The 57,671-nt window shown below is 60.7% G+C and carries 43 protein-coding genes (1 of these 43 running past the window's edge); 29 read left to right on the top strand and 14 right to left on the bottom strand.

The window, feature by feature from the left end:
- Window positions 1-176: 176 nt before the first annotated feature.
- Entirely contained in the window at window positions 177-656 is a 480-nt protein-coding gene (locus tag U1A53_RS00550) for a hypothetical protein (RefSeq protein WP_322278197.1), read from the bottom strand.
- 160 nt (window positions 657-816) lie between these two features.
- Here U1A53_RS00550 and U1A53_RS00555 point away from each other — a divergent pair, with 160 nt between their 5' ends.
- Window positions 817-1,239 carry a hypothetical protein gene (locus U1A53_RS00555; RefSeq protein WP_322278199.1) on the top strand — a complete coding sequence of 141 codons (423 nt, stop codon included), beginning with the start codon at window positions 817-819 and terminating at the stop codon, window positions 1,237-1,239.
- Window positions 1,240-1,603: 364 nt separating this feature from the next.
- Here the strand turns inward: U1A53_RS00555 and U1A53_RS00560 are convergent, their stop codons facing one another.
- Window positions 1,604-10,723 carry an Ig-like domain-containing protein gene (locus U1A53_RS00560; protein WP_322278201.1) on the bottom strand — a complete coding sequence of 3,040 codons (9,120 nt, stop codon included), beginning with the start codon at window positions 10,721-10,723 and terminating at the stop codon, window positions 1,604-1,606.
- A 310-nt stretch (window positions 10,724-11,033) separates the two neighbouring features.
- On the opposite strand from U1A53_RS00560, the gene U1A53_RS00565 reads away from it, so the two are divergent.
- Window positions 11,034-13,019, top strand: a complete 1,986-nt coding sequence (locus U1A53_RS00565; protein WP_345786475.1) for a DNA gyrase/topoisomerase IV subunit A — start codon at window positions 11,034-11,036, stop codon at window positions 13,017-13,019.
- A 2-nt stretch (window positions 13,020-13,021) separates the two neighbouring features.
- Here U1A53_RS00565 and purB read toward each other — a convergent pair whose 3' ends face one another.
- Window positions 13,022-14,449, bottom strand: coding sequence for an adenylosuccinate lyase (gene purB / locus U1A53_RS00570; protein ID WP_322278206.1), 1,428 nt, complete (start codon window positions 14,447-14,449; stop codon window positions 13,022-13,024).
- A gap of 434 nt (window positions 14,450-14,883) precedes the next feature.
- Here purB and U1A53_RS00575 point away from each other — a divergent pair, with 434 nt between their 5' ends.
- Window positions 14,884-15,453 (top strand): response regulator, encoded by a 570-nt coding sequence (locus U1A53_RS00575; protein ID WP_322278208.1) that lies wholly within the window; start codon window positions 14,884-14,886, stop codon window positions 15,451-15,453.
- Window positions 15,454-15,519: 66 nt separating this feature from the next.
- Here U1A53_RS00575 and U1A53_RS00580 read toward each other — a convergent pair whose 3' ends face one another.
- The gene (locus U1A53_RS00580; RefSeq protein WP_322278210.1) at window positions 15,520-16,446 is read right to left on the bottom strand and encodes an amidohydrolase family protein; all 927 of its coding nucleotides are present in this window, start codon (window positions 16,444-16,446) and stop codon (window positions 15,520-15,522) included.
- A 76-nt stretch (window positions 16,447-16,522) separates the two neighbouring features.
- Between U1A53_RS00580 and U1A53_RS00585 the strand changes: the two genes are divergently transcribed.
- The 12 genes from U1A53_RS00585 (at window position 16,523) to U1A53_RS00640 (ending at window position 26,779) form a co-directional block, all read left to right on the top strand.
- Window positions 16,523-17,122, top strand: a complete 600-nt coding sequence (locus U1A53_RS00585) for a TIGR00730 family Rossman fold protein (protein ID WP_322278211.1) — start codon at window positions 16,523-16,525, stop codon at window positions 17,120-17,122.
- Between the two features lie 380 nt (window positions 17,123-17,502).
- Window positions 17,503-17,817: a hypothetical protein gene (locus tag U1A53_RS00590; RefSeq protein WP_322278212.1), complete on the top strand. Its 315-nt coding sequence runs from the start codon at window positions 17,503-17,505 to the stop codon at window positions 17,815-17,817.
- Window positions 17,818-17,959: 142 nt separating this feature from the next.
- Window positions 17,960-18,970 carry an NAD(P)-dependent alcohol dehydrogenase gene (locus tag U1A53_RS00595; protein WP_322278214.1) on the top strand — a complete coding sequence of 337 codons (1,011 nt, stop codon included), beginning with the start codon at window positions 17,960-17,962 and terminating at the stop codon, window positions 18,968-18,970.
- Between the two features lie 32 nt (window positions 18,971-19,002).
- Window positions 19,003-20,721: an arylsulfatase gene (locus U1A53_RS00600; protein WP_322278216.1), complete on the top strand. Its 1,719-nt coding sequence runs from the start codon at window positions 19,003-19,005 to the stop codon at window positions 20,719-20,721.
- Window positions 20,722-20,752: 31 nt separating this feature from the next.
- Window positions 20,753-21,184, top strand: coding sequence for a hypothetical protein (locus U1A53_RS00605; protein ID WP_322278218.1), 432 nt, complete (start codon window positions 20,753-20,755; stop codon window positions 21,182-21,184).
- A gap of 106 nt (window positions 21,185-21,290) precedes the next feature.
- On the top strand, window positions 21,291-21,941 hold the full coding sequence (locus tag U1A53_RS00610; protein WP_322278221.1) for a hypothetical protein: 651 nt from the start codon (window positions 21,291-21,293) through the stop codon (window positions 21,939-21,941).
- 124 nt (window positions 21,942-22,065) lie between these two features.
- The gene (locus tag U1A53_RS00615; protein ID WP_322278223.1) at window positions 22,066-22,431 is read left to right on the top strand and encodes a hypothetical protein; all 366 of its coding nucleotides are present in this window, start codon (window positions 22,066-22,068) and stop codon (window positions 22,429-22,431) included.
- 25 nt (window positions 22,432-22,456) lie between these two features.
- On the top strand, window positions 22,457-22,858 hold the full coding sequence (locus U1A53_RS00620; protein WP_322278225.1) for a phage holin family protein: 402 nt from the start codon (window positions 22,457-22,459) through the stop codon (window positions 22,856-22,858).
- Window positions 22,831-23,232, top strand: coding sequence for a hypothetical protein (locus U1A53_RS00625; protein WP_322278227.1), 402 nt, complete (start codon window positions 22,831-22,833; stop codon window positions 23,230-23,232). Before U1A53_RS00620 ends, U1A53_RS00625 begins: the two co-directional genes overlap by 28 nt.
- Before the next feature lie 14 nt (window positions 23,233-23,246).
- On the top strand, window positions 23,247-24,350 hold the full coding sequence (locus U1A53_RS00630; RefSeq protein ID WP_322278228.1) for a type IV pilus twitching motility protein PilT: 1,104 nt from the start codon (window positions 23,247-23,249) through the stop codon (window positions 24,348-24,350).
- Window positions 24,351-24,386: 36 nt separating this feature from the next.
- Window positions 24,387-25,490: a type IV pilus twitching motility protein PilT gene (locus U1A53_RS00635; RefSeq protein WP_322278230.1), complete on the top strand. Its 1,104-nt coding sequence runs from the start codon at window positions 24,387-24,389 to the stop codon at window positions 25,488-25,490.
- 77 nt (window positions 25,491-25,567) lie between these two features.
- Window positions 25,568-26,779: a hypothetical protein gene (locus U1A53_RS00640; RefSeq protein ID WP_322278232.1), complete on the top strand. Its 1,212-nt coding sequence runs from the start codon at window positions 25,568-25,570 to the stop codon at window positions 26,777-26,779.
- 182 nt (window positions 26,780-26,961) lie between these two features.
- On the opposite strand, the gene U1A53_RS00645 is transcribed toward U1A53_RS00640, so the two are convergent.
- Both U1A53_RS00645 and U1A53_RS00650 read right to left on the bottom strand, forming a co-directional pair.
- Window positions 26,962-27,768: an alpha/beta hydrolase gene (locus tag U1A53_RS00645; protein ID WP_322278235.1), complete on the bottom strand. Its 807-nt coding sequence runs from the start codon at window positions 27,766-27,768 to the stop codon at window positions 26,962-26,964.
- A gap of 4 nt (window positions 27,769-27,772) precedes the next feature.
- Entirely contained in the window at window positions 27,773-27,952 is a 180-nt protein-coding gene (locus U1A53_RS00650) for a hypothetical protein (protein WP_322278237.1), read from the bottom strand.
- A 173-nt stretch (window positions 27,953-28,125) separates the two neighbouring features.
- On the opposite strand from U1A53_RS00650, the gene U1A53_RS00655 reads away from it, so the two are divergent.
- Complete coding sequence (locus U1A53_RS00655; protein WP_322278239.1) at window positions 28,126-28,353, top strand: hypothetical protein; 228 nt, start codon at window positions 28,126-28,128, stop codon at window positions 28,351-28,353.
- A gap of 353 nt (window positions 28,354-28,706) precedes the next feature.
- Here the strand turns inward: U1A53_RS00655 and U1A53_RS00660 are convergent, their stop codons facing one another.
- From U1A53_RS00660 to U1A53_RS00670, 3 genes are all read right to left on the bottom strand, one after another.
- Entirely contained in the window at window positions 28,707-29,948 is a 1,242-nt protein-coding gene (locus tag U1A53_RS00660) for an SUMF1/EgtB/PvdO family nonheme iron enzyme (RefSeq protein WP_322278241.1), read from the bottom strand.
- A 152-nt stretch (window positions 29,949-30,100) separates the two neighbouring features.
- Window positions 30,101-30,697, bottom strand: a complete 597-nt coding sequence (locus U1A53_RS00665) for a hypothetical protein (protein ID WP_322278243.1) — start codon at window positions 30,695-30,697, stop codon at window positions 30,101-30,103.
- Window positions 30,698-31,027: 330 nt separating this feature from the next.
- On the bottom strand, window positions 31,028-31,456 hold the full coding sequence (locus tag U1A53_RS00670; protein WP_322278244.1) for a hypothetical protein: 429 nt from the start codon (window positions 31,454-31,456) through the stop codon (window positions 31,028-31,030).
- Window positions 31,457-31,890: 434 nt separating this feature from the next.
- On the opposite strand from U1A53_RS00670, the gene U1A53_RS00675 reads away from it, so the two are divergent.
- Entirely contained in the window at window positions 31,891-34,644 is a 2,754-nt protein-coding gene (locus U1A53_RS00675; RefSeq protein WP_322278246.1) for a phosphoenolpyruvate carboxylase, read from the top strand.
- Between the two features lie 2 nt (window positions 34,645-34,646).
- Here U1A53_RS00675 and U1A53_RS00680 read toward each other — a convergent pair whose 3' ends face one another.
- Window positions 34,647-35,981, bottom strand: coding sequence for a prenyltransferase/squalene oxidase repeat-containing protein (locus U1A53_RS00680; protein ID WP_322278248.1), 1,335 nt, complete (start codon window positions 35,979-35,981; stop codon window positions 34,647-34,649).
- Window positions 35,982-36,155: 174 nt separating this feature from the next.
- Window positions 36,156-36,989 (bottom strand): AraC family transcriptional regulator, encoded by an 834-nt coding sequence (locus U1A53_RS00685; protein WP_322278250.1) that lies wholly within the window; start codon window positions 36,987-36,989, stop codon window positions 36,156-36,158.
- A 112-nt stretch (window positions 36,990-37,101) separates the two neighbouring features.
- Between U1A53_RS00685 and U1A53_RS00690 the strand changes: the two genes are divergently transcribed.
- The 5 genes from U1A53_RS00690 (at window position 37,102) to U1A53_RS00710 (ending at window position 46,350) form a co-directional block, all read left to right on the top strand.
- Entirely contained in the window at window positions 37,102-41,589 is a 4,488-nt protein-coding gene (locus U1A53_RS00690) for a PVC-type heme-binding CxxCH protein (RefSeq protein ID WP_322278252.1), read from the top strand.
- A 90-nt stretch (window positions 41,590-41,679) separates the two neighbouring features.
- Window positions 41,680-42,888 carry a nucleoside monophosphate kinase gene (locus U1A53_RS00695; RefSeq protein WP_322278254.1) on the top strand — a complete coding sequence of 403 codons (1,209 nt, stop codon included), beginning with the start codon at window positions 41,680-41,682 and terminating at the stop codon, window positions 42,886-42,888.
- Window positions 42,889-42,941: 53 nt separating this feature from the next.
- Window positions 42,942-43,544, top strand: coding sequence for a hypothetical protein (locus U1A53_RS00700; RefSeq protein WP_322278256.1), 603 nt, complete (start codon window positions 42,942-42,944; stop codon window positions 43,542-43,544).
- A 25-nt stretch (window positions 43,545-43,569) separates the two neighbouring features.
- Window positions 43,570-45,588, top strand: coding sequence for a prolyl oligopeptidase family serine peptidase (locus tag U1A53_RS00705; protein ID WP_322278258.1), 2,019 nt, complete (start codon window positions 43,570-43,572; stop codon window positions 45,586-45,588).
- 3 nt (window positions 45,589-45,591) lie between these two features.
- Window positions 45,592-46,350, top strand: coding sequence for a formylglycine-generating enzyme family protein (locus tag U1A53_RS00710; protein ID WP_322278260.1), 759 nt, complete (start codon window positions 45,592-45,594; stop codon window positions 46,348-46,350).
- A 1-nt stretch (window position 46,351) separates the two neighbouring features.
- On the opposite strand, the gene U1A53_RS00715 is transcribed toward U1A53_RS00710, so the two are convergent.
- Window positions 46,352-46,732 (bottom strand): ApaG domain, encoded by a 381-nt coding sequence (locus tag U1A53_RS00715; protein ID WP_322278262.1) that lies wholly within the window; start codon window positions 46,730-46,732, stop codon window positions 46,352-46,354.
- Window positions 46,733-46,815: 83 nt separating this feature from the next.
- On the opposite strand from U1A53_RS00715, the gene thiD reads away from it, so the two are divergent.
- From thiD to U1A53_RS00730, 3 genes are read left to right on the top strand one after another with little or no spacing between them, the layout of a single operon-like run.
- Window positions 46,816-47,628, top strand: a complete 813-nt coding sequence (gene thiD, locus U1A53_RS00720; protein ID WP_322278264.1) for a bifunctional hydroxymethylpyrimidine kinase/phosphomethylpyrimidine kinase — start codon at window positions 46,816-46,818, stop codon at window positions 47,626-47,628.
- Window positions 47,625-48,722, top strand: a complete 1,098-nt coding sequence (locus U1A53_RS00725; protein ID WP_322278266.1) for a S41 family peptidase — start codon at window positions 47,625-47,627, stop codon at window positions 48,720-48,722. Before thiD ends, U1A53_RS00725 begins: the two co-directional genes overlap by 4 nt.
- Window positions 48,722-48,931, top strand: a complete 210-nt coding sequence (locus tag U1A53_RS00730; RefSeq protein WP_322278268.1) for a hypothetical protein — start codon at window positions 48,722-48,724, stop codon at window positions 48,929-48,931. Before U1A53_RS00725 ends, U1A53_RS00730 begins: the two co-directional genes overlap by 1 nt.
- Window positions 48,932-48,938: 7 nt before the next feature.
- On the opposite strand, the gene U1A53_RS00735 is transcribed toward U1A53_RS00730, so the two are convergent.
- Complete coding sequence (locus U1A53_RS00735) at window positions 48,939-50,447, bottom strand: Gfo/Idh/MocA family oxidoreductase (RefSeq protein ID WP_322278269.1); 1,509 nt, start codon at window positions 50,445-50,447, stop codon at window positions 48,939-48,941.
- A 78-nt stretch (window positions 50,448-50,525) separates the two neighbouring features.
- On the opposite strand from U1A53_RS00735, the gene U1A53_RS00740 reads away from it, so the two are divergent.
- The 4 genes from U1A53_RS00740 to U1A53_RS00755 all read left to right on the top strand — a co-directional run bounded on the left by U1A53_RS00740 (window position 50,526) and on the right by U1A53_RS00755 (window position 57,568).
- Window positions 50,526-52,070, top strand: coding sequence for a sulfatase (locus U1A53_RS00740; RefSeq protein ID WP_322278271.1), 1,545 nt, complete (start codon window positions 50,526-50,528; stop codon window positions 52,068-52,070).
- Window positions 52,071-52,144: 74 nt separating this feature from the next.
- Window positions 52,145-54,628 carry a glycogen/starch/alpha-glucan phosphorylase gene (locus U1A53_RS00745; protein ID WP_322278274.1) on the top strand — a complete coding sequence of 828 codons (2,484 nt, stop codon included), beginning with the start codon at window positions 52,145-52,147 and terminating at the stop codon, window positions 54,626-54,628.
- Window positions 54,629-54,675: 47 nt separating this feature from the next.
- Window positions 54,676-56,097, top strand: a complete 1,422-nt coding sequence (locus U1A53_RS00750) for a sulfatase (RefSeq protein ID WP_322278276.1) — start codon at window positions 54,676-54,678, stop codon at window positions 56,095-56,097.
- A 22-nt stretch (window positions 56,098-56,119) separates the two neighbouring features.
- Complete coding sequence (locus tag U1A53_RS00755) at window positions 56,120-57,568, top strand: Gfo/Idh/MocA family oxidoreductase (protein ID WP_322278277.1); 1,449 nt, start codon at window positions 56,120-56,122, stop codon at window positions 57,566-57,568.
- 66 nt (window positions 57,569-57,634) lie between these two features.
- Here U1A53_RS00755 and U1A53_RS00760 read toward each other — a convergent pair whose 3' ends face one another.
- Window positions 57,635-57,671 carry the end of a hypothetical protein gene (locus U1A53_RS00760; protein WP_322278278.1) on the bottom strand. The gene runs 443 nt beyond the window's last position, so only the last 37 of its 480 coding nucleotides appear in the window; the start codon falls outside the window, past its right edge; its stop codon occupies window positions 57,635-57,637.

A 57,671-nucleotide genomic window follows, 5' to 3' on the forward strand; every position in this document is an offset into this window, starting at 1 on the left:
CCAGAGGAAAATGCGGGAGCGGGAGGGTTGATGGCGGGTCGTTGATAGTGGATGGGTTTCAGAGTCGTGAAAAACGTACCCACCCGGTAGGGCGGCTTGTCCCCAAGCCGTCGTCTGGCACCCAAACGGCGGCGCGTGGGGACCCCACGCCCTGCCTCCCTGACCAAGCAGCCGCTTCACTCGTCTTCGTCGAGCCGGCGTTTGGCTTCTTCGAGTTCGCGGCGGGTTTCGATGGGGAGTTCGCCGAGCATCTTGTCGCGCAGGCCGTCGTGGTAGGGCTGGAGGATGTCTTCGAGGCCGTCGCGGACTTCGGCGGGGAGCTCGAATTTCTTTTCTTCGAACTTTTTGGCCAGGTTGTCGGTGAAGCGGACCATGCGCTCCTGCGTTTCACCGACGACGGTGGCGATGTCGGCATTCATGTCGAGCAGGAACTCCTCGTTGAGCGCCTGGATGCGGGCGGCGTTCTCCGGTTTGGCCTCGCGGAAGAGACGCTCGATCTCATCGAGCCGCTGCTCATGCAGATCGAAGTTGGGTTTGAACTCGGCATGCGCCGGGATCAATCCGCGCCCGCGCTGGAGCACGCCGCGCATGTGGGCGCACTTCTGGAGGAACTGCCGCGCGGCGGGCTGGGAGAGGAAGTCGGAGGAGTCGCTCATGGCTTGCAGAAACGGGGTTTTAGCATGACACGGGTGTGGCGGAAAGCACGTTTTGAGAGCAAGGGCGCGCGGAATTGCCAACGCAGGCCGGAAGTGGCCGGGGGGGGGATAAACGCGAGGCTTGCCTACGGGAAAACAATGCCTCACTATTGGCACCGCCATGATTACTGACCTGACGGATGCCGCCCCTGGCCCGGAGCCGGAGGATGCGGCGTTTCTGCGCTGGCTGTCGAGCCCGCAGGGGACGGCGGCGATGCAGACGGTGATGCAGGACACGGTGGACGGGAAGCATGGCGAGGTGCCTGCCAAGCTGCGGGCGCTGGCGGTGGACGGACTGCAACAGCGCGAACGCGAGGCGAGCGTGACCCGTGTGGGAGCGGCGCTGCAGACGCTGCACGAGGCGATGCAGCTACCACCGGAGGCGTGGGAGAGCCGCTGGCGGCATGTACGAGACCTGCATGCGAGGGCGAAGGCGGTGACGGACCTGATGCTGGAGGTGCCGGAGCCGCAGCGCACGGTCTTGATGCAACTGATGCTGCCGCTGCAGGACACGCTGGCGAAGCTGGAGCGGGAGACGAGGTGAGGGCGGATGAGCCGAGCTGCATGGCAAGCAGCGAGACAGACAATGCGGAGCATTGGGCGCAGCCCGAGACGAGCGTGAGGCGCGAGCGAGTCAAACCGGGAGACTCGGAGGAATGGAGAGGTGGAGTAATGGAGGGCAACGCCCCTTCCTTGAGACGATGCGGCGGGCAGTCTTGATGAATGAAGCGGGCAAGAACCGAAGTGAAACGAAGATAGCCAGCCGTCAGGCTGCCCGAAGGGCAAACGAAGTGCAGGCAACGCCCGCGCTCCTCTCTCGGATGGTGGCTTCGATGTGCCGCGTGTTCCGACGCTTGACCGCCTTGACCTGCTGACTCCTTGACCTCTTGACTGCTTGACCTGCCCCCTCACGGAGCCGGAATGATCCAGACGGGACGGTTCGCCTTGGTCTGCGCTTTGATGAAGGTGGCGCGGCCGGACTTGAGGAGGGTGGCGTTGTTTTGTGAACTGAACGTGGCGGCGCTGGTGGAAACCCAGATCGGACCGAGCTGGCCGGGCATCTGGAAGAGCCAGTAGCCGAGGTAGCCGGTGGCGGCGGCGGTGGCATCCCCTTTCCAAAGCTGGAGCTGGTCGGCGGTGGCGAAGGAGGTGCTGGCGACGAAGGTGCCGGAGGTCAGCCCGGCCCGCGCGGGCGTGGTATCGAGCGGCCAGGGATTGGCGAAGAGGCTGTAACCGCCTGGCAACACGCGGGCGAAGGGCGTGGTGCGCACGCTGCCGGTGATGAGCAGGGGGGCGGGCGCGGTGCTGGCGAGTTGCAGCATGAGGCCGGTGCCGGGCGGAATGATCGTGTCATTCACGCTGGTGAGCGTGGCATCGCCGTTCAAGACCCAGCGCGGTTCACCGCCGCCGCCATACAACCAGCAGGTAACATAGCCTGCGGAGGTGTGGAAGAGCACCTGATCGGCGCTGAGGGCGACGTTGGCCGCCTTGAACAAGGCCGGGATGAACACCGTGCCGAGCGTGAGATGCGGGCGCACCTGGACGCGGGCGGCGGCCCAATCGACCTCGGCCAGCGTGGTGGTGGTGTTGGGAGAATCGGTGGCGACGTCGCAGGCGGCGGCGGTGATGCCGCGCAAATCAAGCCGGTGCCCGGCGTGCGGACCGCTGATGATCTCCACGTAATAGGTGCGGGCAGGATCCAGCGCCGCCGCGACGGCGCTCTGCTCACGGAGGACAAGACTGCTGCTGTCCGAACTGGCGACGGAGCCGGTGTAGAGCGCCGCTTTCATCACATTGATCCCAAGGCTCTGCGTGCCCGCACGCAAGGGCACCTGCTGCCACGCCAGCGGCGCGGTGACGGCGGTGGCACCGCCGTTTTGGGTGACGCGCAGGCGGAGGATGCCACGCACGAGGCTCTGCCCCGGCAGCACCTGAAGATTGAACCAGGTGAGACGCTCCCAGCCGTTGCCTAGATTGACGATGGCGGGCGCCACCGCGAGCGAGGACCAGCGGACGAGGTCATCCGTGCTTTCGAGCACGAAGGTGACTCCGTTTTGACCCGAGGGCCGCAGCAAGGTGGCGTCGATGGCGTTTTGATTGCGTGTGACGAGCTGCAAGCCTTCGCCTGGATAGTTGACGCCGCTGATGGTGGAGGTGCCGAGCGCGCGCTCGAGGGCATCCTCGACGCCATCGGCATCGCTGGTCGAGGAAGCGGTGGTGCTGGCAAGCGGCGCGACCGAACCCGAACCGCCACCGCCGGAAAGCGGACGCAACGCGGTCTGCGGAATGGCGACGAAGTTCGCGCCGGGGCCGTCCCAGAACAGGCGTGCCATCGCACCGCCGGTGTTTTCATAAAACTCCATCTTCACCGTCACGGGCACGCCGGCAGTGAGGGTGAGCGTGGCGTAGTCCCACGTCTCGCCGTGGTCGGTCCAGTTGTCGATGACGAGGGCGCCATTGAGCCAGAGGCGCACGCCGTCGTCGCTGCGGGTGACGAAATCGAACACGCCGCTGCTGGTCGGGACGATGCTGCCCTGCCAGCGCACGCTGAAGCCGTCCGCAGGCACGCCGGCGGCCGGAGTAGCGCTCCAGGTGAAGTCGATGTTCGGATCCACGCGGCTGAGCACGAGCTGCCCGAAGTTTTTGCCGGTGTAGTAGTCGGCGGTGAGGCCGCTCGTCGTGACAGGCGGCGCATAGTTCACGGTCAGGGTGTTGGAGGCGGTGTTGCCGTTGCCTGCGGCGTCCTGCGCCATGTTGACGGGAAGCTTGACGGTGACATTGCCCGCCACGGTGGGCGTGAGGGTGGCGGACCAGACCGCGCCTGCGGAGGACAGGGCGGTGACGGTGCCGTTGGTGACGGTGAACTCGGAAGCCAGAAGGCCGGAGACACTTTCGCTGAAGCTGGCGGTGACGACAAAGGCGGTGGTGACGCTCGTTGTCGATGTGGTCAGCATCACCGTGGGCAATGAGGTGTCGGCGGGCGCGTAGTTGACCGAGAGCAAGTTCGAGATGGTGCTGACCTGCCCGGTACCGTTCACGGCGGCCCCTGCGGGCAGGCGCACGGTGACGGTGCCAGCGGACACGGGTGTGATGACGACGGTGTAGGCGGAGCCGCTGCCGCCGAGGGCCGAGGCGGTGCCGTTGGTGACCGTGAAGTCCGCCAATGCGACGCCGGTGACGGTCTGACTAAAGGTGGTGTTTACCGTGAACGGCGTGGTGACGCTGGTGGAAACCGTGCTGAGCACCACCGCAGGCGCGGGAATCACCGGCGCGGTGTAATTCACGCTCAAAGAGTTTGAGACGAGGCTGGTATTGCCCGCTACGTCGGTCGCAGCCCCGGCGGGCATTGAAACGGTGACAGCTCCGTTTACCGCAGGTGTGATGGTGACACTGTAGGCGGAGCCGCTGCCAGTGAGGGCCGAGGCCGTGCCGTTGGTGACGGTGAAATCATTTAAGGCGACACCGGTCACCGTTTCGCTGAAAGCGGCGTTCACGGTGAACGGTGTGCTCACGCTGGTGGCGGATGTGCTGAGTGCCACGGACGGCCTGGTGGTGTCCGGCGTGCTGATGGTGTTGACGAACTCCATCCAGTTGAAGTTCACGGAGCCGTCCGGAAACTCGACACGCACGGTGGCCGGGCCAGAAGACGGCACATTGATGCCGGAGACCTTGAAGGTACTCCAGGCGCTCCAGCCGCCGGTGGAGGTGACGTCGATGGTGGTGACAAGGGTGCCATTGATCAAAACACGCATCTTGGACGGACCGGCGAACACGGTGGCCATGCGGACATTGAGATCATAGGTGCCTGAAGCGAGGGTGGTGGTGTAGCGCAGCCATTCACCGGCGACGATCCAGCCGATGGAAGGCGTGCCATCGGTGTCCTCCGAGGGCTCGATATCGACTCCGCTATTGCGATAGACGAGACCGGAGGATTCCTGGCCGATGTTCGCGGGCTCGGTGTCGTGATAGGCGACACCTTCCCCGCCTTCATCGAAGTCCTCGGCCTGAATTTTGACGATCTGCGGCGTCGGTGCCGGAGTGAAGGTGACGGCCAGCGTGTTGGAGGCCGTGTTCGTGTTGCTCGCCGCATCGGCCACGGTTCCAGCGGGCAGAAGAACGCTGACACTGCCTGCGACGGCCGGCGTGATCATCACGGTGTAGGCGGCACCGCTGCCGCTGACGTTGGATGCCGTGCCATTGGTCACAGTGAAGTCGCCGACGGTCAGTCCCGTGACCGTTTCGCTGGCGTTGACGCTCACCGTGAAGGCGGAACTCACGCTGCTGCTGGCGGTGGCGAGAGTGAGCACCGGTTTCGTGACATCGCTGCTGCCATTGATGAGGTTGAGAACGTTGGAGGCCATGTTGCCGAGTCCGGTGGAGTCCGTCATCACATTCGCCAGGATCTCAATGCGCAGGACCGAGGCGGTGGGAGTCACATTGAAGCTGAACGTGGTGCCGGAGAGGATGAAACCGCTGATGCTGCCGCCGGTGACGCTGATATCTGACACGGTGAAGCCGGTGGCGGCCTCACTCAGAGCCCCCGTGACCGGGAAGGTGGTGGTGACGGTGCTGCTGGCCGTGGCAATCACGATGTTCAACGGCGCGGGAGCACTCACCGGTGCGTCGTCAATCTGAGAGAGGAAGGACACGACTTGAGAGATCTGTGCATCGGTCAGCAACACCCCCTGATGAGCACGCACGGCCTCTGCCAGCGTAGCGGCGGAGCCATCATGCAAATACGGGGCCGTGGCCCAGACGCCGCGCAGCGTCGGCACGTCGAGGCCGGTGAGAGGTGCTCCAAGACGTGTGCCGCTGGCAGATTTGAGTGTACCGACGTTGGCGAAGACATTCAGCGCGCTGTTGGTGAAGTTTGCGCCGCTGTGGCAGGACGCGCAGTTTTGCGCACGGAAGATCTGCTGCCCCGTCACGGCGTCCGCGGTCAAGCTGCCGTCACTGGCGCGGCCGGGACTGCTGCCATTCGTGGTCAGGGACTTCACATACGCGGCGAGCGCATCGAGATCGGCGCTCACACCGGCTTTGGGATCGCCGAGCGGCTGGTTGCGCGTGCCGGTGTTGAACTGGGCATCCGTCATGAGACCGGAACCGCCTGCGAGCGCACGGATCTGACCTTCGAAGTCATGCACCTCGTCGAAATTGCCGGTCCAGTGCAGCATGCCGTGATTCGCATGGCCTTTGAGCGTGATGGTGTTGCGCAAACCTTCACCGAAGCCGGTGATGTCCCACACGCGGCCATCGTGACCGCCGTCGTTGTGGCAGGTGGCGCAGCTCAGGTATTCCTGTTGCGCGAGACGCGTGTCCTTGGCGTCATAGAACAGTTTTTTGCCCTGCAAGACCTGCGCGGTGAGCTTTTCCGTGGTGATGGCGTTCAGCGTGGCGAGCGTGACCGGCGCGGCGGAACCGCCTTGAAGAATGCTGCGCACATCATGCACGGTGATCGTGCGGTCCATGAAGTTCTGCACGTAAAGCGTGTTCCCATCCGGGGAAAGCGTCACCCCCTGCGGCGCACGACCGGTGGGGAAGCGCAGGATTTCCTGCCGCGTCCAGGCATCGAGAATCACAACCTCGCGACTGGCTTCGAGCGCAGTGAAGACGTAGATGCCCCACGGATCGTAGGCGGCGGCGGAAGGCATGCCCGCGTTGTCGATGTCCACGCGTGACGGGAGATGCTCGGCCTGCGCGGTGAGATCAAGGCGTGAGACGATGGCTCGCAGTGTGTCCTCGTGATTGAGCGGTTTCGCGTCACGCAGCATGCCGCGCTGGATGTTGTCCTGCTTGGACGGTACCCAGGCGGACAAACCGTCCGGCGAGATGACGGCAGCGCCGAGATAATTCGGCAGACCACGTGCGGAAGTCTCGCTGTCGATCGCCGTGCTGGGATTCAGCAGGATCGTACGCTGCACGGCAAGCGCCGCCGTGCCGATGACCACCACCTGCCCCCCTGCCCCGGTCAAAACGGGTGTCGCTGTATTTTCACCTGTGACACGCGGTGTGATGAAACGTGAGGCATAAACACGCGCGCCATCGGCCGAGATGGAAAGATGCCGCACCTGACCGCCGGCATCAATGGTCGCGAGTTGCGCCCCTGTGCTTGGATTCAGTTTGAGCACCCGCCCGGTGCCTTCCAGCGCCACCCATGCCGCCGTGCCCGCCGGATCGAAAACAAGGCCATAGGGACGTGATCCTCGCGGCAGAGAAACCGTCACGGCGACATTGGGAGAAGTGGTGTTGATGATGCTGATCGTGGCGTTCTCCAGATTCGTCACCCACAGTCTGCCGTCCGGTGCAAACGCCAGCGCGCGCGGTGAAGTGCCGACCGTGAGTTCGGTGTGACGAGCATTCGTGACGACATCAAAGGCGGAGACGCTGTTGTTGTCAGGATTGACGCACCAGATGCGATCATTGCCGGTGGCGAGATCTTGAAACGCGATGCTGGACGAGGTGTTGGGCTTGCGTGTCGTCAACGCGGCATGCACCGCCTGATAGAACGATTGGGTGACAGTGATGCCCGTGTCATCGGTGGCGGACAGCGTGACCAGATAGCGTCCCGGATTCGCAAACGTGTGTGAAACGGTCGTGCTGGGCGACCACGCAGTTTCCGGTGTGCCATCGCCAAAGCTCCATTTGAAACGCGGGTTGACCGCGTTCGTTGCCTGCGCGGTGTAGGTCTGCGCGGCACCCGAAGGTTTCGGAGCCGACGCGAGCGACTGGAGTGTGAGGCCGTTCGTCACGGTCCAGACGAATGACACGCTCGCGGGTGAACTGAGTCCGTCGCTGACGGTCACCGTGGCATTGAAAGTGCCCGCGGTGGTCACGGTACCGGAGATGATGCCTGAATTGATCGAAATAGTGAGCCCTGTGGGCAATCCGGTGGCGCTGAACGTCAGTGGATTGTTCTCAGGATCACTGGCGATGACCGGAAGTGACACCACCGCGCCGATGATCGTGCTCCGACTGCCTGGATTCGTCATCTGCGGCGACTGGTTGGCCGGCCCCTGGCTTGTGGCATGCCGCAGATCGCGCAGGACGATGATGTCGGCCTGCGACAGCGGTGCGTGATGCAGCGTGACCTCATCGATCGCGCCTGCGAAGAACGCCGTGCCAGGACTGTCCGCCGCACCGAAGACCAGCGGCTTGGACGCATTGATCAGATAAACACCGCTGTCCTCGGCAGCCAGGATGCCATTCACAAACAGCCTGCGGATGCCGGTGCGCGTGGTGGCATTGGTCGTACGAAACGTGGCGGCAATGTGCGTCCATTGCCCCGCAGCCACCGCAGGACCGTTAAGAGCAGCCGTGGCGGCTCCGGTGCGCCATTGCCAGTTTCCAGCGCTGCTGATCCACAGGCCATAGCCACGGATGGTGGCGCCGACGGTCTCGCGCGAGGCGAGAATGCAACGCTCTGCACCAACGGCTCCATCCATGCGCACCCAGGTGGCGATGGTGACGTCACTTGGGTTCAATGCCGCGTTGTAAGGCACCACCACGCTTTGCGAAGTGCCGTTGAACACGGCGTTGCGGCCCGTGCCCGGATTGCCGGCCAGCGCCGGACTCGTCGCCGTGGGGCTGGCACCGTTGCTGGCGGCACCACCATAGCGATAAATGCCTTGATCCGACGCTTTCACCTCGCCTGCCGTTCCGTTCCAGGCCGCCTCCTCGAAGCTCCAGAAGATGGCAGGATTCTGCACCGGCAAATACGGCGACAAATAAGTTCCAGCGATGACTGTGGTCGCGGTATCGCCCGGCTTCTGCCAGCCGACGTCGAGATGATCATCGCCATTACCATCCTTCACGATCGCCTCGATGTAATAGCGGCCACCGGCTTGGAGTGTGATCAACGCGGATGTTTGCTGCGGATACCACGTCCAGGTCTGCGGCGGTGTGTAATCCTGCTGGCTGGCGATTTGAACCGCATTGAGCGGATTGGCATCGGTGCTCAGCAACAAACTCGACTGATCATCGCTGCTGATAAAAAGCCGATACTGCCCGGTGACCGGCGCATGCAAAAAACCGCGCACGCGCTGGCCTGTTTCATCATCCCAGTTCTGCGGCGTTGCAAACGAACCCAGCAAATCACGGCCCTCTGAATCCGCAGGATAGGCGTTGTTTCCCGTGAGGCTGGCAACGGTGGTGCCGCTGATCTGCGTCCACCACTCGCGCATGATCTGGCCGCTGCCGAGATTCGCCAGAACCACGATCCAGTCGAAGGATACCGAGGTCACCTGGCCTGCGGCGGAAACAAGCACTGTGCTGCGATACGTTCCAGGCACGGCGGTGACGTTGCCGGAGATCAAACCGCTCGCGGCATTGATCGCGAGACCGCCGGGCAACCCGGTGGCGGAATAACTCAGCGTGCCGCCGCTGGCGCTGGCGTTGATTTGAAGCGACGCCGCACTGTTTTGCTGGATGACCTGCTGTCCTGGGTTCGTCACCACCGGCAACGTGGCGTTCGTGACCTGAACAATGCGCGACACCGACCACACGCCGTTCGCATCCACGCCAAACATCATCCAATAGCCCGGCGTGAGCACATTGATGCTCGCAGGAGCGTTCAACGCATACACACCTGGCGAGGTGACGCTATGTGTGAAGCGCAAATGCCGCAGATCGGTGCTCACCGAGTGCGTGAGCGAAGACATGCGGATGAAACTGAAGTACTGCACGCCCGGCGAGGCGTTCACTGTGAAAACTGTGCCCGGACCGATACGATCAGGCGCAGCGGTGATCTGCGGACGCGCTGCGGCACTGCCATCCGCATTGAACAACTGCGGCGGCGTGAAAATCTGCGCGTCCCGATGATCAGCAGGGGTTTCTCCATACAGACCACCGCCGCCCGACCACACGCGGCCATCCGGCAGCAGCATCGCGAGCGAATGGTAATTGCGCGGCACCGCCGCATCTGCCACTGCACGCCATTGCCCGGTCGTGGGATTCCAGATTTCCGGCGTGTAGATCGTACCCGCATCACTGCCGAACGCGCCGACAAACGTACCGCCGACCACCATGACCTCGCCATTGGGCAGTATGACTGAGTTCGAGAATGAACGCGCGTTCGCCATCGCAGCCGTGGGTGCCACAACCGGTGTGGTGCCGTTCAAATTGACCGTGAAGGCCTTGTTCACCACCGTACCGTTGTCGATGGCCTGCAAGCCTCCTGCCACGAGCACTTTGCCGATATCATACATCGCCCATGCGCCCTGCTTGGGATAATGCGTGCCTGGCAGTGTGGCTCCGGCGGGGGTGAGCGATCCGGTGCCGCTGGTACTGATCCAGTTCAGCGCGTGGTGCGGCCCGAAGTGAGCGAGGCGACCATCGGGAGCCACCAGCAGGAAGGGATGCCAGTTCGGCTCGTTCGCATTCGGAATCGGCGCGTTTACCACGCTCTGCCAGTTGACGCCGCTCATCCGCCGCCACCCCGAACTCGCGTTCCATTGATCAGTGGTGCCGGTGCCGCTGCCGCCGCCGTTGCCACTGGCGGTAAATACTTCACCATTGGGCAGTGCGACGCTGGTGTTGTACCAACGGCCATCCGGCATGCTCTGCGCCGCCGTCCATGCATTCGTACGCCAGTCGAACAGGCTCGCCAGTGCATTGGTGCCGAGAATACCATTGCCACCGTTCACCAGCAGCCGTCCGTCCTGTAGCAGCGCCAGTCCGCCGCAGAACATGTCGTGACGGCCGTTGTTGAATTCCGTGAACAAGCCGGTGGCCGGATCCCACACCGCCGCATAGGTGAACTGCGGCCCGTCAGGAAAGGTGGTGCGTTGATTCGATGCGTACGTCAGCAGCCGTCCGTTCGGCAGCAAGGCCGCCGACACCGGAATGTGAGGAGACCACGGTATGATCGCACTCCAGTTCCCCATCGTGGCATATTGCGCAGGCGAAACGGCTCCAAAGCCCATCTCCACCGCCTGCGCCGCAGGAGCAAGCCGCGCGGCCTCCGCGATCAACTGATCCGCCTCCGCATGATGATTCACCTCCGCCCGTACGAAGTTGGCTGAGGCCAGCAACAGTGCACTGAGGCAACTGAAGACTGCGGAATGACATGTCCCACGCTGTAAAGCGACGTTAATGCAATGCACGGATGAGCGGTTTATCATTACTGCCACCAAGCGGCCTGCCTAACCCCGTCTCAATGCAGGAGTTTGTAAATACGCTTTCGTGCTTCAAACCATTGGCAGCGGTTGATAGTTCGCGTCGCATTGCTTCGCGCTCTTGCACTCCCCCACGCACTGTCTATTCTCGCGCCCCCTCCCCTTTCCCCTTCCAGCCGTGGCCAAAAAGTCCTCCAAAAAATCCGCCGAAGAAGCCTTCTCCCCCATCCTGCCCTCCGCCGCCCCCGTAGAGCATAAGCCGGTGGACACGCTCTACAGCGACTGGTTTCTCGACTACGCCAGCTACGTCATCCTTGAACGTGCCGTCCCACACATCAATGACGGCTTGAAACCGGTGCATCGCCGCATCCTGCACAGCATGGACGAGCTGGAGGACGGCCGTTACAACAAGGTCGCCAACGTCGTCGGCAATACGATGAAGTACCACCCGCACGGTGACGCCTCCATCGGCGATGCCATGGTGCAGCTCGGCCAAAAAGACCTGTTGATCGACACGCAGGGCAACTGGGGCAATACCCTCACCGGTGACAACGCCGCCGCGCCACGCTACATCGAAGCACGGCTGTCCAAGTTCGCGCTGGATGTCGTCTTCAGCCCGAAAGTCACCGAATGGGCCGCCTCGTATGACGGCCGCAACAAGGAGCCGGTCACACTGCCGGTGAAATTTCCGCTGCTGCTTGCGCAGGGCGTCGAAGGCATCGCCGTGGGTCTTTCCTGCCGCATTCTGCCGCATAATTTCATCGAACTCTGCGATGCGAGCATCGCTACGCTGCGTGGTGAGGAGTTTAATCTGCTGCCAGACTTTATCAGCGGCGGCATCATGGACGCCACCGACTACAACGGCGGCATGCGCGGCGGGCGTATCCGCGTGCGGGCGAAGATCGAAGAAGGCGCGAAGAAAAACATGCTCGTCATCACCGAGATTCCGTTCGGCACCACCACGGGCGGTTTGATGGACAGCATTGTGGCCGCCAATGAGAAGGGCAAGATCAAGATCGCCCGCGTAGACGACAATACCTCCGACAAAGTCGAGATCGTCGTGCAACTTCCCTCCGGCACCGACACCGAGCAGACCATCCAGGCGCTCTACGCCTTCACCGATTGCGAAATCTCGCTGTCTCCGAACGCCGTCGTCATTCAGGACGACAAACCACGTTTCTACTCCGTCAACGAGCTGCTCAAGGCCAGCGCTGAGAACACCAAGAAGATCCTCGGCCAGGAACTCGAAATCCTGCTCGGCGAGCTAAATGAGAAATGGCACTTCAGCTCGCTTGAGAAGATTTTCATCGAGAACCGCATCTACCGCCGCATTGAAGAGTGTGAAACGTGGGAAGCGGTGATGGAAGCGATCTGGAAAGGCCTCAAACCGCACCTCATCCTGCTCAAACGCGAAGTCACCAACGACGACGTGGCCCGCCTCACCGAGATCAAGATCAAGCGCATCTCCAAGTTCAACAGCTTCGAAGCCGACACGCAGATACGTGAGTTGGAGGAGGAAATCACCCAGGTGCAGAAATTCCTCAAACAGCTCACGAAGTTCACCGTGGCGCACTTCGAGCAGTTGAAGAAATCCTACGGTACGGGCCGCGAGCGCCGCACCGTCATCAGCAGCTTCGACCGTGTCGCCGCCGCCGAAGTCATCGTGCAGAGCGAAACACTCTACCTCAACGCGAAGGAAGGCTTTGCCGGCACAGGCCTGAAACGCGAAGGGGACTCGATCTGCAAATGCTCCAGCCTCGACGATGTGATCTTCTTCACGCGTGAGGGCTCCATGAGCGTCACCAAGGCCGCGCCGAAGTTCTTCGTGGGCAAGAACCCGCAATACGTAAACCTCTTCAAGAAAGACGACACCGCCATCTATACCATGATCTACCGCGACGGCCGCCAAGGTAGCCTCATGGCGAAACGCTTCCGCGTCGGCGGCATCACCCGTGACAAAGAATACGCCCTCACCAAGGGCACGCCCGGCTCTGCCGTCCTGTATTTCATCCGCCACGAAACTGAGGAGGAGTCCAACGCTCAGAACGTCATCGTCCACCTCAAGCCCGCCCTCTACCTGCGCAATCTCTCGATCAAGTTCCCCTTCAACTCCATCGCCATCAAAGGCCGCGAGTCCCAGGGGAACATCATCACCAAACACGCTGTTGATCGTGTCGTGCGCGAACCGAAGAACGGCGAAACGGCTTCGTAAGGCTACAAGATCACACCCGGCTGATACGCGGCAGCTTGCGGGAACTCTTTCGAGATCGCCTGCACGCGGGCGCAGAAGGCATCCACCTGCTGTGGGGCGTCGCCCGCATTCGCCTTGCCTGCGGCAACAAGGCGCTGCATGTCGGCGGAAGTGAGGCTGAGGCGGCTGTCCTGCGCCAAACGATCCAGAAGGTCGTTTTCGCGGACTTTGCCAGTGCGCATGTCGCGGGCGACGGCCACAGCGTGCTCTTTGATGACCTCGTGAGCCGTTTCGCGGCCCGCGCCTTTTTTGACGGCCTCCATCATGACCGTGGTGGTCAGCAGGAAAGGCAGGTATCGCATAAGCTCCTGCTCAACAACGGCTTCGAAAACCTCCATCTGGTTGAGAACAGTGAGAAGCGTTTCGAGCAGGCCGTCCATGGCGAGGAAGGCATCCGGCAACATGACGCGACGGACGACCGAGCAGGAGACATCGCCTTCGTTCCACTGGTCACCCGCCAGGCCGGCCGCCATGGCAAGGTAGCCTTTGAGAATGACATGCAGGCCGTTAATGCGCTCACAGGAACGGCTGTTCATCTTGTGCGGCATCGCGGAAGAACCGACCTGGCCTTTGGCAAAGCCCTCGCTGGCAAGTTCATGGCCGGCCATGAGGCGCAGCGTTCGAGCGAAGCTGGACGGGCCGCTGGCAACCTGGCACAAAGAGGCGATGACCTGCATGTCGAGGCTGCGCGGATAGACTTGGCCGACCGCGTTGAACGCGGCAGGCATACCGAGATGATGCAGGATGCGGTTTTCGAGCTCAGTCGCCTTGGTGGCGTCGCCATTGAAGAGCGTGATCTGATCAAGGCGGGTGCCAACGGCGCCTTTGAGGCCACGGGCGGGGTAGCTGGCGATGAGCGCCTGCAGATCGCCGAAGGCGAGAAGCATTTCCTCGCCAAACATGGCCAGCCGCTTGCCCAGCGTGGTGACTTGCGCGGCGACATTGTGTGTGCGTGCGGTAAGAGGAATGTCGCGGGTTTCGGCGGCCCGCCGGGCGATCCCAGTGAGAGCAGCAACACTTTTGGCACGAACCTCTAATAGAGAACGAAAGACTTGGAGCTGCTCCACATTCTCCGTGAGGTCGCGGCTGGTCATGCCTTTGTGCAAATGCTCGTGACCGGCAAGGTCGCAGAACTCTTCAATGCGCGCCTTCACATCGTGCCGGGTAACGCGTTCGCGCTGCATGATGGAAGCCACATTGACCTGATTTTTGACCTTCTCGTAGTCTTCAATCACGCCATCTGGCACGCCAATGCCAAGATCACGCTGGCCCTTCAAAACAGCGATCCAATAATCGCGTTCAAGCCTGACCTTTCCCTCTGGCGACCAGAGAGCGCGCATGGAGGCGGTAGCGTAGCGTTCAGCAAGGACATTGGGAATGGAGTCGGACATGAGAACATGCATCTAGGCGAAGCGACGCAGATTGGCAAATTGGTTACCATGGGGAGCATGGTGCTTTCTGTGCCTTCATTGCGATGCCCTCCACATTTCAAAGAGCCATCGTAGCAGCCATGACGAAGACAGGTTGAAGCATGGACTGGCTCTATCCTTCGCGCCTGATTCTTCGTGTTCTGGCTTGAGGTCAATTGTATGGATCTCTTCAGGATTTCCGAAGTTTTTCATATATTGCTCACTTTTGGATTGCAATTGTGACTGCAATTCGCAAATCTACCAATTATCTCCGCCCAATCATTTCCCTGAAGACAGAAAAACATCTTGTAATAATAGAAATTATAAACTAGTGTTGTTAACAACCCACTAGCGAGACTCAATTTCCATTTTTGAATAACTCTTTCTCTGATTCCAAGACTCACTCCACTAACCTTATGGCCGACCCAGCAGCACCCGAACTCATGACCGTGAAAGAGACTGCGGAATACCTCCGCATTCCTCTTCCCACTGTCTATTACCTCGTTCAGCGCGGCCAGTTGCCTGCGGTACAAATCGGAGGTCGCTGGCGCATCAAGCGCAGCCTTCTAGACCGCGACGTACTGCGCAAAGAGGAGGAAGCCGGCCAGCCCACCGTCATGGTCGTCGATGACGATCCCGCCCTACAGGCTCTCTTCAAGCAGTTCCTCAAGAAAGCCGGTTTCGGCCGACTTGTCGTCGGCACTGGTGCTGAAGCCATCACGATGGCTAAAAAGCAAAAATTCGATTTTGTCTTCCTCGATCTCAAGCTCCCGGATGTTCCCGGTGACGAAGTCTATTCGCAGCTCAAGGCGCTTTATCCTGATCTGCCCATCGTGGTGATCACCGGCTACCCTGATAGCGAAATTCTCAGCCGTATCCTCTCTCACGGCCCTGTCACCGTGATCAAGAAGCCGATCGAATATGATCAACTCAATCTCGCCGTGAAGCAGCTGGGGCACAAAGGTGCTGAAGCCGCCGCCGCCTGATTTCGTCTCTTGACCAGTCTTCCCGAAACAGCCCCTTCAGCGCACCTGAAGGGGCTATTTTGTGACTCAAACCGCTGCAGTCGAGAAAAAAACTTTCTCCGCCGTGCCATGCAGCATCCACTCTTTGTCCTGCTCGCTCAGGAAATCGAGACGATCACGAATCAGAGCGATGGAATTGTGGTAGTTGTGCCCGGGATCGACCTGGAACGGACAGTCGCTGGCCCACATCACGCGTTGCGGACCAAAGGCATCACGTACTTGGCGGATCATCTGCCCCATGTCGAGATAGGGCGCTTTTTTGGCACCTAGGGCGTAGAAGGCGGACGCTTTCACATGCGTCCTGGAGTGGCGGGCAAGCCGCAGGAGGTTTTTCACTTCGCCATCCTTGATGGACCCTGCCATGCCGATGCGGGCGAAATGATCGATCACGACACTCGTGTCAGGATACCATTCGCACATTTTATCGATCAACGGCAGCGTATCGGGATTGATCAGCGGGCACACGCTCACCTTCAATTCAGCCGCCGTTTTCCAAAGCGTCGCCATGCCTGAGGAACCGATCCACTCGGACAAATTCTTCTCTTTGCCGGAATAAATGCGGAAACCACGCACACCTTGCCTGACCAGTTCGCGCATCGTGCCGACCAGCCCTTCCGCATGCTCGTCCACAATTGCCACGCCGCTGAACACGCCCTGATGCGCCCGCATCATGTCCAGCATGTAACGGTTGTCGTACTGATAGTAGCTCATCTGGATTAGCACGATGCGGTTCACCCCCTCCGGTTTGCAGTGGGCAAAAAGCTGTTCCGGCGTGAAGCTCGGTGGACGCATGTCGCTGACAGCGTAACTGCGGGCGAGCGGGTATTTTTCAACGTCCGGTGTCCACACATGCACATGGGCGTCGGTCCAGTTTCCCTTGCGGACGGAGGGAAGGAGCGAACAGCCTGTCAGGGCGGTGGCAGAGGCGAGGAAGAAGCGACGTGTCTGTTTCATGAGGAATAGCCTAGCGAAGAACGCTCCTTGAGCGCAAGCCTTTGCACTGCGGCAGAAAGCATTCATCATCGCACGCATGTCCCGGCTGCACCGAATCTGTGTCTATTGTGGTTCCAATCTTGGAAACGATCTCAGGCATCGTGCCGCCGCGCATGATTTGGGATCGTTTCTGGCCCGCAACGGCATTGGAGTCGTCTATGGCGGCGGAAACATCGGTCTGATGGGAGCCTTGGCGGACGGAGCACTCTCGCAGAACGGAGAGGTGATCGGCGTGATCCCGCAGGCGCTCATGGAAAAGGAACTTGGCCATGGCGGCGTCACCGAGCTGCACGTCGTCAGCAGTATGCATGAGCGCAAACAGATGATGGTCGACCTGAGCGATGGATTCATCGCGCTGCCCGGCGGTTTCGGCACGCTGGATGAACTGTTTGAGACACTGACCTGGTTGCAGCTTGCCTTTCACAACAAACCCGTGGGCCTGCTCAACGTAGGCGGTTTTTTTGAGGGCTTGATCCAGTTCATCGCCCATATGAGCCGTTCCGGCTTCCTCAAGCCGGAGCATGCGGAATGCGTGCTGGTCGAAAGTGATGGGCCTGCCCTGCTCAGGCGCATGCAGACCTTCCGTCCGCCCGACTTGGGCAAATGGATCGAGAAACTGGCCGCTGAAGCCCGCTAGGGCAGCTTCGTCCGGGCGAAGACAGGCCAGTTTCCGTGGAACACACAGTGAGGATGCCCCCGCTCATTCAACCCGCCCAAGGGATGGCAAAACCAGCATGGCAAAGAAGCCACATACACCACGTCACCCCAGAAGCCGTTTGTTCGCATTTTTCCCCTTCGCTGAGCGCACTTCTTGACAGGTTGTTCACATCAGACTGCGAATTCTCATTCCTGAGCCCCTGTGTGCCAACGGCATCGAGATAAACACAGACACCTCTTTAGCTTTAGGTGGAAAATGCCGAGCGTGGAACGCCTGTTTTTGAATCGTGGAACGTCAATCAAGCGAAGTTTTGCGTGTCCTTTTCGACACGTGCCGATTGTGGAACATCCAAGTCAGGCATGGAACTCGGATCAGCATCAATTGATGCTGATCATATATCCAACCCATTGAATTTCATCATATTGTGTAACCTTATCACACCACACTCAAAGCCCCCTTCCCAGGCAGGCAAACAAGTAGAAAACGATGGCAACTCCTTCCAAAGTGGCTGGAGAGGCGGGTATCGAGCAGGTTTTGCTGTTTCGCTTTATATCCACACATTCCCTATCCCAACACGCATTATCCAGCCGCTGCCCGGCATGCCCACTTCCCTTTCATTTTCGACACTCGAAGGCCACTTTCGCCTTGAAAGCGAAGGATTTGCCTCGCTGTAGTGTGATTTGTTCACACCTAGGATTTGGAAAAAAGTTCTCTCCTCAATCAGCCCCCACAAGTGTCCTAGGAGCATTGGCGTTGGAGGCTCCATTTCTGTCTTGTTGGAACTGCTGGTTCCGCTAGCCTTTCGCTTTCAAATCCATGAAAGCCTATCAAATCACCAGCACCGACGGCCTGAGTTCCTTGAAAGCCGTGGCGTTGCCCGACCCCAAACCCGGCGCAGGCGAGGTTTTGTTGAGGGTCCGGGCCGTCAGCCTCAATTACCGTGACTACATGAACGTCATGGGCATCAAGGGAGTCAGCGGGCCAGTTCCGCGCATTCCATGCTCGGATGGTGCGGGTGAAGTGACGGCGGTGGGCGAAGGCATTGCCAACTTCCGACCGGGAGATCGCGTGGTGTGCCCTTTTATGCCCACCTGGTTGGAAGGTGAGTACAGCCAGGCGCATGCCGCGCAGGCTCTCGGTGGAGCGGTGGACGGCATGCTGCGTGAGCTGGCAGTGATTCGTGCCGAAAGCCTGCTGCCGGTGCCCGCACACCTTTCCTTCGAAGAAGCCGCCACTCTTCCCTGCGCGGCGGTCACGGCCTGGGATGCGCTGCATGTGCGTGGCGGTTTGAAGGCCGGAGAAACCGTGCTGGTGCTCGGAACCGGCGGTGTCTCGATTTTTGCCCTTCAGTTTGCCAAACTGGCCGGTGCACGCGTGCTGGCTACGACGAGCAGCGATGACAAAGCGCAACGCCTTCTCGAACTCGGTGCCGACGCCGTTCACAACTATAAGACCGACCCCGCCTGGGATGACTGGGCGCTGGCGCAGACCGGCAAACGCGGCGTGGACAAGGTGATCGAGATCGGTGGTGCCGAAACGCTCAACCGCTCGCTCAAAGCGACACGATTCGGCGGCCATATCGCCCTCATTGGCGTTCTCACCGGTACCAGTGCCGAGATTCAGACGGTGCAAATCCTGCGCAAAGGCATCCGGCTGGACGGCATCTATGTCGGATCGCGGGAAATGTTTGCGCAGATGCTCGCGGAGATCGAGCGGGTGAAATTGAAGCCGGTGATCGACTCCACCTTTGAGTTCGACGACGCCCACGCCGCCCTCCAGCGCATGGAGAGCGGCCGGCACTTCGGCAAAATCGTGATCCGAGTGTGAGATCACCAGGCAGGCATCGTTTGGGGTGAGCCATGCTCCTGCGTTCCTTTCTTTCCGTCCTGATCGCTGCAAACTCACTTCAGGCTGCGGCGCCGAATATCATCCTCATCATGTCAGATGACATGGGCTTCTCCGACCTCGGCTGTTACGGTGGAGAAATTCAGACGCCGAACCTCGACCGGCTGGTGCAGGGCGGCGTGAGGCTGAATCCATTCTACAACACCGGGCGCTGCTGCCCCACGCGTGCCTCGCTGCTGACGGGACTGTATCCGCATCAGGCGGGCATCGGCCACATGATGGAGGATCGCGGTCACGACGGCTATCGCGGTGATCTGAACAACCGCTGCGTCACCATTGCGGAAGCGTTGAAACCGGCTGGCTATCGGACTTATGCCGTGGGCAAGTGGCATGTGACCAAGCATGCAAAACCGGAGGGGCCTAAGCACAACTGGCCGCTGCAGCGCGGTTTTGACCGCTTCTACGGCACGATCACCGGCGCGGGCAGTTTTTATGACCCTGGAACACTGACACGTGATGACATAATGATCTCGCCCTTCACCGATCCCGAATACCAGCCGAAGCGCTATTATTATACGGATGCCATCAGCGACCATGCGATCCGCTACATCGACGAACATGCACGTGATCAGAAGGACAAGCCGTTCTTCCTCTACATGGCCTACACGGCGGCACACTGGCCGATGCATGCGCTGGAGGAGGACATCGCGAAATATCGCGGCAAGTATGATGCAGGCTATGAATCTGTGCGGCAGGCGCGGTTTCTGCGCATGAAGGAACTGGGATTGATCGCAAAAAACGCGGAACTTACCCCCACGGTCGGAGATTGGTCGAACGTGAAGGACAAAGCCTGGGAAGCACGCTGCATGGAAGTCTTCGCGGCGATGATCGACCGTATGGATCAGGGCATCGGCCGTGTGGTCGGCACGCTGGAGAAGCATCGCCTGCTTGAAAACACGCTCATTCTGTTTCTACAGGACAATGGCGGTTGCCAGGAGGGAATCGGTCGCCAGACCAAACCACCGGCAGCCAACTCCCAGGTTTTTCCCGCCATCGTGCAGGACGCGATCCGGCTGGATGTCATTCCCAAGCAAACACGCGACGGTCAGCCGGTAAAGCAGGGCCAGGGCATCACGCCCGGCGGGCCGAACGATTATATCGCGTATGGTGAAGCATGGGCGAACGTCTCGAACACGCCGCATCGCGAGTACAAGCACTACGTTCACGAAGGTGGCATCTCCACGCCACTCATCGCCCACTGGCCGGCGGGCATACCAGCCAAACAGAACGGCAAGATCGAACAGCAGACCGGTCATCTCATCGACCTCATGGCGACCTGCGTCGATGTGGCCGGCGCGACCTATCCATCTGAGTTCAAAGGGCAGACAATTCAACGCATGGAAGGCGTGAGCCTGATTCCTGCGTTTCAGGGCAGGGATAACGGCGTACGTTCCATCTTCTGGGAGCACGAGGGCAATCGTGCTCATCGCTTCGGCCCGTGGAAGATTGTGGCGAAGGAAAACAAGCCCTGGGAACTCTACAACATCGACCAGGATCGTGCAGAACAACATGATCTGGCCGCAGGCGATCCGGAGCGCATGAAAACGATGGCCGCAAGCTGGGAGGTATGGGCCGCACGAGCGAATGTGCTGCCCGTCGGCACCTGGAAAGGTCCTGCCGCCGCCAAAGGCCCGAAAAAGAGGGCTAAGATGAAAGCGGGGAAGCCAGATTGATTTTGGAACGGAACGTGCTCACAATCACCTCATGTCCCTTCCTCAGATCGTACTCGATGTACCCACGCTGAAACTCACTCTCTGCATCGTCGGCGGCCTGCTGCTGATCGCGATGGTGCGGATCACCTTCCTGCTGCGCACCAACAATCGGCTCCGTGAGAGCACTGCCAAGATGGAGAAACAGGTGCTCACGCAGTATCAGGAAATCCTCGCCGTGCGTCAGGACTCCAATGCTTGGCGTGGCGAACTCCAGCGCGCATTCGACGCGTTTCGCGCTGAGTTTTCCAATCGTCTCGCCGAATCCGAACAGCGCTATCAGGACATCCAGATGCGCTATGAAAATGCGGCCAAGCCTGCCGTGGCAAAAGCCTTCGCCCCCCCTCCTCTGCCATCTCCGGCTCCGAGCGCAGAGCCGCCAGAGGAAAAGGCGGTGCCGCCAGTGCCGGCGATTGCCATTTCCTGATTCGGCGGCTCAGGCAACTACGGCGCGGCGTTAAAATTTCGCCAAAGCGAAGGACTGGAAGCCTGATTGATTTGGAACGACATCTGCTGCATAAACAACAATGCACATGACTCTGCCTCAGGATGTCCAGTTCTTGTTCATCGGTCTCTGCATTCTCGGCGGATTGTTCCTGATTGGGCTGATCCGCATGTTCCTGCTGTCGCGCTCCAACCGCCGCATGCGCCTAGAATCCACCAAGATGGAAAAGCAGGCGGTGAAACAGCAGGTCGAAATCACCGCCATCCATCATGACGCCATGTCTTGGCGGGCGAAGACACAGCGGCAGTTCGATGCGTTTCGCATCGAACTCTCGCACCGCCTGATGCAGTCCGAACAGGGCAACCTGCACGCCCAGAAGCTCCTGGATGCCGCGCAGGAGCAGTCGCTTGCCTCGGCTCTCGCCAAAATCACGGAACTCGAAGCCCGGCTTGCCGCCAAACCTGTCGTGACCATGCCCGCTATCGCCGCCTTGTCGGAGGCCGGCGTGCTGCCCAAGCCCGCAGGCTTCATCAAGCCCCCGCCATCTTCCCTGCCTTCGCTTCCCGCGATGGAAACCCTGCGTCTTCAGGCGCTCGAAAACGAACTGGCCGCCGCCAGGACGGAAATTGTCATCGGCAGGCAGCAAAACGCCGCCCTTCAGCGCGCCCTGCTTCTGGCACGGCGCAGACAGCCTGCCGCGCGAAAGAATGGAGCGCGTGGAACGACACGCTGCGCCTGAGTGAAGAAATCAGCGAACTGCTTTTTTCCCCTCGCCAATGTGACGAGACCGCCTTTATTCGAGACCGCAAGGCCGTGCGCACCATGCGAATGGCATTGCACGAAACTTCACCCTTTTTCGCACCATGACTGAGAACCCCACCGCAGAATCTCCCTTCGGCGTCAGCACACCGCACGATCCGTTCCAAGCCGCGAAAGCCAGCGCGCTGAAAGCCGCCGAGGAGTTGCGCGCCGCCGCCGCCCAGAAGGCCTCCGAATTCCGCACCGCCGCCGAAGCCCGGGCGCAGCAATTCCGCGCCACCGCCGAGCAGAAAGCCACGGACCTCAAGGAGAGGGCCGGTGAATTCGCCGACCACACGTTCAGTGAAGCACGCGAGCGTTATGCGGATCTGCGCTCGGAGGCGGAGAAATTTGCCCGTGAAAAGCCGCTGCAAGCCCTGCTCACCGCCTTCGGTATCGGTTTCGTCGTCGGCACCATCCTGCGCCGTTGATTTTTCATCTCGCGCATCCGCCTCCATGAATTCAGGCACGCCGCCCGCACCCGAGGAACGCGCCAGCGCGTCAGGACTGCTGCGTGCTGTGGCCTTGTACGTCGAAGCACGCGGGCGCCTGCTGCAAATTGAGGGGCAGGAGGCGGGGACACGGCTGTCCAATCTGACCGGCATGTTCATGCTGGCGCTCACCTCGTTCATCATCGGCTGGATGCTCGCCGTTCCCGCGCTGGTGTGGATCATCGCGGAATCCAACGGCTGGCACTGGACTCGCGTGGCTCTCGTCGGAGCCGGCATTCATCTCTTCCTCGGACTGCTTTTCCTCGCCGGACTGAAATCCAGGCTGCGCGGCCTGCGGCTTTTCGAGGAAACCTTCAACCAATTCCGCCGGGATCGCGAATGGCTCGCCAGCAACAGGAACAACTGACTCCGAAGCAGCAGGTGTTGCGCGATCTGGAGGACGCACGCGTCTCCTTGGCGCATCATGCCTCGCTGGCAGCGGAGGAGTGGAGTCCGCGCGCGGTGATCACCCGCAGCTTCGAAAAGCATCGCGCCCTGTGGATCGGTGGTGCCGCTCTGGCGGGACTGGCGTTGTTGAAACTCGCCTGGCCTTCGGGAGAATCCAACAACCGGCGTGACAACTTCTTTGCCACGGCTAAGAATCGCGGCCTTTTCGCGTTGCTGCTCAGCCCGCTTTTGGCTCTCGGTCGTAAGACCATCCTGAACTACGGCTCCCAGTTGTTCGAATCTTACCTGCGTCAGAAAGTTTCTCCGAACGGCCCGGATGCCGGAACAGTCTAGCGTCATCACCTTTCATGTCCGACCCCAACCAACCCTCCCAAGATCTCCTTCCTGTCTTAGGCTCCGTGGACGATTACCTGCGTTTCTGCATGGAGTATGACGCGTCTGACCTCCATCTGGCCACCGGCGCGCAGCCCGTCTGGCGGCGCTACGGCAATCTGCAGCCTATCTGGAACAATGCAGCCATCCTCACCCCCGAGGACACACGCCGCCTCGCCTATGGATTCCTCGGCGAAGCACAGACCAAGCAGCTCGAATCACGCGGCGATGTCGATTTCGCCTACTCGCCCAACTATGGACGCTTCCGCTCCTCGGTGGTGCAGCAGCGCCTGGGCATCGACATGGTGTTCCGCGTCATCAAAACACAGATCAAATCTGTCGAGGAACTCGGCCTGCCCGACACCGCCAAAACGCTCACCCGCTTCCACAACGGCCTCATCCTCGTCACCGGCCCCGTCGGCTGCGGCAAATCCACCACGCTCGCCGCTTTGGTCGATTCCATCAATGAGGAACGCCAGGACCACATCATCACGCTCGAAGATCCGATTGAATACGTCATCGAACCGAAGGGTTGTCACGTCAACCAGCGCGAAGTTCACACCCACACCGCCTCCTTCGCCGCCGCGTTGCGCGGTGCGCTCCGTGAAGACCCGGACGTGATCATGGTCGGTGAAATGCGTGACCTCGAGACCATCTCGCTCGCCATCACCGCGGCAGAAACGGGCCACTTGGTGCTCGGCACCCTGCACACTGGCAGCGCTGCCCGCACACTTGACCGTGTGCTCGATGTATTCCCCATCGACCAGCGTGATCAGATCCGCATCATGGTGTCCGAATCCCTGCGTGGCATCCTCTCCCAGCAGCTTGTGCCCAAAATCGACGGCAATGGCCGCGTGATGGCGCTCGAAGTGCTCGTGAACACGCCCGCCGTTGGCAACTGTATCCGTGAAGGCAAGACCTACATGCTCGCCGGCGTCATGCAGACCGGTAAAAGCGTCGGCATGATCACCATGGATGACTCGCTGCGCAATCTCTACGCCGCCGGCCTCATCAACCGCGAGGAATGCGAATCCCGCGCCGAGGACAAAGTCATCATGAAGAAATTCTTCGAGTCCTGAGGATCTGCATCGCCAACCGCCAACCGCGAACGTCTCATGCCAATCATTGACCAATATTTCCAAAAGCTCATCGAACTGGGCGGCTCCGACCTCCACCTCAGCCAGAAGCAGCCCGCCAAGGTGCGCGTGCACGGCAGCATCAAGCCCATCTCCGACCAGATCCTCGACGAGCGCCTCATGGAGACCATGATGCGCGAGATCTGCGAACCTCGCGCCTGGGACCGCTACAAGGAGAAAGGTGACCTCGATTTCGCCTACGAGATGGACTCGGACAACCGCTTCCGCTGCAACTACCTGCGGCAACAGCATGGCTACGCCGCTGTCTTCCGTATCATTCCCACCAAGATCGCCAGCCTCGAACAGCTCGGCATTCCGCCCGTGGTGAAGGAGTTCGGCCACATGCGCAGCGGACTCGTGCTCGTCACCGGCCCCACCGGTTCCGGCAAATCCACCACGCTCGCGGCCCTGCTCGATTACATCAACATCAACTTCCGACGCCACATCATCACCATTGAGGAGCCGATCGAATTCGTGCACCGCAATAAGAAGAGCATCATTACCCAGCGTGAGGTGCCCATCCAGACCCCCTCCTTCGCCGACGGCCTCCGTGCTGCACTGCGTGAAGACGCCGACATCGTGCTCGTGGGTGAAATGCGCGACTTGGAAACGATCTCGCTCGCGCTGACTGCGGCGGAAACCGGTTTGCTCGTGTTCGGCACCCTGCACACCAACAACGCCCGCAAAACCGTTGACCGCATCATCGACGTGTTCCCCTCCGACCAGCAGAGCCAGGTGCGCACCATGCTCGCCGCGTCGCTCAAAGGCGTCGTGGCCCAGCTCCTCATGAAAAAATCGGACGGCAAGGGCCGCGCCGCCGTGAATGAGATCATGGTGTCCAACCCCGCCGTCGGCGCGATCATTCGTGAAGGTGCCACCCAGAAACTTTACGACGTGATCATCGGCGGCAAGGCCCAGGGCATGCAGTTCATGGACGAGGCCATCTGGCAGAAGCTGCGTGACGGTTATGTCACTCCGATGGAGGCCTACATGAAGGCCATCGATAAAAACCGCTTCAAAGCCTTCCTCCCGCCCGAAGACGCCGGCCTCGCCGCCGCCAGCGGCGGAGACAGCAACAAGTAACCGCATACGGATGCCTGCGGGACAGATGCGTCTTGCCGCATCCGCCACGGTGGATTAACCTCGGTGTCAATTCACGGATGAGCACGGCTTCAGAGGGTATTCCGACGGACCAACCACCGCGCACCGGCCACCAGCCCGGCGCGTTGGCTTTCCTCACGGCCACCGCCCTCGGCGGTCTCATCGCCACACGCCTGAACAAAACACCGCTCGTCCTGGCCGCCGGTGCCGCCGCGCTGGCCCTGCTCAATCAAAAGAAAGCCCCCGCGTCGCGAACCACCACGCCGCCGCGTCCGCCCGAGCCCGTTCCGCCACCGCCGGAAATGGCGCCGCAGACTCAGATCGAGCAGTGGCTCACACGGCAGATCGTACGCGAAGAGCAGGCCCCTGTCATCGAACTGCCTCTCCCGTCCGCCGCCAGCTTCGAACCCGAGGACAACTACACGCCGCAGTCGCTTCTCATCGACGACGCAGAGGAAAACACCGCCGTTCCACCATCGCGCGAGTCCTTCGCCCATCTCACCGAGCCCGTGCGCCATGTGGCCGCACCTCCGCCGCCTGTGATCGTACACGAGCCCGATCTTCCCGCCCTTCAGGCCCTCGAAGCCACCGAATCCTGCCCCACCCTGGACGCTGCATGGCTTCTCGGCATCGAACCGCTGCCCAGTGTGCACGAATCCCCCGCCCCACAGGCTTCGGTCAGCAGCATGTTCACCGCCGCTCCTGTACCGATGGAAAAACCCGTGCCGCCGCCCGTGTTCTCTGCCCCCGTGTTTGAAGGTCGCGCCCTCCCGGATGAAATCGAAGTCGCGCCACCCGTGGAACCCGTCGTGCACCTGACGCCCGCTCTCGCGCCGGCACCCGCCGCAGTTCCCGCACCGGAAGCGCCGCCTCAAGCACCCCTTGAAGTGGAAGTCATGGAGATTCCCGTGCAGCTCGCCGCACCGGGGGAAGCCTCCTTTGATCCGCCGCTCACCGGGGTGCCGCACGATCCCTGGCAGCCCCTCGCGGAATCACCTCTCCCGGCCCCTGCCGCCGTCACACCTCCCCCGCCCTTCGGTCCCGTCATCGAGGCCGAGATCATCCTGCGCCCCCGGGCGCCCACGCAGACCACCGTCATCGCCAAGGGCAAACCCATCTCGCCTCGCTTCGCCGCCAACCTCACCGCCCCCGAGACCTTGGCGCCTGAAGCCGCTGTCAGCGAAAACCCTGCCCTCCCCCGCGCCCCGATTCAATCCCTGCGCGAACAACGCCCCCGCAAAACCTGGCGCTCCTGGTGGCGTGGCGACTGAACATTCACAGCCCTCCGGCAGCACCCGCTGTCATCCCCCGGCTTCCTGTCTTCGCCCGGTTCAGCGCGTCGCGTCAAAATGCTTCTGCAGAAACTCCAGCGCCAGGGCAGGCCAGCGGTTGCTCTCACTGGTCACGCCCGTTTCAAGCCGGCACTCCACGCCCACGGCATCCATGCGATCCTTCAGCTTCTGGCCAAACAGCGGATGATGCGTGCCCGCGCCCTTTTCCGTGGCGGTGTGGTCAGCAGCCGCGTGTACACCATCAGCGCCGGCACATCATCCTTCGTGACGTGGTTGATCGCGGCCACCTCCTCAAAGAGCTTCAGCTTTTCCTCAGGCAGCTCGTCCAGCTTGTTGATGTCGATGCCGAACAGGCTCGAGATCGCCGGGTTCTTGTAAATGTCCACGCCGGGAAACAGGTCGCGAATAAACCGTGGATCGTAGCTGCACTGACCGTCCAACGTCACCATGCAGGTCAGACGCGTCGATTCGCGCAGCACCGGGTCGGCATTGTCGGGATCGGCCAGATCGTCGTGAAAGCCGAGCCAGAGCGAGATGCCGGCACCTGCGGATTCGCCCCGCGCCGCGATCCGTTGCGGATCGAGCTTCCATTCCTTCGCCTTGAACCGGATGAACTGGATCGCCCGCGCCGCATCTTGGAACGCCGCCGGGGCGATGGCCTCGTTGGTGCGTCGGTACGTGATGGCCACCACCGAGATGCCCGCATTCCGGCACAGCTTGAGCAGCGGCGGCTCAATGTACGGATCGCCATTGAGAAATCCGCCGCCGTGGATCGACACCAGCACCGGCGTCGGAATCGGGGAATCCGCGACCCACACATCAAGCACGTGGTGCTCATGCGAGCCGTAGTGGACCCGTTCATAGGTGGGAACCGGCGTTTTACGTTTCTTCACTGGTGGCTCCTGCGCCACCAGCAGGCAGCTCGCCAGCAGGCTCAACACCAGCAACCATGGCAGGCTGGGAGACATGGCCTCAGGCATCTCCGGTCGTGTTGAGCGGGACGCTCAACGACGTTGCCGCAGGCTCCTCCACAACCCCGGGAGTCTCCGCAGTGGTGGTCTTTTCGGCCTTCCGCAGCCGTTTGGCTTCCTTCGCCGCCTTCTTGGCCTGCTCGCGCTTCCGTTTCTCGAAACTGTAATTGGGTGTCGCCATGGTGCTGTGGGATGTGGTCACACATTCCTAACACCGTTTGCTCGGGTTACGCCAGCAAAAGCGCTGAAGTTCCGCCGTGCCAACGCTCCACCCTCTGCTTTCTGCTTTCCCATTTCCATTTTCTCCCTCGTCTTCATCTGAATAGTTCCCGCCCTCCGCGCGTCTCACGGATCATGAAAACAACCCTCCAACGTCTCGTTTTTGCAGGCCTCCTGCTTTCACTGGGCGTCAGTTGCACCACCGCGTATGACGCCCACGGTCGCCCACGTCAGGTCGTGGAGCCCAGCACCGCCATCCTCGGCGCCGCCGCCGTCGGATTGATCGCCTACGGCATCGCCAACAACCACAACCGCCGCCGCTACGACAACCGCTACTACGGTCACTACGGCCGCTACCGTTGACCCCGGCTCAACGCCTCGCCGAAGCGGGGCTGAACTAAACGGGAGCGCACGCGTCTCGCGTGCCATTTCCCGCGTCCTCGCGGGAAATCGTCCCAAGACGAGCCTTTCCCAGCTTGATCCTCTGCGACGAAGCCGAGTCTTGGAACCGTCTTCAGCGCGGACGCTGAAGACAGCACGCGGGACGCGTGCGCTCCAACCTCGATCAGTTCATGGAAGGCCGCATCGACCCCATCACCCAGGCCCTCCTTGCCAGCGACCTGAAGGAACGCCTTGCTGAAGCTGGATTGAATTAATTGCCGAGATCCCGCAGGCTACGGTTCTTTCGCTTCCAGCACCAACTCAAGGCACCCGCTTCAACGCATCACCATCACGCACCTGAACCCGTGACTGGTACCGCGAAACGATGGTGGTTGGGGAAAACGGTAAGATGAGAGCAGGCGAAGGCGGTCACAGCCGTAGTACGAGGCACCGCGCAACACACGATCTTTCTGCGCTGCATCCCACCAGTCCGCCACCCACTCCCACACGTTCCCGCCCATGTCATACAGTCCCAGCTTGTTTGGCTTGAAACTCATCACGGGAGAGGTTGTGGCAAAACCGTCCGAATAATCCTCGAGCCACGGCAGCGTGGGAAACTTCTCGTGATACTCGATGCCGCCGAAGTTGCCAGCCTTGTCCTTTGTGCGGGGTGGAAAGCTGCCACCCCAGGGAAACTCGGTCGTTTCTTTGCCACTCAGCATCTGAGGGGTAATCCCTGAAGGCCGTTTCTCTGCCCTGCCAAGTCCGACAGCAATGCTCCATTCCTCATCCGTTGGCAGCCGGTATATCTTGCCTTCCCGCTTGCCCAGCCATTCGCAGAACTTCCGTGCATCTTCCCAACTCACCCCCACCACAGGGTGGTCGTCTCTGTCTCCCATAGTGACGCCATCTTTCTGCATCGTTTTCCATGCGTCATTCACACCAGAAACGTCTGCCGCATATGCGGCATAGTCCTGCCTGCGGGTCTCATGGACACAAAAGAGCACATCGGTGTCGGGGACTTTCACCAACTTCATTCCGAGGCTGTTGGTTGAATGGCTGCCAGCCATCAAGGGAGCCTCCAACGTCCCCAACCCTTCGCGATACTGCATGACCTCCTTCGCCTCCTCCAAACGGTCTCCCTTGGTCAGGGTGCTTTCGAGTTCCTTCAGCTTCGCGGTGTAGGAGGGCAAGAGGGCGGCTTGGGCAGCAAGGTGCTGCTGGGCGAGTTTTGCCGACTCTGCCCGGTAAACGGAGCGGAGTTTCTTCAGGGAGGCCGGTGTCGTTTCATCATCCTTGTCAGGCAGTGACCGCTTGCCGGTGATGCGCTTCTTATCCTCCTCGATCGCAAGCACCTCAGGCAAGCTGCCCGCCTTCTTGGCCTCATCGCCGGCACTGCTGAGCGCTGTCAGGAATTTGGCGTTCAAAGCTTCGACTCCGACGTCATACGGGATCGTGACACGCTCGGCCACAGCGAACGCATATTGCTGCTGCAAGGCGGCCAGTTCAGGGGACACGGCATAGGCGGCGGCGATTTTGGCAACAAGAAAGGCAAAGCAAAGAAGTCGGCAGTTCATGGCAGAAGATGGTATGAGTGATGATGGTCCCAACCGGCCTCAACGCCAGCAGCAGCTGATCTTTTTCTCATGCAAGGAATGTCTCAAATACCCACGAAGTCCCAACATTACTGCTGCCCACAAAGCCGCTGGTATGACCACGCGATTGTGTCTCAATCAAACTCCACCTCCAAGTCCGCCTTATTCTTGGTAAACCGGAGAGTGACTGCAAATCCCGCGCCTTTGACTTGAGCCGTAGGAGCCGTGATCATTGCCACCTCCGCCTGACCTGCAGTGATTTTCAAGGTGGTGTTTCCATTCTCAGACTTGACGGACCAATCATAGATCTTGCCCTCCGTGAGCGTGACTTCTTCTGTCTGAAGCTTGTCCTCCATTTCAAGTGCCACAAAGTAGCGGCGGACTGACTGTTGCGACCCCAGTTTCGCCACCAATTTGCCGGTCCTGTCATCGGTTGGGATCAAGGCGATCTTGCCGATGTGGTAAACCACTTCTCCATTAATTCTCCCACTGTCATCCTGTTTCGTTCCATGGATACGGATCCGGCCGCTCTTCGTCACCGATAGTTCATTAAATATCCCCTTGGTTTTGGGATCGATCTTCAGGTCTTTCTTTGTCCCACAAAACGGCAGCACTCTGATTTCAGAGGGCGATGGTTTGGGCAACGGCTTCGGATTCTGTGCCAGGATGCTTGATGCGAGAATGACCATCGCAATGGCAATGGTGCTTGAAATAAAGCTGTTGCTTTTCATGACGATTGGAGAACGACCAGGTGTTGGTGTTTGTTGCATGTTACAAAGCGTGAAGCGTCGGGCACTCGGAAGGCGCATATCCGATCTTTGCGAGTGTTGGGTGCATTTCAGGAGCGTGCGTGGATGTCGCCTAACAGGTGGATGGTGAGCAGATTTGTCGGATTTGTCCCAACGCCTTTATAGCCGACGGTTTTGTTGGTGCAAAGCTACGCAAAAATGTCGGTTCTGTGCAAGAGGCTTGTTATTTGCAACAGGACAGCTTGGGGAAAAAATGGCCTGCCACTCGCATGGCAGGCCATTGGGATTCGGAGCGCGGCTTGGCGCTTCGCTTCAGCCACCCACCATGATCTCCACGGTGTTGCTCCACACACCCACCTGATGGTCGCCCACGCGGTAGATGGCGCGGTACTTCCATTTCGTCGGCGTGGCGGGCAGCGGGGTGGTGTCGGTGTAGTTCGGCGTGGTGTCGTAGGCCAGCAGGACCCAGCCGTTGCCGCGGTCCACTTGCAGTTCCAGCATGTCGAGGAAGGCGCTGTGGCCGCCCCAGCCCCAGCCGATCTGCACGGCGTTGCCGCTGAGGATGGCGTCGATGATCGGCTGGATGATGCTGAGGTCGGGACCGGTCTGCACCGGCCCTTCGATGCCGAGGACCTGGCCGATGGAGTCGTTGTAGTTGGGGTGCGTCTTGATCGCCTTCACCAGCGCACGGAAGCGCACTTCGATGCCCAAGGCCACGGCGGTGACCTCGGTGGGAAACACCGGGTCCACGGGCGCGCCCGTCGCTGGCGGGGTGCCACCGGCGCGGGCGAGGTTCTTCCACGCCGTCCATGCTGCGAACCGCCCTGTAGCGGCTGCATTCCGGTCATGGAGGCTCCGACAGCGGTTTGCGGCGGCTGCATTCCGGCCGTGGAAGCTCCGACAGCGGCTTGCGGCGGCTACATTCCGGTCACGGAAGCTCCGACAATGGAATGTGGAGACTTTTTGGCGCAAGCCCCTGCCATCTGCTACTGATTCGCCGTCCGAAGCATTGCCGCTTGATCTTCGCCTGATCCTTCAGCATTCGGCATTCGCCCGCCTGCAACGCTTCCTGCCCGCAATGCTACGCATAGCGTTGCAGGCGGGCGCGTAGCAATGCGGGCAGGTCATTGCCCAAACAGGCACCAATCCTGCTCTGACAAACGTCCCTTCCAGCCATGTCCGAAACTCCCGCGCCCAATCTCCGCCACCACGGCTTCCAGCTCCTCCAAGACGACCTGCATTTCCTCATGAATGCCTTCGCCGCCGTGCTGAAGCAGCTTGGCGAGCCGGAACTGGCCGCCTGCCTGCCTTGGATCGGCACGGGTGTGCCGCAAAAGACGAATCGCTCCCTGGGTCAGGCTTACTCCATCGCGTTTCAGCTTCTCAACGTCGTCGAGGAACGCGCCGCTTCGCAGATCCGCCGGCTGCGCGAGAAAAAACATGGACCCGAGGCCGAGAAGGGCCTGTGGGCGGACAACTTGAAGCAACTGCACACCCTCGGCCTCAATCAGGCCGACATCCTCGCGGCCCTCAAAGAGGTATGCGTCGAACCGGTGCTCACCGCGCACCCCACCGAGGCGAAACGTGAAACTGTGCGTGACCTGCACCGCGAGATCTACAGTCTCATGAACCGGCATGAGAACCCGGCCTACACGCCGCGTGAGCAGGCCCGCCTGCAAAAGCAGCTTCAGACCCAGCTCGAGAATCTCTGGCGCACCGGCGAGATCCACGTCACCCGCCCCAGCATCGAGGCTGAGCTGCAAAACGCGTTGCACTACCTGCGCGAGGTCTTTCCCGAGGCGCTCGCCCGTGCTCACGTGCATCTGCGCGAGGCCTGGCAGGCCGCAGGATACGATCCCGCACAAATCGACCAGCTCCCGCCGCTGCTGCGCTTCGGTTCATGGATTGGCGGCGACCGCGATGGGCACCCCTTCGTCACCGCCGATGTCACGCGCCACGCCTTGCAGGCCCTGCGCAAGAATGCATTGCGCGTGCAACGCCGGGCGCTCGAATCCCTCGCGCATCATCTGACGCTCAGCTCGCTGTTTCAGACCACGCCGCACCGGCTCACGAATTTGATCCAACTGCTCGCCGCGAAACTGCAAAACGAGCCGCAGATCGACACGGCCTATATTTTGGAGCGCAACAAGGAGGAGCCCTGGCGCGCCGCAGTTTACCTCATGCGGGCGAAAGTCCTCCTCGCCATCGAAAAACCCGCCTCGCCCGCCGCTTACAACCAGCCTGACGAACTCCGCGCCGATCTCGACGCGCTGTCGCAAACCCTGCTCGATGTGGGAGCCAAATCCGTCGTGGAAGAGCAGATCGTGCCGCTGCGCCGCAACCTCGCCGCCTTCGGTTTCCACTCCGCCGCGCTCGACGTCCGCCAGAACTCCGCCTTCCACGAGAAGGCGCTCGATCAACTGCTGCGTGCCGCCGGCTTGCTCGATGAAGGCTCCTTCATCGACTGGAGCATCGAGCAAAAACGCGCGCTGCTCGACCGTGAACTCGCCTCACCGCGTCCCTTCCTCTCCCCCGGCATCTCCGCCGGCCCTGAGGCCGACACGGTGCTCGATTGCTACCGCGTGCTGGCAGAACATCGCGACCAGTTTGGCAATGCCGGACTCGGCTCGCTCATCGTGTCGATGACACGCCGCGTCGAAGACCTACTCATCGTCTATCTCCTCGCCCGCGAGGCCGGACTCATGGCATGGTCCGCTGAAGGCCTCGTCTGCCCGCTGCCTGTCGTGCCGTTGTTTGAAACCATGGGCGACCTCGAAGCCGGTCCCGGCATCGTCGAGTCCTTCCTCGCGCATCCCGTCACGCGGCGCAGCCTCAACGCGCAAAGCAACGGCGGCACACCCGTGTTCCAGATGATGGTCGGCTACTCCGACTCGAACAAGGACTGCGGCATCGTCGCCAGCCAGTGCGCTCTCCATCGTGCCCAGCGCGAGCTTTCGGCGACCATTCACAAGCACGGCGCGCGTCCCATCTTCTTCCATGGCCGTGGCGGCACCGTCGGACGCGGCGCAGGGCCCACGCATTGGTTCATGGAGGCACTGCCGCATGGCTCCCTCAGCGGTGGCATGCGCATGACCGAGCAGGGCGAGACCATCGCGCAAAAATACGCGCACATCGGCTCCGCCGTGTACAACGCCGAGCTGCTCATCGCCTCCGCCACCGCTGCGACAGCACGCCATCGCAGCACCGAATCCCGCGCGCATCCCGCACTCGAAGCGCTCTTTGACACACTCGCCTCCACCAGCCGCGATGCCTACCGCGCCTTCCTGCACGCGCCGGATTTCATGAAGTTCTACCGGCAGGCCACGCCGATCGATGCGCTGGAAAACTCACGCATCGGCTCACGCCCCGCCCGCCGCACCGGCCAGGCCTCACTCGATGATCTGCGTGCCATTCCCTGGGTCTTCTCGTGGACGCAATCACGCTTCTACCTCCCCGGCTGGTTCGGCGCTGGCAGCGCGCTGCAAAAACTCAAGACCGACGACCCGGCGGGCTACGCCACCCTCGCCGCCGCGCTCCCCGGCTCCGCCTTCCTGCGCTACGTGCTCACGAACATCGAAAGCTCCCTCGTCAGCGCCAACACCGACCTCATGCGTGCTTACGCTGATCTCGTGGAAGACACCGCTGTACGTGACCGCTTTCTTGGCACCATCCTCAGTGAATACGAAGCCACGCGCAGCAGCATCGACGACCTGTTCCAAGGCACCTTCGAAGAACGCCGCCCGCGTCTCGCCTACACCCTGAACATTCGCGAAGAACCTCTCAAAGTGCTGCACCATCAGCAGATCGCCCTGCTGCGCGACTGGCGTGCCCTCGCCGCCGCTGGCAAAACCGAAGCTGCCGATGCGATGGTCTCCGATTTGCTGATCTCCATCAACGCCATCGCCTCTGGATTGCGGACGACGGGTTGATCCTAACGAGTGGCGGACGGTGGAAGTTCATAGCGGTAGTACACCTCCAGCATCAGTGTGCAAAGCACGGTGCAGAACAGGTCGGAGTCGAACTTCGCCTTGCTGGCGGAGCGGTGGCTCCAGTGGCCGTCTAGTTGTTGGTTTTGCAGCAGTTCTTTTTGAAAGATGGCATTCCAACGCTCCCAGGCCGTCCCGCCGAAATTGAAGGCCGCCTGCGTGTTGTAGTACCAGGCATACACATCGGCCCCAGACCATCTCTTCTTCCCCTGGCCGCTGAGGATGAATTGCAACCCCTCAATGATCGCCATCCGGTGCTCCTGAGGATTGAACATTTGCAGTCCCAGAACACCGGCACCTGTCAGAGATTCCCTGTCCGCCGGCTCTTGGTAGCCAAAGCCTCCTCTCGGACCTCGCATGTGCAGCAAAAAGCGCTCGGTCTTGTGGATCTGCTGTTCCAGCGTCGGGAAATTCAGACGTGTCTGCCGCGCGGCTTTCAATGCCTGGTACTGCCACCCCGTGACCGACATGTCGCCATTGGGGCCGGGGCGGTAGTTGTATAACCAGCCGCCCGCCTCCGTTTGCCCCTTGAGGATGATCCTCACCCCGCTGTCAAAGGCCTCGACCACCGGCCCTAGGTCCTTCTGGCCAAACCTCGCCATCGCATACACCTCACCCAGCGCATAGGTGGCGATCCCGTGCTCATAGCAGGCGCCGTTGGATCTTGGCACCGTTGCCAACAGCCCCTCGTTCTTTGCCGACACCTCCGTCAGGAAATGAACGCCCCGTGTCACCTCACGACCATATTTCGCCGAATCGACGGTATCCCCGTGTCCCAGAAAGCATAGCACTGCGAAGCCGGTCATCGCCACCTTGTAAGTCTTGCCCCAGGAGCCGTCCTCATTCTGCATGCGTCCCAGCCAGTCGAGTGCCCGCTGCACCGCATCCTCGGCCCCCGGCAATCCGCCTCTCTTCGTCAGCAGTTTCAAGCGATTGTCCACGTTGCCGCGGCTTCGCATCGCCAGCGGCACGCCCATGCCGCCACCGCCATTGAAGATCGGCTTCGCCTCCCCCAGCCTCATCGTTGGAGAGACGGTCATCGCCAGCCTGGGCAGCGTCATGGTGCCGTGGATTGACGAGTCCTGGATTTGAGGAGTCGGGGGCATCGCCAGCGCGTCGGCCGGCATGGGCTTTGACACATTCGGTGTCTGCGCAGGCGTCTCCGCCTGCGTGAACGCCAGGATTTCTGCCTGCGGCGCAGGTTCGCCGATTTCCACCACGATGACAAGCAAGCCCAGGAACAACAAATGCAGCATCACCGCCAGGCTCAGAGCCACCATGAAATAGCGCACCAAGTGGCGCGGCTGTGCTGTGACAGATGGGCATGAGGCAGAAGACTCCATGAAGGAGCGAAGCCTATGAACGCAGACCCGCAACCTGTCGAGCCCAATGAAATCACAGCGGCATGTCAGAGCGCCGGTCTGTACAAGATCATCGCCTCAGGCATGGATGGATCACACTCTCCCACGATACTCCCCTGGAGCCACGCCGACCCAGCGCTTGAACACACGCGAAAAAATCGCTGCGTTCGCATAGCCCACGTTCGCGGCGACGACTTCCAGCTTGTCGTTCTCCGTTTCCAGAAAGCGACGCGCCTGCTCCATACGCAGACACGTCAGATGCTGCATCGGGCTGCGGCCGAGTTCCTTCAAACACAAGCGGCGCAAGTGCTCGGGGCTGCAATGACTGCGATGCGCCAGCTCAACCAGGGTCCAGTCGCGCATCAAATCCTGCTCCACATCGGCCCACAGCTTCGCCACGCGAGGTTCCTGCCGCCACCATGGCTGAGCAATGCGGCGGATCGTCGCATGCAGCAGTTCCAGCCAGTGATGAATCAGTCGCGCCTCACGCTCGCCCTCCCATTCCGCCCGCAGACCGGTCATGATGCGCACGATCTCATCCGCATGTGCCGTCGGCATCACCGGCGACGCCGCGCCGACCACCGGCGTCACAAAACTCGGCTCGTCGTAGCGCACCCACGCAAAACACCAGCGCTCGCGGCTCTTCGCATAAAACGCATTCAACACTCGCGGCGGAGCCAGACATACCATGCCCGGCTTCACCCGCTGCCAGCGTCCATCGAGCATGATCTCCCCTTCCCCGCTGACGCAGGCCAAAACAAAACTGCCCTCCGGCGTCATCCGCACGCGACGATACGGCGGCAGCGTCTCATCCATACCCAGTCGTGCGATGCGGTGCGTCGTCATCTCCACACACTCCCGCGCCTCCACCACCCAGCGCCGCGTGCGCGGGCCGTCGATGGTGGTTTCGTGGAGTTCGTCGTTCATGCAGGGCTCATTTAATCGCGGTTCCTCAATGATGTCACGCACAGGTGCATTTCAGGCATGACAGCGTGCATGCCATCCTGCTAGCCTGCGTGCTCAACCTCGTATTCCCACCATGCGCCATCTACCACTCCTCGCATTCTTGCTCACCACATCGGCTTTCGCAGAGCCGGTTTCCTTGTTCGACGGCAAAACCCTCGACGGCTGGGACTTTGATCCCGCCATGTGGCGTGTCGAAGACGGAGTCATCACCGGCGGCTCCACGACGGAGAAGATCAAAAAGAACGACTTCATCAGCACCAAGAAGTCCTACCAGAACTTCGAGCTGAAGCTCAAAATCAAAGTCAGTGGCGATCCGAAGACTGGCATGCTGAACAGCGGCATCCAGATCCGCAGCGTCCGCGACGGCAGCGCCATGAGCGGCTACCAGGTGGACTGCGGCGCGGGCTGGTTCGGCAAAATCTACGACGAGCACCGCCGCAACAAGGTCATCTGGGCACCCACGCCCGAGCAGCAGGCCGCGCTCGACAAGGCCATCGATGTCTTTGGCTGGAACGAATACGTCATCCGCGCTGAAGGCCCGCGCATCCAGACCTGGATCAATGGCGTCCACTGCATGGACTACACCGAGACCGATCCCAACATCGCCCTCGACGGCCACATCGCCCCGCAGGTCCACAGCGGCGGCGTTTGTCTCGTGCAGGTCAAAGACGTGACCATTGAAGAACTGCCCGCCACGCCCGGTGCGCCCACTTGGAAAAGCATCGGCGGCCTCGAAGGCATGAAGGCCAAATTGCCGCCGAAGCCACAAGCCAATGCCACCGCACCGAAGCGCGACATCAGTTACAACAACGTCCAAGGCACTGCGCTCACCGCTCAGGAGCAACTCAAGAAGTTCCACCTGCCCGAAGGCTACGAGATCGAGCTCGTCGTGCAGGAGAGCGAGGGCCTCGGCAAATTCGTCAGCGTTTACTTTGACCAGCGAGGGCGAATGTGGACGCAGACCGCGCTGGAGTATCCTGTCGATTCCAATGAGAACCCCGCCGCCGCCGAGGCGGTGTATGCGGGCAAAGGCAAGGACAAGGTGCTCGTCTATCCTCGGGAGTCTTTGAACGGAAAGATTCCCGAGGGTGGACTCACCGACGCCACCGTCTTCGCCGACGGCCTCGCCATCCCGCTCGGCATCCTGCCCTGGGGCAATGGCGACACCTGCTACGTCCAGCACGGCCACGACTTGAAGCTCTACAAAGACACGAACGGCGACGGCAAGGCGGACACCTTCGACGTCGTGCTCACCGGCTTCGGCGTGCAGGACTCGCATCTCTTTCCGCATCAGTTCACGCGGGCACCCGGCGGCTGGATCTGGATGGCGCAGGGTCTTTTTAATAACAGCAAAGTCCACAAACCCGGCAGCGATGTCGTCGTCGATTGGCCCAAGTGCAGCATGGCCCGCATGAGACCCGACGGCAGCGAATTCGAGGTCATCAGCACCGGCCCGAACAACATCTGGGGGTTGGTGATCACCGGCGAAGGCGAGACCTTCATCCAGGAGGCCAACGACTACGGCTACCCCGTCATGCCCTTCCACGAATACGCCTACTACCCCGGCGGCATGGAGGCGCTCAAAAAAAGTTACCAGCCCGATTTCCCGCCCATGACTGATGTCCGCATGGGCGGCACCGGTTTGAGCGGTCTCGCGCTCATCGAAAGCGGACCGCTCTCGCCATCTGCAGTGCCTCAGAGTACTGTAGTCCCGGCCCACGTCATGGCCGTCGCCAATCCCATCATCTCGAAGATTCAAACCATCGCCATGCATCGCGACGGCGCGTATTGGAAGCTCGCCCAGCTCCCCGACCTCATCACCTGCGACGATCCCTTCTTCCGCCCCGTCGCCCTCACCAACGGCCCCGACGGCTGCATCTACATCGTCGATTGGTACAACAAGATCATCTCCCACAACGAAGTGCCGCGTGCACATCCTGATCGCGACAAGACGCGGGGACGCATCTGGCGGGTGAAGCCTAAGGGCGCGAAGACCGAAGTGGCTGATTTCACCAAACTCAACGCCGACGAACTCATCGACATACTTGGCACGGAGCCCGCCGCGAAGGCACATCTCGCGTGGCAGACGTTGGCCGATCGTCCATCACTTGCCGAATGGGATGAGGCTTGGTCAGTTTATTTTCTCGATAAGCTGAAGAAAAAAGAACTTCAGCCTAAAAGCGACGTGTCGAAGCTCATTAGCCTTTTTCACTCGCAGGCCGCAGCTGCTTCAAAGCGCATTCAATCTCTCTGGGTGCTCCGGGAGGTTGGGCCGCATAATAAGGGTGCTTTTCCGTTGTTGGACCAACTTGAGCTTCATTCACCATCACGACTCCCGACCTGGCCAGAGACAAAATCTTCAAATTTAGATCGTGAGATCGTAAGTGCGTGTGAGGATCCCAATTGGACATCAGTGGAGACCTGCGCCGCCTTTGCCAAACTAGCCACATCCACCAGCAGCAGCACACGCTGCATGGTGATTCGTGCAGTCAGTCAACTGTTGCGCACAATTGAGAGTGGTGATTTTAGGGCTCAGAACGAGACATTAACATTCTTGTTGGCCTTCGCCAAACCCAGCCTCCCAGGCCCCACGATCCAATCCTCACGCGCCCCGAAGCAAATCCCCGTGCGCGAGGCCTATGACCGCGAGTTCGAGCGCTTCCTCGTCCGCATGTTCCTGGAGCGTCATCCCGAGGTCGTCGCGAAGTTCCTCGACTCCGAAGCCGCCGCGAAACTGCCCGTGGAGGCCCGTGTGCTCGCCTCGCTCGCGTTGGAGCCGAAGGCCAGCGCTTCCCGCGTCGCCAAACTGCTGCCGCAGCTCGACCGCGCCCCGAATGACGAGGAACTCCTCCGCCTCGCCCAGTTCCCCGCCGAAGCCGGTGTCGGCGAGGCTCTCCAAGCGCTGCTCACGAACGAAAAGTCCCGTGCCGCCGTCGCCGAGAAGCTTCTCGCCCAACGCACCAAACTCGATGCCGCCAAGATCGCTCCGCTGCTCACGGAGACGGCGAAAAGCATGATCGGGAGCGCGGACACTCCTGTCCGCAGCCTTGCGCTCCAGATCATCGGTGGGTTCCAGCTCACCGCGCTCGAAGGCAATCTCATCGCGATGCTCAAGCAGCCAGTCAGCGGAGCTAGCTCTGTCTCCATATCGGGGACTGGCGGCGCACGCGCGGTACTAGTCGCCCTCCGCGAACTCCGCAGCGGTGAGGCCGAACTCTTCGCCAGAATTGCGGAATCCGATCCCGATCAGCTCGTGCGTGAGGAAGCGGTGACCACCCTCGCCGCCTCTCGCGCCCCCGATGCCGCCACGAAGCTTCTCGCGCTCTACCCGAACCTCCAGCCCACGCAGCGCCGCACCGCGCTGAACACTCTCTCCAGCACCAAAGCCGGTGCCAAGACCATCGTCACCGCCTTGCTCGACAAAACGCTGCCGCAGGCCGACCTCGACGGCCCCACCGTCGAACGACTCGCCACCGTGCTCGGCGATGATCCTGCCATCACCAAACTCCAGCAGCAGCTCGGCGGCATCTTCCGCGAGGTCTTGTTGCTCGACGGCCAGGACACTGCGTGGGTCGATTCGAAGATCACACTCGATGGCCCCTTCACTGTCGAGGCCTGGGTGCGGCTCGCGCCCGGCATCAGCAATGAAGACAGCCTCCTCGGCGTGCGCGGCGGCGTGGACATGAATTTCTTCGGCGGCAAATTCCGCGTCTATGCCGGCTCTGAGTTGCACGACGTCTGCGTGGCCACCAAACCCATGACCCCCGATCTCTGGACCCACCTCGCCGTCACCCGCGATGCCCAAGGCATCATCCGCATCTACCAAAACGGCGAACTGGATGCCACGGGCAGCAAGCCTGCGCCCGCGAAGTGGGAAAACTGCAAAATCGGCTGGAGTGGTCCGAAGCAGGGCACGGAGGGAGCCATGATGGAGTTTCGGGTGTGGAAGACCGCCCGCAGCGCCACGGAGATCCGCAGTGGCTTCGATAGGTCCTATGCGTCGCATGAGTCCCATAAGACCTATCTCAAAGTCGGGGAAAAACTCGGCCAAGGCGCCCGCATCGCCAAAACCATCGATACCCCGCCGCTGCTTACCGAAGAGCAGGCGAAGGCCCTCGACGCCAAGTTCGCCAAATTCTCCGCCCTCGCGCCCAAAGGCAATGCCGCCAACGGCAAAGTCCTCAGCGCCCTCTGCATCGCCTGTCATCAGATCGGCAATGCGGGCGGACAAATCGGCCCGAACCTCTCCGGCGCAGGCGCGATGGGCCTGGAGGCCGTGTTGCGCAACATTTTGACGCCGAACGCGGCCATGGAGCCCGGCTACCGCATCTTCCGCGTCGAAATGAAGAATGGCGACCTCATCGACGCCTTCTTCGTCAGTGAAGACAAGCAGGCCACCATCATCCGCCAGCCCGGCCTTCCCGACCGCCGCGTCAACAAACCCGACATCCGCTCCACGAAGTTCATTCGTCGTTCGCTGATGCCTGAAGGACTGCTGGATACTTTGCATGACCAGCAGGTGGCCGATTTGCTCGCCTATCTGATGACGCTGAAGGGCTAGGAGTCGCAAAACAGCTTCGAGTGACACACGAAGCCGAGGCGGCTGGTATTTGACATGCGGTCCCGGCAGTCGATAAGCCTTCCCCTTCCCATGCAGCCCGCCACGCCTGAAACCGCCCCCAAACCCGCCGCACCGGCGGACTTGGAGATCAAAGATGCCCAGCTCATCTTCAACCACGTTTGGAAACAGCTCGAAGCGGATTACGGCCGCGAGAACCTGCGCTTCCCAAAGGAGCTGATCCTGCTGGGCGGAGCACCGGGTGCGGGCAAAGGCACGAACACCGACTTCATCCGCGAGCTGCGCGGCATCACGGCCCAGCCGATCGTGGTCAGCGCCCTGCTCGACAGCCCCGAAGCGCAGAAGCTGAAGTCGCAGGGTGGCATGGTGGGCGACCGTGAGGTGGTGGGCATCCTCATTCGCAAGCTGCTCGAACCCGAGCAGCAGAACGGCGCGATCCTCGACGGCTTCCCGCGCACCAAGGTGCAGGTGGAGTGCCTCAAGATGCTCTTCGATGAAATGATGCGCCTGCGCCGCGATTTCTCCGACACACCCGAGGCCGCGCACTTCAAGCAGCCCATTTTCCATATCATGGTGCTCTTTGTCGATGAGACCGAAAGCATCGCGCGCCAGCTCAAGCGCGGCCAGGAGGTGCTCGCGCACAATGCGGAGGTGCGCAGTTCAGGCCTCGGCGAGCTTTGGGAAGAGCGTGCCACTGACTTCGACCCGGCGCTGGCGCGGAATCGCTACAAGGTCTTCAAAGAGAAGACCTACGACGCGCTCGTCTCGCTGAAATCGCTCTTCCACTACCACTTCATCAACGCCCAGGCCCCGCTGGAGCTGGTGCAGGAAAACATCGTCAAGGAGCTGGAGTATCAAAGCTCGCTGGAACTCGACCCGCGCACCTTCGACCTGCTGCGCAAACTGCCACTGGCCAGCGAGATCATCCGCCACGCCCGTCAGGATCTCGTTCGCCGTCTGGATGCCTACAAGGTGGAGAAGCCCGAACTCATGCAGGACGTGGTCAGTTTCATCGAGACGAAGATGATGCCCATCATCGTGCGTCACGCCATCTCCGGCCGTGCGGACATCAACTCAGAGAACAAGCTCTTCCACGACCCTGAAGCGCTCGCCATCCTGATCGACATCTTCTCCGAGCGCGGCTTCCATGCGACGGCGGACCTGCACCGCATTGAGATCCCGGAGCTGTTTGACCTGCAGACCGGCCAGATCCAGTGCCGCAAGAAGAAGGTCTTCCGCTTCAGCATCCGCTTCAAGGGCTCGGAGATTCGTCGCGGATAGCGTGGTGTTTGCAGGTTGCGTGATTCCTTCGCGCCCTCTACTCATCACGCCTCATGTCCACCATCGTTGTCACCCAGAAAAACGGCGTCGCCTGTGTCGGCGCTGACACGCTCAGTTGTCTCGGCTCGCTGCGTCAAAAAGCCCAGCATGTCGTGAACAAAACCAAGATCACCAAGATCGGCGATACCTTCATCGGTCTCACCGGCACCTCGGCGAGTCTCGTGGTGATGAACAGCTACTTCGCCAATCCCGAGCGCCCGCGCAATTTCTCGTCCTGCGAGGCCATCTTCGAGACCTTCCGTCATGCGCATGCGTGGCTCAAAGCCGAGTACTTCATGGCCTCGATGCCTGACAAGGGTGAGGAATATGAGACAACACAGTTCTATGGCCTCGCCGCAAACCCGCACGGCATCTTCGCGCTTTATTCATATCGTTCCGCGCAGCAGTTCCACAAATTCTGGGCAGCAGGCTCGGGCCGCGACTACGCGCTCGGCGCCATGCAGGCCGCGTATGACAAGTGCAAAACCGCCGAGGAAATCGCCCGCATCGGCCTCGAAGCCGCCGCCGAATTCGACAGTGCCACCGCCGCTCCGTTTGAGGTACACACCGTGCCGCTGCTCTCCGCCGCGAAACCCAAAACGTCCCGCAAGAAATAGTTTTTTCCCACCTTCTTCTCCAACCATGAAGCGTCTTTTCCTCACTCTCATTGCTGTCAGCTCCGCACTCGCCGACGGCCCCAAGGACAATCAAATCGCCGACGTGCGGCCGATTCCGCCTCCCGGCGTTGCCGTTCCTGATGCGGATCGCGCTCGACTCACGGAAGGTTTGAAAAAACTTCGCGCCGCCATTGATGACGCTGCCAAAGCGCAGGTGAAGAACCCACAGCTCGCCGATCTGCTGCCCGACCTCGAGATTTATCACAAGGCGGTCGATTGGGCGCTGCGCTACAACGAAGTTCACAAGCTCCAGGAGCTAAAAAGCGCCGATGAATTGATCGCAGAAGGCTTGCAGCGTGCGGAGCAGTTCAAAACCGGCCAGACGCCATGGACAAAGCAGAAGGGTCTCGTCGTGCGCGGCTATCGCTCGAGGATCGACGGCTCCGTGCAGCCTTACGGCATGGTGATTCCTGAGAGTTACGTCGGAGCGCCCGTGCGTCTCGATGCGTGGTGCCATGGACGCGGTGAAACGCTCAGCGAACTGGCCTTCCTCGATCAACGTCGCAAACAAACCGGCCAGATCGCGCCGAAAGGTGCTCTCGTGCTGCATCCCTATGGTCGCTACTGCTGCGCGAACAAGTTTGCCGGTGAGATCGATTTGATCGAAGCCATCGATCACGCCTCCAAGTTCTATGCCATCGACGAAGACCGCGTCATCGTGCGTGGTTTCAGCATGGGCGGTGCCGCTGCTTGGCAGTTTGCGGTGAATTATGCCGACAAGTGGTGCGCCGCGAATCCAGGCGCTGGCTTCTCCGAGACACCGGAGTTTCTCGGCGGCTTCCAGAACGAAGATGTGAGCGGTGCGCCGTGGTATCAGCAGAAGCTCTGGCACTGGTATAACGCGACTGACAATGCGCTGAACCTCGAAAACTGCCCCACCGTAGCCTACAGCGGCGAGATCGACAAACAGAAGCAGGCAGCGGATGCCATGGAGAAGGCGCTGCGTGGTGAAAACGTCGATCTGCTGCACATCATCGGCCCGCAGACAGCGCACAAGATTCATCCTGACTCGCTGATCGAAATCGAGCGCCGTCTGGCCGCCATCGCCTCCATCGGCCGCAACCGTGCGCCAAAGGAAATCCATCTCTCGACGTGGTTCCTGCGCTACAACCGCATGTTCTGGGTCACGGTCGATGCCTTGCAGGAGCATTGGGTGCGCGGCCGAATCCACGCACGCATCACCGGCACGTCCGAGGTCACCATCAAGCTGCAAAACATCAGCGCCTTCACCCTCGACATGCCTTCCGGCCATTGTCCGCTGTCCCTGCTCTACAAGCCCACCGTCAGCATTGATGGCCAACTGCTCGAAGTCACCCGTCCAAAGATCGACCGCTCATGGCTCGTGCATTTCCAGATGAAGGGCGGCAAATGGACACAAACCCTCGGCGACGAGGATGCAGGCAAACTCGTGAAGAAGCATGGCCTGCAAGGGCCGATCGACGACGCCTTCATGGACAAGTTCCTGTTCGTGAAACCATCGAAGCCCGGCTGGAGCGAGAAAGTCGATGCCTGGGCCAAGGCTGAGCTGGAACGCGCCCAGTTTGAATGGCGCAGGCAGTTCCGTGGCGATGCACCGGTCAAAGACGACACCGCCATCAGCGATGCTGACATTGCCGCCAACAACCTCGTGCTGTGGGGTGACCCGCAGAGCAATGCGGTTCTCGCCAAGATCGCCGACAAGCTGCCGATTCAGTGGTCCAAAGACAAACTCGTCGCCAACGGCAAAACCTATGACGCCACAACCAACGCGCCTGTCTTGATCTTCCCCAATCCGCTCAATCCCATGAAGTATGTCGTGATCAACAGCGGCTTCACCTACCGCGAATACGATTACCTCAACAACGCCCGCCAAGTGGCCAAGCTGCCGGACTGGGCCGTGATTGACCTCACCAAGCCCAAGAACAGCCAGGGTCCCGGCGGCATCAGCGATGCCGGCTTCTTCGGTGAAAGCTGGGAGTGGAAGCCGCAGCCGGTGAAAAAGTAAGCCATGAAGCAAACGCTTCTCATCCTCACACTGCTTTGGGCTTTTGGTGCAAGTGCGCAGTCGCCCAAGGTCGAAACAGCGTTCACAAACAGCCTGGAGATGCCGTTTGTGCGCGTCGCGAGCATCAACGCGCTGGTCTGCCGCTATGAAACACGGGTGAAGGACTACCAGCCCTTCGCCGCAGCAACGAATGTCGAATGGAAGAAGCCCGACTTCCCGCAGGCGGACGATCATCCTGCCATCAACGTGAGCTGGCAGGATGCGCAGGCATTCTGCGAATGGCTGGGCAAAAAGGAAGGCCGCAAGTATCGCCTGCTCACCGACCGCGAATGGAGCGCGCTGGCCGGATTGAGCGAAAAGCCTGATGTGGCACCGAACCAGCAGCCACCGAGCACCGGTGTGTTTCATTGGGGTCCGCGACCACTTGCCAAAGACGTCGGCAACTTCTGCGACGAGGCCTTCGGCAAAAAGTACCGCGCCAGCTACGATGCGAAATGGCTGGAGATGGATGACGGTCACGCCGACACCGCGCCCGTGGGCAGTTATCCAGCGGATGCGAACGGCTTGTTCGACTTTGCCGGCAACGTCTGGGAATGGGTCGAAGACTGGTATGATCCTCCCAACAACACGCTGCGCATCGTGCGTGGCGGAGCTTTCCGCACGGGTGGGGAAAAGCGCCTACTGGCCTCGTTTCGCGGTCCCGATCCCTACAACGTGCGCCTCGACAGCGTCGGTTTCCGCATCGTGTGCGAGAAGGAATGACTCAAACCATCAGCGGCGGCTGCATCTCGAACGGCGGGATGCGCGTGCAGACGCGGCGACCATCGGGCGTGGTGCCAAAGAAGGAGCCAGTGGCCGTGCTTTCCACTTTGATGACGTGATAGGAGTTGTAGCTGAACGTTTCGCCGGGCGAGAGATTCGGGAACTGGCCGACGACGCCGTCTCCCTCGACGACCATCGTGTCACCATCCGTGTCGCGCACGATCCACTTCCGGCCAAAGATGCGCACGGTTTCCTCCGAGTCGTTGTGGATCGAAACGTGATACACAAACGGGTGTGGACGATCAGGCGGAGCAGGTCGCGTGGGATCGTAGGCAATGCTGTCCACCGTGACTGTGAGTCCAGGCAGCGGGTCGAAATTCATGCGTGAAGTCTAATTCATCGCGCCGCCGCCACAAGCCGGGTTTGCAAAAAGCTCCCCGGCTCCTACCATCGCCCACTCCCACCATGGCCGCCCCTCCCGTCGTTCTCACCATCGCAGGCTCCGATTCCTCCTGCGGTGCGGGTGTACAGGCAGATTTGAAGGCCATTTCGGCCTTGGGCGGCTACGGTTTGAACGCGCTGACCAGCGTGGTCTCGGAGACGCCCGGCATCGTCTCCCAGGTGCGGCTTTTGGACGCGGAATTCATCGTGGATCAAATCCGCGTGCTGTTTGGCGGCTTTCCCGTCGCCGCAGCAAAAACCGGCATGCTTGGCGGGCGTGAGCAGGTGCATGCCGTGGCCGAAACGTGGAAACAGCTCGCCCATGGCCGCATCCCACTGGTGGTCGATCCCGTCATGGTGGCCACCAGCGGCGGGCGTTTGCTCGAAGACGAGGCGGTTCGCACGCTCGTCGATGAACTGCTGCCGCTCGCGACCTTGATCACGCCAAACATGGATGAAGCGCGCGTGTTGTGGGATCGCGAAGTCGCCAGCCTCGAAGACATGGAAGCCTGTGCCCGCGAACTGAGCACCCGCTTTGGCACTGCTGTGCTCGTCAAAGGCGGCCATCTGCGGGGTGATGCCGCCGACGTGCTCTGTCATCAAAACAACCTCTCCTGGCATATCGCACCGCGCACCGCAGGCGTTCACACGCACGGCACGGGCTGCACTTTTTCCGCCGCCATCGCCACCGGCCTCGCGCATGATCTTCCTTTGAATGAAGCCGTGGCGAAGGCCAAGCAGTTCGTCAGCCGGGCCATCGCGCAGCATTTCATGTGGCAAAGTGCTGGCGCGGGCATCGTACATGCTCTCAATCATCTGCAACAGACCGGCGCATGAGACGACTCGCAATCATCCTGACCTTCACCTCCTCCATGTTCGCCGCCAGCGGCACGGAGACGAAGGACATCAGCCAGGCGGGCATCCAGACGGCGTTTCGCATCCTGCAGAAGGAGTACATCCGCAGCAGCGATCTGACCTTCGACGTGTTGAACCGTGCCGCGCTCTCCGGTCTGCTCGAACGCCTCGATTTCGGCGCTGAGCTGGTGCCACGCGTCAACGGAGCCAAGCCGGGTGCGCTCACCGGTGTGCAGACCGAATTGATCACGCCTCAAATCGCCTATCTGCGGCCGCGTGAGATCACCGAACGTGAAACAGCCGAGGTGGAGAAGCACCTGCGTGCGTTTGTGGAGGCGAAGGTCGAGCACCTCATCCTCGACCTGCGCACACCGGCACCACCGGGCGATTTCGATGATGCGGCGGATCTGCTGAGTCTGCTCGTGCCGAAGGGAGAAGTGCTCTTCAAAATGAAACAGATGGGCCAGACCACGTCCGAGACCGAAACCAACGCCCGCGAACCGGTGTGGTCGCAGTCGCTGCTCGTGCTCGTCGATGATGAAACCAACAACCTCGGCGAAACGATCGCCGCCGTGCTACGCCAGCGCAAACAGGCGCTCTTGATCGGCGCTCCGACCCGTGGTGGTGCCGTGCGCTACGAAACTGTGCCGGTGGATGCCGAATGGTCGCTGCGTTTCGCCCGCGCCGAGGTTCTGCTGGCCGATGACAGTTCCGTCTTCAAAAAAGGCCTTCAACCTGATTTTGCCGTTTACCTGCCCACAGCAACCAAACGCGTGGTGTTCCAATCCACCGAAGACGCGAGCGTCAAAAACGCCATCACCGACAAGCCACGTGCCCGTTTCAACGAGGCCGCCCTCGTCGCCAATGCAAATCCCGAGCTCGATTCCTACATCCGCCGTTCCGCCGGACAGTCATTGCCTGAAGACCAACCCAAACCGCAGGATGCCGTGCTGCAACGTGCCGTGGACCTCATCACGACCCGCACCTTCTTTCAATCGGCCAAGATCGACTGGAAACGCAAAGCGCCTGCCAGCGGCGAAACACCCGCCCGCCGTGCCATCCCCGTGACGAAGTGATGGAGATTCCCGATCAAATCGAAACAGTGGCCACGATCCGGGAGGTCATCGACTCTCGCAACTGCCACGCCCTTTTGCCCAATGGCAAAGAGATCTGGGGTTTCATCGGCAAAGGCCAGCATGACTTCCCGCTACAGGAAGGCGCCACCGTGCGCGTGCGCATGCGTGTGTCTGACTTCTCGTATGGGGAGCTGCTGGGCGTGCAGTGAGGCAGGTTCACACCTCCTCAGGCACGACGAACGGCTCGCGATACTTGTCCTTCAGCATCGCGTTCGCGGCTTCGTGGTCGATGAAGCGCTCGGTTTTGCCATCCATCTTGAGCACGGGACCGAGAGTGAGCATTTCTTTGCTCAGATCGATCTCGTTCTTCGCCAGATGCTCCTTCATGCGCTCGAAGGACTCGGCGCCGAGCTTGTCGCCTTTGATTTTCTCCAGGATCGCGTCAGGCGCCTCCTTCGCACCAAGGCGATGGCTGATGTTGCCGGTGTGGCACAGAGCGCTGGAAAGATGGCCTTCGAGAATGTCGGCATTCAAATCTTCCACGCGGCGACTGCGGCAGGCGTTGATGAAGTTTTTGAAGTGATCGTCGGCCCCTTCGAACTTCTTCATCTCCTTGCCCTCTTTGTCGAACACGATGGCCCCGGAGTAGTTCGGCACCACCACGGTGCCGCCTTCGCATTCGATGATGACGCCCACGCCCGCGCCAGTCACCCCTTCTTTCCCGTCCTTGCCCGGAGTCGGCTGGAATTTCACGCCTTTGCTCGTCTGCATGAGCTTGTCCATGTTCTTGCCCTCCTTGGATTCGGACAGGCCGCGCACTTCAAAGATGAGCGGCGCCTTTTCATAGCCGTGGTAGATGATCTGCGTGTTCGCGGTTTCGCCATCATCTTCGTAACCGAGACGACCGCCGACGCTCCACACGCTGGGCGCCAGTTCCATCTCGCCGAGGAACCAGCGCGCGATGTCCATCTGATGGATGCCCTGGTTGCCGAGGTCGCCGTTGCCATAAGCCCAAGTCCAGTGCCAGTCATAGTGCAGCTTCTTGCGCGTGAGCGGCAGCTTCGGGCCGGGACCGCACCAGAGATCGTATTCGATAGAATCAGGCACCGGCTGCTCGCCGCCAGCCGTGCCGATGCTCTTGCGGCTCTTGTAGCACAGGCCGCGCGAGACGAGGATTTTGCCGAGATTGCCCGCCTGCACAAACTTGACCGCTTCACCAATGCCTTTTTGGCTAGAGCGCGACTGCGTGCCGGTCTGCACGATCTTCGAGTACTTGCGCGCCGCCTTGACGATCTGACGGCCCTCCCACACGCAATGCGACACCGGTTTTTCGACGTACACATCCTTGCCCGCCTGGATCGCCCAGATGGATGCCAGTGCATGCCAGTGGTTCGGCGTGGCGATGCTCACGGCGTCGATGTCTTTGTTCTCCAGCAGCTTCCGCAGATCAGTGTAGCCGGTGACCTTGAGTTTTTCCTTGTCGAAAGACTCCACTCCCTTGCCGAGCACCTTGCTATCGACATCACACAACGCCGCAACGCGCACGCCGTCGTCCTTGAGTTTCTTGTAGCCGCCGATGTGTGAACTGCCGCGACCGCCAAAGCCGATGACGGCGACGTTCATGGTATCACCCGGACTTTTCTGCGCCCAGGAGGTTTTGGCGATGTAGAAAACGCCGGTGGAAGCGGCAGCGGACTGTTTGAGGAAGGAGCGGCGGTTGGTCATGGTGTGAACAAAACGCAGCAAGCACCGCAGCCTTTCCTTTTTGACAAATCGAATGCAGTTTCTGCGTTAGCACCCGCCATGACTCGCCTCCTAGCCCTCCTGCTTTCGTCATTCATCATTGCTTCGCTTCGCTCACTCCTTCGGAGCAGCACACGCTTCGCGGTGCTGGCTGGCTCGCTTTGCTTGACTCTGCATTCGTCATTGTTGGCGAAGCCAAATGTCCTGTTCATCCTCTGCGACGACCTCCGTCCCGATGCGCTCGGCTGCTACGGCTCCAAACACGTCAAAACCCCGCACATCGACCGCCTCGCCAGTGAAGGCGTGCGCTTTGCGAATACCTTCTGCACCACCTCGCTCTGCTCACCGAGTCGTGCCTCGATCCTCAGCGGTCTCTACGCGCACGCGCACGGCGTCACCAATAACTTCACTGAGTATCCCACCAGCATGCCCAGCTTCCCCGGCCTGCTGCATGATGCCGGCTACGCCACCGCCTATTTCGGCAAATATCACATGAGCGAGGACAACGACGATCCGCGCCCCGGTTTCGACAGGTTCGTGACGCACAAGGGCCAGGGCAAATACTTCGACACCGAGTGGAGCCTCCACGGCAAGGAACGCAAGGTCATCAAAGGCTACTACACCACCGTCGTCACCGATCTGGCGATGGACTGGCTCAAGCAGCAAAGCACTGACAAACCGTGGTGCGCCTTCATCGGCCACAAAGCCCCGCACAGCTTCTACACGCCGGAGCCGAAGTACGAGCACACATTTGATGACGTGCGCGTCCCCTACCCCGCAACGGCCTTCCAGCTCGATGACAAGCCCGCATGGATGAAGCAGCGCCTGCACACCTGGCACGGCATCTACGGCCCGCTCTTCGAGTGGCGGAAAAAATTCCCCGATGACCGCCCTGAGGCCGTGAAGGATTTTGAAAACATGGTACACGGCTACTGGGGCACCGTCTTGAGCGTCGATGACAGCGTGGGCCGAATCCGCCAGTGGCTCGAAGAAACGAAGCAGCTCGACAACACCATCATCGTCTTCATGGGCGACAACGGCCTGCTCGAAGGCGAACACGGCATGGTGGACAAACGCACCGCGCACGAAGCCAGCCTGCGCATCCCGCTCGTCGTGCGCGCTCCGCAGCTCACCAAGGAAGCGAAGACCATCGAGAAGCAGGTGCTCACCGTCGATATGGCCCCCAGCCTGCTCGAACTCTGCGGCGCACCCGCCTTGGAAAAAATCCACGGCCAGTCCTGGGTCAAGCTCATGCAAGGCGGCGACGCCAACTGGCGCACGAGCTGGTTCTACCACTACAACTACGAAAAGCAGTTTCCCTACACTCCGAACGTCCGAGCAGTGCGCACCGACCGCTGGAAATACATCCAATATCCGCATGGCGACGGCTCCCCCGACAAGCACATGGCTGAGTTTTATGATCTCAAGAACGACCCCGGTGAAACCAAAAATCTGATCCATGATCCGAAGCTGTCTGGTACCATCACCGAGTTGAAGGCCGAACTCGCCAAACTCATGCTCGCCACAGGCTTGAACGCCGACACTGACAAGATGCCAATGGACGAAGGCGTGAAGAGCGAGCTGCCGGACGCGAAGATCCGCTAACTTCGCATCTGGCATTTGCTGAAAATTCGAGGATTGACACTCCATGACCGGAGACTCAGCATCGTGGCCCAACCATGAAACAGGAAACCAGTCCCGCCGGTCTTCCTCGTCAAACAGATACCACGCGCACAGGTCTGGACCCGGCCCAGATCGCTGACGCATTCCAGGATAATTTGAATTACCTGCTCGGGAGGTTCCCGGCCATTGCCTCTCGCAATGACAACTATCTCGCCCTCGCCTACACCGTGCGCGACCGTCTCTTGCGGCGCTGGATCAAGAGCGCCCAGACTTACATGGACCGCCAGAGCCGCACGGTGTGCTATCTCTCGGCGGAGTTCCTGATGGGGCCGCAGCTTGGCAATAATCTCATCAATCTCGGCATCGAGAGCCAGGTGCGGCAGGCAATGCAGTCGCTCGGCTTGAATCTGGACGATTTGATCGAGCATGAGGAGGAGCCGGGGCTGGGAAACGGTGGACTTGGACGGTTGGCGGCCTGCTACCTCGATTCGCTGGCGACATTGGAAGTGCCCTCCATCGGCTACGGCATCCGCTATGAGTTTGGCATCTTTGAGCAAAAGATCCGCAACGGCTGGCAGGTGGAGATGACCGACAAGTGGCTGCGATTCGGCAATCCCTGGGAAATCGCACGACCCGAAATCGTGCATGAGGTGAAATTTGGCGGCCACACCGAAAGCTACGAAGAAAACGGCGCCTATCGCGTGCGTTGGATTCCTGACGAGCTGGTGTGTGGCACCGCCTATGACATGCCGGTGCCGGGTTATCAGGTGAACACGGTGAATCTGCTGCGCCTGTGGAAGGCCGAGGCCGCCGAGTCCTTTGACTTCGCCGCGTTCAACCAAGGCGACTATTACCGCGCCGTCATGAAGAAGATGTCCTCGGAAAACATCACCAAGGTGCTCTATCCGAACGACGAGTCTCTCCAGGGCAAACGCCTGCGCCTGCAGCAGCAGTTCTTCTTCGTCTCCTGCGCCTTGCAGGACATGCTGCGGCTCTATTTCCAGCGCAACAAGAGGCTGGACTTGTTCCACGATAAATTCTGCGTGCAGTTGAACGACACGCACCCCGCCATCGCCGTCGCCGAATTGATGCGGCTGCTGGTGGACGAGCATTGCATGCCGTGGGAACCCGCGTGGGAAATCACACGCAAAACCTTCGGCTACACGAATCACACCCTGCTGCCGGAAGCGCTGGAGCGCTGGGGCGTGCCGCTGTTTTCCAGCGTGCTGCCACGGCATCTGGAGATCATTTATGAAATCAACCGCCGCTTCCTGGATGAAGTGCGGCTCCGCTTCCCCGGTGATGATGACCGCATTTCACGCATGTCGCTGATCGACGAAGGCGGCGAGCGCTACGTGCGCATGGCCAATCTCGCCTGTGTGGGCAGCAGCGCCATCAATGGCGTGGCCCGCCTGCACAGCGATCTGCTCAAAGAAGGCGTGCTGAGTGACTTCCACGACTTCTCGCCGGAAAAATTCCAGAACAAGACCAACGGCGTCACGCCGCGCCGCTTCATGCTGCTGAGCAATCCCGGCCTCGCCTCGCTCATCAGCCGCAGCATCGGCCCCGGCTGGGTCAAAAACCTCGATGAGCTGAAGAACCTCGAAAAATTCGCCGATGACGCCCAGTTCTGCCGTGAATGGCGCGACGTGAAGCTGGAGAACAAACGCCGTCTTGCCGCGCTGCTGAAGGAACGCTCCGGCATCACGGTCAATCCAGACACGCTGTTCGACATCCAGGTCAAGCGCCTGCACGAATACAAGCGCCAGCACCTCAACGCTCTGTTCATCATCACGCTCTACAACCGCCTGCGCCGCAATCCTGCGCTCAAGATCGCGCCACGGACGTTTGTCTTCGGCGGCAAGGCCGCGCCGGGCTATCACATGGCCAAGCTCATCATCAAGCTCATCAATTCCATCGCCGAGGTGGTGAACCACGATCCTGCCGTGCGGGATCAGATCAAGGTGGCCTTCTTCCCGAACTTCAACGTGAAGAACGCCCAGCACATCTACCCGGCGGCCGATTTGTCCGAGCAGATCTCCACCGCCGGCAAGGAAGCCTCCGGCACCGGCAACATGAAGTTCGCCCTCAACGGCGCTCTGACGATTGGCACGCTCGACGGCGCCAACGTCGAAATCCGCGAGCAGGTCGGCGAGGAAAATTTCTTCCTGTTCGGCCTCACCGAAGCAGAAGTCGCACAGACCAAGGCACACGGTTACCGCCCGTGGGAATACTGCGCCTCGAACGACGAACTGCGCGAGGTGATCGAGCAGATTCGCGACGGCTTCTTCTCCCCCGACCAGCCCGATCGCTTCCATCCTCTCGTCAACTCGCTGCTTCAGCGCGATGACTACCTGCTCTTCGCCGATTACGCCGCCTACGTCGCCTGCCAGGACCACGTTTCCGCCGCCTACCAAGACACGAAAAGCTGGACCCGCATGTCGATCCTCAACGTCGCACGCATGGGCTACTTCTCCTCCGACCGCTCCATCCGCGAATACTGTGAGGAGATTTGGAAAGTGAAGCCGGTGACGATTTAGGTTGAGAAGAAGATTTTGGTGTCCATCAAGGTAGCTACCAACCTGCCATGTTCCGTTCCATACTCTTTTCCGTACTTTCAGCGGGCTTTCTACAAGCCGCCGATTCGCCTCCCAACATCATCGTCATGCTCATCGACGACATGGGCTGGACCGATCTTGGCTGCTACGGCTCCAAATACTACGAGACGCCGCACATCGACCAGCTCGCGAAGGATGGCATGCGCTTCACGCAGGCGTATTCAGCCTGCACCGTCTGCTCGCCGACGCGTGCGGCGATGATGACGGGCAAATCCCCTGCCCGGCTGCACATCACCGACTGGATCGCCGGGCATGTGCCGGACAATGGCCGACTCGTCATTCCGAACTGGACGATGCAATTGCCGCTGGAGGAGGAAACCATCGCCGAGCGGCTCAAAACACGCGGCTATGCCACCGCGAGCATCGGCAAGTGGCATCTCGGCAATGAGGAGTTCTATCCGACGAAGCAGGGCTTTGATGTGAACATAGGCGGCACGCACGGCGGATCACCGAAGAGCTACTTTTCGCCCTACAACACGCCCACGCTGCCCGATGGCCCGCAGGACGAGTTTCTCACCGACCGGCTGACGAGCGAAGCAGTGAAGTTCATCGAGAAGAACAAGGCGAAGCCCTTCTTCGTCTATCTGCCGCACTACGCCGTCCACACACCGATCATGGGCAAACCGGAAGTCGTGGCGAAGTATCAGGCCAAAAAAGCGGCCGGCGGACACAGCAATCCGGTTTACGCGGCGCTCGTCGAGAGCGTGGACGACAGCGTGGGCACGCTGCGGGCGAAATTGAAGGAACTCAACCTCGCCGAGAACACGCTTTTCATCTTCACCAGCGACAACGGCGGATTGAGCCAACTCGTGCGTCCGGAAGGCTGGTCACACGGCCCCACCGACAACAGCCCCGCACGCCTCGGCAAAGGCAGCGCGTATGAAGGCGGCGTCCACATCCCGCTCATCGTCTCCTGGCCCGGCAAGGTGAAGCCCGGCAGCACCTGCGATGTGCCGGTCATCACTTACGATCACGTTCCAACGCTGCTCGAAGCCACACAGACACCGCTCAAGGAGAAACAGATCGTCGATGGCGAGTCACTCATGCCTTTGCTCACCGAAACGGGCACGCTCAAGCGTGAGGCGATCTACTGGCACTACCCGCATTACCATCCCGGCAGCGCCGTGCCTTACAGCGCCATTCGCGAGGGCGACTGGAAGCTCATCCTGTTCCATGAGGACAATCACGCCGAGCTCTACAATCTCAAACTCGACGCCGGTGAGAACGACAACCGTGCCCCGCATGACTCCGTGCGCGCACTGCAACTCCGCGACAAGCTGGACGCCTGGCTTAAAGACACCGGCGCACAGATTCCCGAGCGCAATCCGAAGTACGATCCTGACAAGCCGCTCAACGAACCAAAGAAAGCGGGTGGGAAGAAGAAAGCGTAAGCTTTCGTATTCGCTGGCAACCATGAGTGCCAGCCAGCCCCTTTCCTCCCGCCGTCAGTTCATCACCCGCAGCGCCACCGCAGCCGCCGCGTTCGGATTTCCCGCCATCGTCAGCTCACGTTCGCCGAATGCCAAACTGAACCTCGTCTTCATCGGCGTCGGTGGCCGTGGCGCGGGAAACATCAAGGATCTGACCGGCATCCCGCTTTACACACCGCCACGCGGCAACAACGCGAAGAAAGACGCCCCAAAGGCCGATGCGGGCGCACAACCGCCGCCCCCGCTCGAGCCGCGTGAGAATGTGATCGCGCTGTGCGATGTGAATGGTGAGAACCTCGACCGCGCAGGCGCTGCATTTCCAAAAGCGCGGAAGTTCCGCGACTTCCGCAAGCTCTATGATGAACTCAGCGCGTCCGAGATCGATGCCGTCGTCATCAGCAGCACCGAGCACACGCACGCCTATGCCACCTTGCCCGCGCTGCTGATGAAGAAGCCGGTCTATTGCGAAAAACCGCTCACGCACAACGTCGCCGAAGCTCGATTGATCACGGAAGCTGCCGCCAGGGCTGGTGTGGTGACGCAGATGGGCACGCAGATCCACGGCATGCCGAATTACCGCCGCGTCGTCGAGCTGATTCAAAGTGGCGCGATTGGCAAAGTGACCGAGGCGCATGTGTGCGTGTCACGTGCCTGGGGTTTGCAGAGCAAGGAGGATGCCGAGAAGAACGGCGACATTGTGTTCGTGACCGAACGGCCCACCGTCGCCGAAACACCGCCGCCCTATCTTGATTGGGACCTGTGGATCGGCCCCGCGCCGATGCGTCCCTACAACAGCGTCTATTTTCCCGGCCCGAAGTGGTATCGCTGGTGGGACTTCGGCAACGGCACCATGTCCGACCTCGGCAGCCATTGGAACGACCTGCCGTTCTGGGCACTGAAACTCGACGCACCGCTCAGCGTCGAAGCCTTCGGGCCCGAGCCGCACCCGGAGATCGCTCCAGCGTCCATGCATGCTGTTTACGAATACGGCCCGCGTGGCGACATGCCCGCGTGCAAGGTTCACTGGCATCAAGGATCGAGCAAACCAGACGCGTGGAAGAACGATCCCTTCATCAGCAAGTGGAACAGCGGCGTGCTCTTCATCGGCGACAAAGGCATGCTGCTCTCCGACTACGGCAAACACATCCTGCTGCCCGAGGCCGACTTCAAAGACTTCCAGCGTCCGAAGCCCTTCATCGCCGACTCCCCCGGCCATCACGCCGAGTTTTTGGCCGCCATCAAGAACGGCACACCCACCGGCAGCCCCTTCAGCTACGCCGGCCCGCTCACGGAGGCCAATCACCTCGGCAACGTCGCCCATCGCGCCGGTGGCAAGATCGTGTGGGATGCCAAGGCCATGCGCATCACCAACAACGAGGCGGCGAACCGTTTCCTCAGCCGCGTGCCGAGAGAGGGCTGGAAGCTGGGTTGAATGAATCCATGACTGCGCTGGAGGAGATCATCGGTGTCCCTCCACCGCGAGAAGACTCGCGGACTACTATCTTCTCAGCATCACGATCAGCTCATCGATCTTG

Origin of the sequence: Prosthecobacter sp. (genome assembly GCF_034366625.1) — a bacterium.
Classification (GTDB): domain Bacteria; phylum Verrucomicrobiota; class Verrucomicrobiia; order Verrucomicrobiales; family Verrucomicrobiaceae; genus Prosthecobacter.

Excerpts from the sequence above, each read along its gene's own strand:
- U1A53_RS00715 (WP_322278262.1), bottom strand. The coding sequence starts at position 46,732 with ATGAATTTCGACCCGCTGCCTGGACTCACAGTCACGGTGGACAGCATT.
- U1A53_RS00650 (WP_322278237.1), bottom strand. The coding sequence starts at position 27,952 with ATGGCGACACCCAATTACAGTTTCGAGAAACGGAAGCGCGAGCAGGCC.
- U1A53_RS00575 (WP_322278208.1), top strand. The coding sequence starts at position 14,884 with ATGGCCGACCCAGCAGCACCCGAACTCATGACCGTGAAAGAGACTGCG.
- U1A53_RS00660 (WP_322278241.1), bottom strand. The coding sequence starts at position 29,948 with ATGAACTGCCGACTTCTTTGCTTTGCCTTTCTTGTTGCCAAAATCGCC.
- U1A53_RS00605 (WP_322278218.1), top strand. The coding sequence starts at position 20,753 with ATGTCCCTTCCTCAGATCGTACTCGATGTACCCACGCTGAAACTCACT.
- U1A53_RS00550 (WP_322278197.1), bottom strand. The coding sequence starts at position 656 with ATGAGCGACTCCTCCGACTTCCTCTCCCAGCCCGCCGCGCGGCAGTTC.
- U1A53_RS00750 (WP_322278276.1), top strand. The coding sequence starts at position 54,676 with ATGTTCCGTTCCATACTCTTTTCCGTACTTTCAGCGGGCTTTCTACAA.
- U1A53_RS00590 (WP_322278212.1), top strand. The coding sequence starts at position 17,503 with ATGGAACTCGGATCAGCATCAATTGATGCTGATCATATATCCAACCCA.
- U1A53_RS00700 (WP_322278256.1), top strand. The coding sequence starts at position 42,942 with ATGTCCACCATCGTTGTCACCCAGAAAAACGGCGTCGCCTGTGTCGGC.
- U1A53_RS00555 (WP_322278199.1), top strand. The coding sequence starts at position 817 with ATGATTACTGACCTGACGGATGCCGCCCCTGGCCCGGAGCCGGAGGAT.
- thiD (WP_322278264.1), top strand. The coding sequence starts at position 46,816 with ATGGCCGCCCCTCCCGTCGTTCTCACCATCGCAGGCTCCGATTCCTCC.
- U1A53_RS00740 (WP_322278271.1), top strand. The coding sequence starts at position 50,526 with ATGACTCGCCTCCTAGCCCTCCTGCTTTCGTCATTCATCATTGCTTCG.
- U1A53_RS00705 (WP_322278258.1), top strand. The coding sequence starts at position 43,570 with ATGAAGCGTCTTTTCCTCACTCTCATTGCTGTCAGCTCCGCACTCGCC.
- U1A53_RS00595 (WP_322278214.1), top strand. The coding sequence starts at position 17,960 with ATGAAAGCCTATCAAATCACCAGCACCGACGGCCTGAGTTCCTTGAAA.
- U1A53_RS00635 (WP_322278230.1), top strand. The coding sequence starts at position 24,387 with ATGCCAATCATTGACCAATATTTCCAAAAGCTCATCGAACTGGGCGGC.
- U1A53_RS00690 (WP_322278252.1), top strand. The coding sequence starts at position 37,102 with ATGCGCCATCTACCACTCCTCGCATTCTTGCTCACCACATCGGCTTTC.
- U1A53_RS00625 (WP_322278227.1), top strand. The coding sequence starts at position 22,831 with ATGGCTCGCCAGCAACAGGAACAACTGACTCCGAAGCAGCAGGTGTTG.
- U1A53_RS00695 (WP_322278254.1), top strand. The coding sequence starts at position 41,680 with ATGCAGCCCGCCACGCCTGAAACCGCCCCCAAACCCGCCGCACCGGCG.
- U1A53_RS00615 (WP_322278223.1), top strand. The coding sequence starts at position 22,066 with ATGACTGAGAACCCCACCGCAGAATCTCCCTTCGGCGTCAGCACACCG.
- U1A53_RS00620 (WP_322278225.1), top strand. The coding sequence starts at position 22,457 with ATGAATTCAGGCACGCCGCCCGCACCCGAGGAACGCGCCAGCGCGTCA.
- U1A53_RS00610 (WP_322278221.1), top strand. The coding sequence starts at position 21,291 with ATGACTCTGCCTCAGGATGTCCAGTTCTTGTTCATCGGTCTCTGCATT.
- U1A53_RS00680 (WP_322278248.1), bottom strand. The coding sequence starts at position 35,981 with ATGGTGGCTCTGAGCCTGGCGGTGATGCTGCATTTGTTGTTCCTGGGC.
- U1A53_RS00630 (WP_322278228.1), top strand. The coding sequence starts at position 23,247 with ATGTCCGACCCCAACCAACCCTCCCAAGATCTCCTTCCTGTCTTAGGC.
- U1A53_RS00580 (WP_322278210.1), bottom strand. The coding sequence starts at position 16,446 with ATGAAACAGACACGTCGCTTCTTCCTCGCCTCTGCCACCGCCCTGACA.
- U1A53_RS00665 (WP_322278243.1), bottom strand. The coding sequence starts at position 30,697 with ATGAAAAGCAACAGCTTTATTTCAAGCACCATTGCCATTGCGATGGTC.
- U1A53_RS00725 (WP_322278266.1), top strand. The coding sequence starts at position 47,625 with ATGAGACGACTCGCAATCATCCTGACCTTCACCTCCTCCATGTTCGCC.
- U1A53_RS00685 (WP_322278250.1), bottom strand. The coding sequence starts at position 36,989 with ATGAACGACGAACTCCACGAAACCACCATCGACGGCCCGCGCACGCGG.
- U1A53_RS00755 (WP_322278277.1), top strand. The coding sequence starts at position 56,120 with ATGAGTGCCAGCCAGCCCCTTTCCTCCCGCCGTCAGTTCATCACCCGC.
- U1A53_RS00600 (WP_322278216.1), top strand. The coding sequence starts at position 19,003 with ATGCTCCTGCGTTCCTTTCTTTCCGTCCTGATCGCTGCAAACTCACTT.
- U1A53_RS00585 (WP_322278211.1), top strand. The coding sequence starts at position 16,523 with ATGTCCCGGCTGCACCGAATCTGTGTCTATTGTGGTTCCAATCTTGGA.
- U1A53_RS00735 (WP_322278269.1), bottom strand. The coding sequence starts at position 50,447 with ATGACCAACCGCCGCTCCTTCCTCAAACAGTCCGCTGCCGCTTCCACC.
- U1A53_RS00675 (WP_322278246.1), top strand. The coding sequence starts at position 31,891 with ATGTCCGAAACTCCCGCGCCCAATCTCCGCCACCACGGCTTCCAGCTC.
- U1A53_RS00745 (WP_322278274.1), top strand. The coding sequence starts at position 52,145 with ATGAAACAGGAAACCAGTCCCGCCGGTCTTCCTCGTCAAACAGATACC.
- U1A53_RS00640 (WP_322278232.1), top strand. The coding sequence starts at position 25,568 with ATGAGCACGGCTTCAGAGGGTATTCCGACGGACCAACCACCGCGCACC.
- U1A53_RS00710 (WP_322278260.1), top strand. The coding sequence starts at position 45,592 with ATGAAGCAAACGCTTCTCATCCTCACACTGCTTTGGGCTTTTGGTGCA.
- U1A53_RS00645 (WP_322278235.1), bottom strand. The coding sequence starts at position 27,768 with ATGTCTCCCAGCCTGCCATGGTTGCTGGTGTTGAGCCTGCTGGCGAGC.
- U1A53_RS00730 (WP_322278268.1), top strand. The coding sequence starts at position 48,722 with ATGGAGATTCCCGATCAAATCGAAACAGTGGCCACGATCCGGGAGGTC.
- purB (WP_322278206.1), bottom strand. The coding sequence starts at position 14,449 with ATGTCCGACTCCATTCCCAATGTCCTTGCTGAACGCTACGCTACCGCC.
- U1A53_RS00655 (WP_322278239.1), top strand. The coding sequence starts at position 28,126 with ATGAAAACAACCCTCCAACGTCTCGTTTTTGCAGGCCTCCTGCTTTCA.